Annotated in this window: 58 protein-coding genes (2 of these 58 cut by a window edge); 36 read left to right on the forward strand and 22 right to left on the reverse strand. The window is 72.6% G+C overall.

The features are described 5' to 3' along the window. The 3 genes from V1227_RS02855 to V1227_RS02865 all read left to right on the forward strand — a co-directional run. Window positions 1-573: the 3' portion of an ABC transporter ATP-binding protein gene (locus V1227_RS02855; RefSeq protein ID WP_329790892.1), read on the forward strand. 198 nt of this gene lie to the left of the window's left edge; the window shows 573 of its 771 coding nt (coding positions 199-771); the start codon falls outside the window, past its left edge; the stop codon is at window positions 571-573. 69 nt (window positions 574-642) lie between these two features. Continuing rightward, window positions 643-1,422: a Rossmann-like domain-containing protein gene (locus tag V1227_RS02860; RefSeq protein ID WP_329790893.1), complete on the forward strand. Its 780-nt coding sequence runs from the start codon at window positions 643-645 to the stop codon at window positions 1,420-1,422. An 8-nt stretch (window positions 1,423-1,430) separates the two neighbouring features. Then, entirely contained in the window at window positions 1,431-2,465 is a 1,035-nt protein-coding gene (locus V1227_RS02865) for a pyridoxal-phosphate dependent enzyme (protein ID WP_329793944.1), read from the forward strand. Between the two features lie 110 nt (window positions 2,466-2,575). Here V1227_RS02865 and V1227_RS02870 read toward each other — a convergent pair whose 3' ends face one another. Next, complete coding sequence (locus tag V1227_RS02870) at window positions 2,576-2,761, reverse strand: DUF3040 domain-containing protein (protein ID WP_329790894.1); 186 nt, start codon at window positions 2,759-2,761, stop codon at window positions 2,576-2,578. 431 nt (window positions 2,762-3,192) lie between these two features. Between V1227_RS02870 and V1227_RS02875 the strand changes: the two genes are divergently transcribed. Next, the gene (locus V1227_RS02875; protein WP_329790895.1) at window positions 3,193-5,751 is read left to right on the forward strand and encodes a hypothetical protein; all 2,559 of its coding nucleotides are present in this window, start codon (window positions 3,193-3,195) and stop codon (window positions 5,749-5,751) included. Window position 5,752: 1 nt separating this feature from the next. Here V1227_RS02875 and tsaA read toward each other — a convergent pair whose 3' ends face one another. The 3 genes from tsaA to V1227_RS02890 are packed head-to-tail and all read right to left on the reverse strand — an operon-like array spanning window position 5,753 to window position 7,544. Beyond that, window positions 5,753-6,148 carry a tRNA (N6-threonylcarbamoyladenosine(37)-N6)-methyltransferase TrmO gene (gene tsaA, locus V1227_RS02880; protein WP_329790896.1) on the reverse strand — a complete coding sequence of 132 codons (396 nt, stop codon included), beginning with the start codon at window positions 6,146-6,148 and terminating at the stop codon, window positions 5,753-5,755. Further along, window positions 6,148-7,296 carry a protein adenylyltransferase SelO gene (locus tag V1227_RS02885; protein ID WP_329793945.1) on the reverse strand — a complete coding sequence of 383 codons (1,149 nt, stop codon included), beginning with the start codon at window positions 7,294-7,296 and terminating at the stop codon, window positions 6,148-6,150. The genes tsaA and V1227_RS02885 overlap by 1 nt, the downstream gene beginning before the upstream one ends. After that, window positions 7,278-7,544: a hypothetical protein gene (locus V1227_RS02890; protein ID WP_329790897.1), complete on the reverse strand. Its 267-nt coding sequence runs from the start codon at window positions 7,542-7,544 to the stop codon at window positions 7,278-7,280. Before V1227_RS02890 ends, V1227_RS02885 begins: the two co-directional genes overlap by 19 nt. 137 nt (window positions 7,545-7,681) lie before the next feature. On the opposite strand from V1227_RS02890, the gene V1227_RS02895 reads away from it, so the two are divergent. The 3 genes from V1227_RS02895 (at window position 7,682) to V1227_RS02905 (ending at window position 9,126) form a co-directional block, all read left to right on the forward strand. Continuing rightward, window positions 7,682-8,035, forward strand: a complete 354-nt coding sequence (locus V1227_RS02895) for a hypothetical protein (protein WP_329790898.1) — start codon at window positions 7,682-7,684, stop codon at window positions 8,033-8,035. 8 nt (window positions 8,036-8,043) lie between these two features. Continuing rightward, window positions 8,044-8,604, forward strand: coding sequence for a COG4315 family predicted lipoprotein (locus V1227_RS02900; RefSeq protein ID WP_329790899.1), 561 nt, complete (start codon window positions 8,044-8,046; stop codon window positions 8,602-8,604). 75 nt (window positions 8,605-8,679) lie between these two features. Continuing rightward, complete coding sequence (locus V1227_RS02905; RefSeq protein WP_329790900.1) at window positions 8,680-9,126, forward strand: hypothetical protein; 447 nt, start codon at window positions 8,680-8,682, stop codon at window positions 9,124-9,126. 37 nt (window positions 9,127-9,163) lie between these two features. Here the strand turns inward: V1227_RS02905 and V1227_RS02910 are convergent, their stop codons facing one another. Both V1227_RS02910 and V1227_RS02915 read right to left on the reverse strand, forming a co-directional pair. After that, a complete protein-coding gene (locus V1227_RS02910; protein WP_329790901.1) occupies window positions 9,164-9,532 on the reverse strand; it encodes an HNH endonuclease in 369 nt (122 codons plus the stop codon). Further along, window positions 9,516-10,445: a LysR family transcriptional regulator gene (locus V1227_RS02915; protein WP_329790902.1), complete on the reverse strand. Its 930-nt coding sequence runs from the start codon at window positions 10,443-10,445 to the stop codon at window positions 9,516-9,518. Before V1227_RS02915 ends, V1227_RS02910 begins: the two co-directional genes overlap by 17 nt. A gap of 70 nt (window positions 10,446-10,515) precedes the next feature. On the opposite strand from V1227_RS02915, the gene V1227_RS02920 reads away from it, so the two are divergent. Genes V1227_RS02920 through V1227_RS02935 form a run of 4 tightly spaced genes read left to right on the forward strand, consistent with a single transcriptional unit; the run spans window position 10,516 to window position 14,958 of the window. Continuing rightward, on the forward strand, window positions 10,516-11,538 hold the full coding sequence (locus V1227_RS02920; RefSeq protein WP_329790903.1) for a TDT family transporter: 1,023 nt from the start codon (window positions 10,516-10,518) through the stop codon (window positions 11,536-11,538). 46 nt (window positions 11,539-11,584) lie between these two features. Then, a complete protein-coding gene (locus V1227_RS02925) occupies window positions 11,585-13,192 on the forward strand; it encodes a hypothetical protein (protein WP_329790904.1) in 1,608 nt (535 codons plus the stop codon). A 45-nt stretch (window positions 13,193-13,237) separates the two neighbouring features. After that, window positions 13,238-13,816, forward strand: a complete 579-nt coding sequence (locus tag V1227_RS02930) for a TetR/AcrR family transcriptional regulator (RefSeq protein ID WP_329790905.1) — start codon at window positions 13,238-13,240, stop codon at window positions 13,814-13,816. 2 nt (window positions 13,817-13,818) lie between these two features. After that, complete coding sequence (locus V1227_RS02935; protein ID WP_329793946.1) at window positions 13,819-14,958, forward strand: GDSL-type esterase/lipase family protein; 1,140 nt, start codon at window positions 13,819-13,821, stop codon at window positions 14,956-14,958. A gap of 65 nt (window positions 14,959-15,023) precedes the next feature. Here the strand turns inward: V1227_RS02935 and V1227_RS02940 are convergent, their stop codons facing one another. After that, window positions 15,024-15,374 carry an ATP-binding protein gene (locus V1227_RS02940; protein ID WP_329790906.1) on the reverse strand — a complete coding sequence of 117 codons (351 nt, stop codon included), beginning with the start codon at window positions 15,372-15,374 and terminating at the stop codon, window positions 15,024-15,026. Window positions 15,375-15,568: 194 nt separating this feature from the next. On the opposite strand from V1227_RS02940, the gene V1227_RS02945 reads away from it, so the two are divergent. The 8 genes from V1227_RS02945 to V1227_RS02980 all read left to right on the forward strand — a co-directional run bounded on the left by V1227_RS02945 (window position 15,569) and on the right by V1227_RS02980 (window position 22,088). Continuing rightward, on the forward strand, window positions 15,569-16,420 hold the full coding sequence (locus V1227_RS02945; protein ID WP_329790907.1) for an STAS domain-containing protein: 852 nt from the start codon (window positions 15,569-15,571) through the stop codon (window positions 16,418-16,420). After that, window positions 16,420-16,782: an STAS domain-containing protein gene (locus tag V1227_RS02950; protein WP_329790908.1), complete on the forward strand. Its 363-nt coding sequence runs from the start codon at window positions 16,420-16,422 to the stop codon at window positions 16,780-16,782. The genes V1227_RS02945 and V1227_RS02950 overlap by 1 nt, the downstream gene beginning before the upstream one ends. Then, complete coding sequence (locus V1227_RS02955; RefSeq protein WP_329790909.1) at window positions 16,782-17,195, forward strand: ATP-binding protein; 414 nt, start codon at window positions 16,782-16,784, stop codon at window positions 17,193-17,195. The genes V1227_RS02950 and V1227_RS02955 overlap by 1 nt, the downstream gene beginning before the upstream one ends. After that, complete coding sequence (locus tag V1227_RS02960; RefSeq protein ID WP_329790910.1) at window positions 17,192-18,220, forward strand: ATP-binding SpoIIE family protein phosphatase; 1,029 nt, start codon at window positions 17,192-17,194, stop codon at window positions 18,218-18,220. The genes V1227_RS02955 and V1227_RS02960 overlap by 4 nt, the downstream gene beginning before the upstream one ends. Further along, on the forward strand, window positions 18,217-19,944 hold the full coding sequence (locus V1227_RS02965) for an ATP-binding response regulator (RefSeq protein WP_329790911.1): 1,728 nt from the start codon (window positions 18,217-18,219) through the stop codon (window positions 19,942-19,944). The genes V1227_RS02960 and V1227_RS02965 overlap by 4 nt, the downstream gene beginning before the upstream one ends. Next, a complete protein-coding gene (locus tag V1227_RS02970; RefSeq protein ID WP_329790912.1) occupies window positions 19,941-21,509 on the forward strand; it encodes a fused response regulator/phosphatase in 1,569 nt (522 codons plus the stop codon). The genes V1227_RS02965 and V1227_RS02970 overlap by 4 nt, the downstream gene beginning before the upstream one ends. Continuing rightward, window positions 21,506-21,889, forward strand: a complete 384-nt coding sequence (locus V1227_RS02975; protein WP_329790913.1) for an ATP-binding protein — start codon at window positions 21,506-21,508, stop codon at window positions 21,887-21,889. Before V1227_RS02970 ends, V1227_RS02975 begins: the two co-directional genes overlap by 4 nt. A 61-nt stretch (window positions 21,890-21,950) precedes the next feature. Further along, window positions 21,951-22,088: a hypothetical protein gene (locus V1227_RS02980; RefSeq protein WP_329790914.1), complete on the forward strand. Its 138-nt coding sequence runs from the start codon at window positions 21,951-21,953 to the stop codon at window positions 22,086-22,088. A 188-nt stretch (window positions 22,089-22,276) separates the two neighbouring features. Here the strand turns inward: V1227_RS02980 and V1227_RS02985 are convergent, their stop codons facing one another. Then, a complete protein-coding gene (locus V1227_RS02985) occupies window positions 22,277-24,901 on the reverse strand; it encodes a SpoIIE family protein phosphatase (protein ID WP_329790915.1) in 2,625 nt (874 codons plus the stop codon). 249 nt (window positions 24,902-25,150) lie between these two features. Between V1227_RS02985 and V1227_RS02990 the strand changes: the two genes are divergently transcribed. Continuing rightward, window positions 25,151-26,245 (forward strand): glycosyltransferase, encoded by a 1,095-nt coding sequence (locus tag V1227_RS02990; protein WP_329790916.1) that lies wholly within the window; start codon window positions 25,151-25,153, stop codon window positions 26,243-26,245. A 47-nt stretch (window positions 26,246-26,292) separates the two neighbouring features. Here the strand turns inward: V1227_RS02990 and V1227_RS02995 are convergent, their stop codons facing one another. Continuing rightward, the gene (locus tag V1227_RS02995; RefSeq protein WP_329790917.1) at window positions 26,293-27,570 is read right to left on the reverse strand and encodes a cation:proton antiporter; all 1,278 of its coding nucleotides are present in this window, start codon (window positions 27,568-27,570) and stop codon (window positions 26,293-26,295) included. Between the two features lie 191 nt (window positions 27,571-27,761). Between V1227_RS02995 and V1227_RS03000 the strand changes: the two genes are divergently transcribed. Further along, entirely contained in the window at window positions 27,762-28,784 is a 1,023-nt protein-coding gene (locus V1227_RS03000) for an LLM class flavin-dependent oxidoreductase (protein ID WP_329790918.1), read from the forward strand. Between the two features lie 82 nt (window positions 28,785-28,866). On the opposite strand, the gene V1227_RS03005 is transcribed toward V1227_RS03000, so the two are convergent. After that, the gene (locus tag V1227_RS03005) at window positions 28,867-29,823 is read right to left on the reverse strand and encodes a pyridoxal-phosphate dependent enzyme (protein ID WP_329790919.1); all 957 of its coding nucleotides are present in this window, start codon (window positions 29,821-29,823) and stop codon (window positions 28,867-28,869) included. A gap of 277 nt (window positions 29,824-30,100) precedes the next feature. On the opposite strand from V1227_RS03005, the gene V1227_RS03010 reads away from it, so the two are divergent. Next, complete coding sequence (locus V1227_RS03010; protein WP_329790920.1) at window positions 30,101-30,619, forward strand: DMT family transporter; 519 nt, start codon at window positions 30,101-30,103, stop codon at window positions 30,617-30,619. Continuing rightward, window positions 30,616-31,044, forward strand: coding sequence for a DMT family transporter (locus V1227_RS03015; RefSeq protein WP_329790921.1), 429 nt, complete (start codon window positions 30,616-30,618; stop codon window positions 31,042-31,044). Before V1227_RS03010 ends, V1227_RS03015 begins: the two co-directional genes overlap by 4 nt. Here V1227_RS03015 and V1227_RS03020 read toward each other — a convergent pair. Next, complete coding sequence (locus V1227_RS03020) at window positions 31,041-31,457, reverse strand: DUF3592 domain-containing protein (protein ID WP_329790922.1); 417 nt, start codon at window positions 31,455-31,457, stop codon at window positions 31,041-31,043. The two genes, V1227_RS03015 and V1227_RS03020, sit on opposite strands and share 4 nt — an antisense overlap. 230 nt (window positions 31,458-31,687) lie before the next feature. Between V1227_RS03020 and V1227_RS03025 the strand changes: the two genes are divergently transcribed. Next, window positions 31,688-32,950 (forward strand): GAF domain-containing protein, encoded by a 1,263-nt coding sequence (locus V1227_RS03025; protein WP_329790923.1) that lies wholly within the window; start codon window positions 31,688-31,690, stop codon window positions 32,948-32,950. Between the two features lie 219 nt (window positions 32,951-33,169). Here the strand turns inward: V1227_RS03025 and V1227_RS03030 are convergent, their stop codons facing one another. Next, complete coding sequence (locus tag V1227_RS03030) at window positions 33,170-34,153, reverse strand: helix-turn-helix transcriptional regulator (protein WP_329790924.1); 984 nt, start codon at window positions 34,151-34,153, stop codon at window positions 33,170-33,172. 108 nt (window positions 34,154-34,261) lie between these two features. On the opposite strand from V1227_RS03030, the gene V1227_RS03035 reads away from it, so the two are divergent. Continuing rightward, window positions 34,262-34,723 carry a VOC family protein gene (locus tag V1227_RS03035; RefSeq protein WP_329790925.1) on the forward strand — a complete coding sequence of 154 codons (462 nt, stop codon included), beginning with the start codon at window positions 34,262-34,264 and terminating at the stop codon, window positions 34,721-34,723. Between the two features lie 36 nt (window positions 34,724-34,759). On the opposite strand, the gene rph is transcribed toward V1227_RS03035, so the two are convergent. Both rph and V1227_RS03045 read right to left on the reverse strand, forming a co-directional pair. Continuing rightward, a complete protein-coding gene (rph, locus tag V1227_RS03040; RefSeq protein WP_329790926.1) occupies window positions 34,760-37,300 on the reverse strand; it encodes a rifamycin-inactivating phosphotransferase in 2,541 nt (846 codons plus the stop codon). Between the two features lie 141 nt (window positions 37,301-37,441). Then, a complete protein-coding gene (locus V1227_RS03045; protein ID WP_329790927.1) occupies window positions 37,442-38,383 on the reverse strand; it encodes an EamA family transporter in 942 nt (313 codons plus the stop codon). Window positions 38,384-38,466: 83 nt separating this feature from the next. On the opposite strand from V1227_RS03045, the gene V1227_RS03050 reads away from it, so the two are divergent. Continuing rightward, on the forward strand, window positions 38,467-39,021 hold the full coding sequence (locus V1227_RS03050) for a CGNR zinc finger domain-containing protein (RefSeq protein WP_329790928.1): 555 nt from the start codon (window positions 38,467-38,469) through the stop codon (window positions 39,019-39,021). Between the two features lie 83 nt (window positions 39,022-39,104). Continuing rightward, window positions 39,105-39,494, forward strand: a complete 390-nt coding sequence (locus tag V1227_RS03055) for a hypothetical protein (protein ID WP_329790929.1) — start codon at window positions 39,105-39,107, stop codon at window positions 39,492-39,494. A 6-nt stretch (window positions 39,495-39,500) separates the two neighbouring features. Here the strand turns inward: V1227_RS03055 and V1227_RS03060 are convergent, their stop codons facing one another. Both V1227_RS03060 and V1227_RS03065 read right to left on the reverse strand, forming a co-directional pair. Next, window positions 39,501-39,902, reverse strand: a complete 402-nt coding sequence (locus V1227_RS03060) for an ankyrin repeat domain-containing protein (protein WP_329790930.1) — start codon at window positions 39,900-39,902, stop codon at window positions 39,501-39,503. Window positions 39,903-39,913: 11 nt separating this feature from the next. Further along, on the reverse strand, window positions 39,914-42,172 hold the full coding sequence (locus V1227_RS03065; RefSeq protein ID WP_240011330.1) for a catalase: 2,259 nt from the start codon (window positions 42,170-42,172) through the stop codon (window positions 39,914-39,916). Between the two features lie 159 nt (window positions 42,173-42,331). Here V1227_RS03065 and V1227_RS03070 point away from each other — a divergent pair, with 159 nt between their 5' ends. Further along, window positions 42,332-42,850: a hypothetical protein gene (locus V1227_RS03070; RefSeq protein WP_329790931.1), complete on the forward strand. Its 519-nt coding sequence runs from the start codon at window positions 42,332-42,334 to the stop codon at window positions 42,848-42,850. On the opposite strand, the gene V1227_RS03075 is transcribed toward V1227_RS03070, so the two are convergent. From V1227_RS03075 to V1227_RS03085, 3 genes are all read right to left on the reverse strand, one after another. Further along, the gene (locus tag V1227_RS03075) at window positions 42,817-45,546 is read right to left on the reverse strand and encodes an AfsR/SARP family transcriptional regulator (RefSeq protein ID WP_329793947.1); all 2,730 of its coding nucleotides are present in this window, start codon (window positions 45,544-45,546) and stop codon (window positions 42,817-42,819) included. The genes V1227_RS03070 and V1227_RS03075 overlap by 34 nt on opposite strands. A 102-nt stretch (window positions 45,547-45,648) precedes the next feature. Beyond that, the gene (locus tag V1227_RS03080; protein ID WP_329790932.1) at window positions 45,649-45,783 is read right to left on the reverse strand and encodes a hypothetical protein; all 135 of its coding nucleotides are present in this window, start codon (window positions 45,781-45,783) and stop codon (window positions 45,649-45,651) included. 80 nt (window positions 45,784-45,863) lie between these two features. Continuing rightward, entirely contained in the window at window positions 45,864-47,090 is a 1,227-nt protein-coding gene (locus V1227_RS03085; RefSeq protein WP_329790933.1) for a putative glycoside hydrolase, read from the reverse strand. Window positions 47,091-47,396: 306 nt separating this feature from the next. Between V1227_RS03085 and V1227_RS03090 the strand changes: the two genes are divergently transcribed. Next, window positions 47,397-47,897: a M15 family metallopeptidase gene (locus tag V1227_RS03090; protein ID WP_329790934.1), complete on the forward strand. Its 501-nt coding sequence runs from the start codon at window positions 47,397-47,399 to the stop codon at window positions 47,895-47,897. A gap of 7 nt (window positions 47,898-47,904) precedes the next feature. On the opposite strand, the gene V1227_RS03095 is transcribed toward V1227_RS03090, so the two are convergent. Beyond that, window positions 47,905-48,468 carry a TetR/AcrR family transcriptional regulator gene (locus tag V1227_RS03095; RefSeq protein ID WP_329790935.1) on the reverse strand — a complete coding sequence of 188 codons (564 nt, stop codon included), beginning with the start codon at window positions 48,466-48,468 and terminating at the stop codon, window positions 47,905-47,907. Continuing rightward, window positions 48,465-49,301, reverse strand: coding sequence for an NAD(P)H-binding protein (locus V1227_RS03100; protein WP_329790936.1), 837 nt, complete (start codon window positions 49,299-49,301; stop codon window positions 48,465-48,467). Before V1227_RS03100 ends, V1227_RS03095 begins: the two co-directional genes overlap by 4 nt. Window positions 49,302-49,475: 174 nt before the next feature. On the opposite strand from V1227_RS03100, the gene V1227_RS03105 reads away from it, so the two are divergent. From V1227_RS03105 to V1227_RS03135, 7 genes are all read left to right on the forward strand, one after another. After that, a complete protein-coding gene (locus V1227_RS03105) occupies window positions 49,476-49,607 on the forward strand; it encodes a hypothetical protein (protein ID WP_281199325.1) in 132 nt (43 codons plus the stop codon). Continuing rightward, window positions 49,607-50,695, forward strand: a complete 1,089-nt coding sequence (locus V1227_RS03110) for a YeiH family protein (protein ID WP_329790937.1) — start codon at window positions 49,607-49,609, stop codon at window positions 50,693-50,695. Before V1227_RS03105 ends, V1227_RS03110 begins: the two co-directional genes overlap by 1 nt. Window positions 50,696-50,859: 164 nt before the next feature. Beyond that, window positions 50,860-51,258 (forward strand): TOBE domain-containing protein, encoded by a 399-nt coding sequence (locus V1227_RS03115; protein ID WP_090096368.1) that lies wholly within the window; start codon window positions 50,860-50,862, stop codon window positions 51,256-51,258. Window positions 51,259-51,262: 4 nt separating this feature from the next. After that, window positions 51,263-52,030 carry a molybdate ABC transporter substrate-binding protein gene (gene modA / locus V1227_RS03120; RefSeq protein ID WP_329790938.1) on the forward strand — a complete coding sequence of 256 codons (768 nt, stop codon included), beginning with the start codon at window positions 51,263-51,265 and terminating at the stop codon, window positions 52,028-52,030. Further along, on the forward strand, window positions 52,027-52,827 hold the full coding sequence (modB, locus tag V1227_RS03125) for a molybdate ABC transporter permease subunit (RefSeq protein WP_329790939.1): 801 nt from the start codon (window positions 52,027-52,029) through the stop codon (window positions 52,825-52,827). Before modA ends, modB begins: the two co-directional genes overlap by 4 nt. Beyond that, window positions 52,824-53,870 (forward strand): ABC transporter ATP-binding protein, encoded by a 1,047-nt coding sequence (locus V1227_RS03130; RefSeq protein WP_329790940.1) that lies wholly within the window; start codon window positions 52,824-52,826, stop codon window positions 53,868-53,870. The genes modB and V1227_RS03130 overlap by 4 nt, the downstream gene beginning before the upstream one ends. Window positions 53,871-53,944: 74 nt before the next feature. Then, the gene (locus V1227_RS03135) at window positions 53,945-55,153 is read left to right on the forward strand and encodes a PP2C family protein-serine/threonine phosphatase (RefSeq protein ID WP_329790941.1); all 1,209 of its coding nucleotides are present in this window, start codon (window positions 53,945-53,947) and stop codon (window positions 55,151-55,153) included. A 1-nt stretch (window position 55,154) separates the two neighbouring features. Here V1227_RS03135 and V1227_RS03140 read toward each other — a convergent pair whose 3' ends face one another. Then, window positions 55,155-55,573, reverse strand: the 3' portion of a protein-coding gene (locus V1227_RS03140) for a lipoyl protein ligase domain-containing protein (protein ID WP_329790942.1). The gene runs 406 nt beyond the window's last position; the window shows 419 of its 825 coding nt (coding positions 407-825); its start codon lies beyond the right edge, outside the window; it ends in the stop codon at window positions 55,155-55,157.

Consider the following 55,573-nt stretch of genomic DNA (forward strand, 5'->3'; position numbering starts at 1 on the left):
GGGGCGTGGTCCGCCCGCGACCGCGCGCGCAAGCTGGCGTTCGTCGAGCAGACGGCGGACACCGAGAGCGACCTGCGGGTGGCCGAGGTGGTCATGCTCGGCCGCACGTGCCACCGGTCGCGCTGGCGCGGCCCGGACGCCTCCGACCACGAGATCGTCGCCGCCGCGCTGGCGCGACTCGACCTGACCGGGCTGGCGGACCGCCCGTGGAAGCAGCTCTCCGGCGGTGAGCGGCAGCGCACGCACCTCGCGCGGGCGCTGGCGCAACGCACGTCCGGGCTGCTGCTCGACGAGCCGACCAACCACCTGGACGTCCGCCACCAGCTCGAGCTCATGGAACTGGCCGGCAGCACGCCGCAGACCGTCGTGGTCGCGCTGCACGACCTCGCGCTGGCCGCCCGGTACTGCGACCGGCTGGTCCTGATGCACGGCGGCGCTGTCGTCGCGGACGGTCCGGCGGCCGAGGTGCTGACGGCCCGGCTGCTGCGCGAGGTGTTCGACGTGGAGGCCGAGATCGGCCGCGACGGCCTGGGCCACCTGGCCGTGGGCTACCGCGAGCCGGTTCGCCGATGAACCCCGGGATTCGCGCCGCGATCCGGAACGACGAGACGAGGGGGAGTTATGTCCACTGTGGATGAACTGATGACAGAGGTGCTGGAGGGCAAGCACGGTCCCGATCCCCGGGAGATCCCGGCGACGAGCGTGTTCTGGGTCCACCACGGCACCAGGCTGGCGGGCGGCGACACGACCTACCGCAACCAGTACGTGCTGGCGCGCATCGGAACCGCGTTCGGCGCTTGCGCGTTCGCGGAGGGCGACGCCGATCCCGCGGTCTGCGCGAACTACTCGGGCGCCCCGGTGGCCGAGCTGCTGACCGAGGCGCCCGCCCCGGTCCGGGTGGCGGCGCTCGACGCCTACCTCGGCAGCGTCCGTCCACATCGGACCTCCGACGCCGAGCGGGTCGTGCTGCCGGTGGGAACGCCGGAGGAGCGGGCGCGGGCCCGTGACGCCGCCGTGGCCGGGTTGCTGGACGTGCCGGCGGGCGCCAAGGTCGCGTTGATCGGCGTGGTGAACCCGCTCGTGGCGGCGATCCGCGACCGCGGGGCCGAGTGCCTGCCCTGCGACCTCTCGCTGCGCACGACGCAGTGGGGCGACCCGGTGACCCCGGACATGCGGGACGTCCTCGGTGTCGCGGACGCGGTCGTCGCCACCGGCATGACGATCGGCAACGGCACGTTCGACGAGATCCTGCGCACCTGCCGCGAACGCGACGTCCCGCTCGTCGTCTACGCGCAGACCGCGAGCGCCGTCGCCCGCCACTTCCTCGGGCAGGGGGTCACCGCGGTGTCCGCGGAACCCTTCCCGTTCTCCCAGTTCAGCGCCGACGAGACCGCTCTGTACCGCTACCGAGTCCGGACGTGAGAGAAGACGTGGACCACCACATCGCAGACGCCCTCAGCCGCCCCGCCCTGGTACGCCTCGACTCCCGCACCCTCTGCCTGCGCTTCGAGACCATGAAGGTCGCGTCCGCGCTCGAAGCAGTCCGGTTCCTCCTCGAACGCGGCACCATCGCGCGCGGGGACACGCTGGTCGACAGCTCCAGCGGCATCTACGCGCACGCCCTGGCGCTGGCCTGCCACCGCTACGGCCTGCACTGCCACATCGTCGCCTCGACGACGGTCGACGCGACGCTGCGCACCCAGCTGGAGATCCTCGGCGCGACGGTGGAGCCGATGCCGCCGTCCGCGAGCCTCAAGCTCGACCAGAGCAGGCGGGTGGCACGGGTGCGCGAGATCCTGCGCGACCACCCGCGGCACCACTGGATGCGCCAGTACCACGACGACGTCCACTACCGCGGCTACCGGCCGATCGCCGACCTGGTCCGCGAGCACGCCGACTGCTCACGGCTGTCCGTCGTCGGCGGTGTCGGCACCGGGGCGTCGACCGGGGCGCTGACGAGCTTCCTGCGCGAGACCTCGCCGGAGGTGGAGCTGGTGGGCGTGCAGCCGTTCGACAGCGTCACGTTCGGCAGCGAGCACGTGCACGACCCAGAGATCATCATCGCCGGGATCGGCAGCTCGATCCCGTTCGGCAACGTCGACCACACGCTCTACGACACCGTGCACTGGTTCGGGTTCGACGCGGCGCTGAGCGGCAGCGTGGCGCTCCTGCGCGAGCACGCGATCTTCGCCGGCCTGTCGGCGGGAGCGGCGTACCTCGCGGCGCGGTGGGAGCAGCGCCTCGACCCGGACCGGCACGTGGTGGTGCTGGCGCCGGACACCGGGCACCGCTACGTCGACGCGGCCTACTCCCGGCACGCGCAGGCCCCGTCGCCCGACGAGCTGGAACCGCGTCAGATCAGCAGGCTCGCGGACATGGACCTGCCGTGGTCGCGGATGCGCTGGAACCGGGCCGGCGCACCGCCGAAGGCGGTGGCGGAGGCGGCGATCCCGGTGGCGTCCTAGGGCCTGTGTCGAAGTCCATGTTCGCGATAGCCGGGCCTGAAGCGGCCCCCGGGGGCACGCCAGGAACCACCTCAGGCGCGACTCTCATCGAACGGGACTCCGACACAGCCCTAGAGCAGGAGCAGCGCCAGCGCGACGACCAGGGCGCCCGCCAGGACGGACAGCAGCGCGGCGGTGAACTGGCGTCGGCGCTGAGCCCGGGGGCCGTTGGCCAGTGCGCGGGCGAGGTCGGGATCGGAGGCGCGGAACCACCTCTCGATGTCGAGCAGCCGCTGCTGTTCCTGAGCACTGAGCACGTCCGCTCCCCAGGTCGGTCCGGCATGACGACCGCATGTACCCAGGCGTTTCGGCGTTGAAACCACCGATGTGCGGTGCGTGGCGGATTTCTTCGCCACGCACCGCACTCGGCTTTCAGAGGGGCCTCGGCTCCGGCGGGAGGGGATCCGGGTCGGGTCCCGGCGGCCGCAACGGGTCGGGATCGGGACCCGGCGGCTGGGGCTGGTCGGGTCCGGTCGGTCGTGGCTGGTCCGGGCCCGGCGTCGTCGGCACGGGCTCCGCTGGGGGTACTGGCTGGCTCATGTCCACCGGATACCCGCCCGCCAAACCCTTTCGCACCCGCTTCGAATTGCTCGAAACGCGTTAACGAGCCGCCCGTGCTGATCGACAACCCGTCGAGTCCCTCGTTTGGGGCCGGCAGAACGGGGGCGGGGAGTTGGCGCTGTCCAGGGTGACGTCTCAGGGGTGGTTCCCCGGTTCCGAGCGCAGTCGCGGGCTGCGGTTCAGCGGCGCCGTCGAGCTGGTGCGGTTGCTGGACCGGCTCACCTCCCGCCCGCGGTGGCCGTCCCGCGACGTGCCGTTGCCGATCCTGCACCTGCGGCGGCCTCCCGGTGCCCCGAGCCCGCTGGAGGCGCTCGCCGGCCGTCCCGCGACCGCACGGGGGCGACGTGTCCCGTTCGCGCTGGTCGACGGCTCGGTGGAGCCCGAACGCCGGCTCCTCGACGACGTGGTCGCGCAGCTCGCCGGTGAGGTGCGCGGCGCCTCCCGGCTGCGGTTCCCGCACTACGCGCTCGTCGCGTGGTTGCTCGACCTCTCGCTGCCCGCCGACGTGGAGGCGGAGGAGGAGGAACGGGAGATCGCGCGCGAGTTCCGGCAGCACCTGCGGCGGCGCGTGCGGGTCACCGCGGACGGCGCGCAGGACCTCGCGCAGGACTTCCCGTGGTGGATCCGGCTGGTCATCGGGCTGATGCCGCGGATCGGCCTCGCGGTGACGGCCCTGGTGTGGCGGCCGGCGACGTGGGTGGGGGAGCAGGAACTCGGCGGCCGGTCGTGGCACGGCCTCTACCGGCTGGCGCGGGCCGTGGTGAAGGAACGGCTGGCGCAACGGCACGCGGACGAGGTCGGCGACCTGCTCGTGCGCGCGCTGCTCGAGGACCTGCGGCGGTCGCACCGGCGCTGGACGGTGCGGGGCACCGGCCGCCGGCGCACGGGCAACCCGTGGCTGCTGGTCGAGAACGGGCCGTGGCTGGTCGACGCCCTCGGCCGCGCTCGCGGTGGCGTCCGGAGCGGACAGTCGTGGCGCGCTTCGCCGCTGAGCCGGCCCGACCCGCTGCTGGTGATCTCCGCGGCGGAGTCGGCCCAGGCGCCGCCGACGCACGTGGCGGACGCCCTGGCGGGCTACCAGGACTGGTTGCGGCAGCTGTCGAGGTCGCAGAACTGGGTGCTGGAGCTCGACACCGACGCTTCCGAGCCCGCGAGAGGCGTCGTCGGCGCCCTGTCGGAGCTGCGGCCGATGAGCCTGCGCCGGGCGCTGGCCGCGCCGCTCGTGCTCCTGCTGCTCGCCGCCTCGCTCGTGGCCGTGCCGTTCCTCAACCACGCCCGGTGCGACGAGTGGTGGTCGCCGTCGCCGCGCTCGCCGTTGCAGCGGGTCGGGCAGGAGTGCATCGGGGTGTCGGCGGATCCGTTGCGGCACTTCGTCCCCGCGTGGGTGCCGGACGACATCCGCCCCGCCCTGGAGGACGTCTACGGCCGGATCACCGCCGAGAACCGCAGGGCGTGGCAGCGGCCGGACGCGGTCACCATCGTCTTCCTCAGCGTCCTGACCCCCAGCACCGCCAACAGCTTCCACGCGCTGGTCGAGGAGCTGCGCGGCGTGTGGGTGGCGCAGAAGACCAGCGACGTGCCGATCAGGGTGCTGCTCGCCAACGGCGGCGAGGGCCCCGGTGGCCGCGGCCTGGCTTCCGGCGACATCGCGGCGGACAAGATCATCGAACTGGCCGCGCGCGACCGCGCCGTCGTCGCCGTGACCGGCCTGTCGATCAGCACCGACACCGCCAGGTCCGTCGTGAAGCGCCTGGGCGGCAACGCTTTGCCGATCATCGGCACGCTGACGTCCGCCGACGACATGACGAGCGTCAACGAGTACTACTACCAGGTCGGGCCCAACAACCTGCGCGAGGCGAGAGTCGCCGCCTACTACGCCCGGAGCCGCCTGGCGACGACCGACGTGGCGATCTTCTACTCCGGTGACCCGACCGACCGCTACAGCCGGAACCTGGCCGAGGACGCCCGGACCGCGTTCGCCGAACGCGGGATCGTCGTCAGCCAGTACAGGGCGTACCGCGTGGCCGCCGACGACGAGGGCCTCGCCCCCGCGAGCCTCGGCCAGGGCGCGTGCCCCGCCGACGAGCGCCCCGGCTACGCCGTCTTCTACGCGGGCCGCGCCCAGTACCTGGCGGAGTTCCTGCGCGGCATGAACAGCAGGTGCCAGGGCCGCACGCCCCCGGTGATCGCGAGCGACTCGTCCACCCGGTTCATCCTCGAGGGCACCATGGCGCAGTTCCCGAACGTGCGGCTGGACTACCTGTCGTTCGCGAGCCCGGCAGCCTGGACCGACTGCGCGAAGGTGCCGTTCTACAAGAACTACCTCGACGTGTTCCGCCGGACCTGCCAGGCGCTCGGCGACGGGCGTTCGGCCGCCGCCCACGACGCGGTGCAGGTCCTGGTGGAGGGCGTGCGGCAGGTGCGGCGGACCGATCCGGGCGCTCGCGTGCGGGAAGGGCTGCTCGCGGGGATCGGCGGCATCCGCCCCGGCAACGCGATCCAGGGCGCGAGCGGGACGATCGGGTTCGGGGCGAGCACCCGGTTGCCGTCGAACAAGGCCGTGCTGGTGTTGCGGGGCAACACGGACACCACGTCGACGCCCCGGCTGGTGTGCGGGGAGCTGCCGTTCCCGGAGGACCTGGTGGTGCGGCCGGACGTGGACGGGTGCCCGCGGGACCCGCAGTAGGTCAGCGCTCCGCGCCCAGCACCGGCTTCACGTCCACGACCGGCGTGCCGTCGACCGCCTCCAGGTGCGCCACCCGCACGCGCACGCCGTCGACGGCGACGATCCGCACGTGGTGCAGCCCGATCGGGTTCGGCCGGTCCGGCGAGCGGGTCGAGAACACCCCGGTCTCCGGCCGGTCGAGGTCCTCGCGCGGGTGCACGGCCAGCACCGACCTGTCGGCGCGGTCGAGCCAGGTCAGCACCAGGACGTCCTGGCCGGGCGCGAGCTCCCGCATCGCCCGCTCGTACTCCGGTGCGAACACGAGCCAGGCCTCCGGCGCGCCCTCGTCGGCCTGCCCGGGCGCGGCGGAGCGGTCGGTGAGGGGCGACTCGACGTGGCCGATCGGTTGCAGCTTCATCAGGTCCCGCAGAAGGTCCGGTAGGTGGCGCTGAAGTCCTGCGGCGCCGGTGTGGCGAAGTGTTGCAGACCGGGGCGCTCCCCGTACGGCGAGGTCACCGCTTCGAGCAGGTTGTGCAGCGGGGCCAGGTCGCCGGCGGCGCCTGCGGCCAGCGCTTCCTCCACGAGGTGGTTGCGCGGGATGTAGACGGGGTTGACCCGGTCCATCTCCTCCGCGTCCGGGCCCAGCTCGCGCCAGCGCGCGATCCAGGCGTCGACGCCCGCGAGGTCGAGGAACAGCGACCTGGCCGGTTCGGCGTCGCCCCGCGCGGCCTTGCCGAGCAGGTGGAAGAACGAGGTGTAGTCGACGTGGTTCTCGTGCATCAGCACCAGCAGGTCCTTGAGCAGCGGTTTCACGTCGCCGGACACGCCGAGCTTCCTCCGCGCGCCGCCGATCCAGGCCTCCTCGAACCGCGTGCTGAACGTGCCGAGCACCTCCATCGCCAGTTCGACGGCCTTGTCCTGGTCGTCGGCGAACAACGGCAGCAGCGCCTCGGCGAGGCGGGCGAGGTTCCACTCGGCGACGATCGGCTGGTTGCCGAACGCGTAACGGCCGCGGTGGTCGATCGAGCTGTATGTCGTCGACGGGTCGTAGGCCTCCATGAACGCACACGGGCCGTAGTCGATCGTCTCACCGGAGATCGTCATGTTGTCCGTGTTCATCACGCCGTGGATGAAGCCGACATGCATCCACTGGGCCACCAGGGACGCCTGCGCGGCGACGACCTGGTCGAACAGCTCCAGGTGGGTGCTGCCCGGGTAGTGGCGGGCGATCGCGAGGTCGGCGAGACGGCGCAGCAGGTCCACGTCGCCGGTGTTGCGGGCGTACTGGAAGCTGCCGACCCGCAGGTGCGAGGAGGCGACCCTGGCCAGGACGGCGCCCGCCAGCGGTTCCTCGCGCTGCACGACCGCTCCGGTCGACACCACGGCGAGCGAACGGGTCGTGGGAATGCCCAGCGCGTGCATGGCCTCGCTGACGACGTACTCGCGCAGCATCGGGCCGACCGCCGCGAGCCCGTCGCCGCCGCGGGCGAACGGGGTGCGGCCGGAGCCCTTGAGGTGCAGGTCGCGCAGCCGGCCGTCGGCGCCGGTCAGCTCGCCCAGCAGCAGGGCGCGGCCGTCGCCGAGCCGGGGGAGTAGCCCCCGAACTGGTGACCCGCGTAGGCCTGGGCGACCCCGCGGCCGCCGGCGAGGAACGGCAGGCCGTCACCCCGCAACCAGGCGGGGTCGAGGCCCAGCTCCTCCGCGAGGGGCTCGTTGAGGAGGAGCAGTTCCGGTTCGGCGACCGGGACGGCCTCCCACGAGACCGCCATCTCCGGCACCGCTGTCGCGAAGTCGCTGCTCAGGCTGATGTCCACACCTTCCAAGGTACCCGCTGCTCCCCGGTCGACCTGTGATCGCGGTCTCACGGCGAACTCGGCTGAACCGTTTCCGCGCCGCGCACGTGACAGGGGCGAACAGGTTGGTGGAAGCCCACTCGGGAATGAGAAAAACAATGCGTCGCAAGCAAGTGGGGATCGCTGCTGCCCTTTTCGCGATCGGTGCCGTCACGTTGACGGCGTGCGGACAGGGTGCCACGCAGACCGGGAACGCCGCTCCCGCAACGGAACAGGCGCAGGTCGGGGGAACGCCGCGGGCGTCGGCCGATGAGTCCGGAGTGGACTTCCTGCGCGGAACCGCGAATTCCGACAACGCCGACAAGACCACGGGCGACCGCGCGCCGGAGCCGGCTCCCGCCGAGGTGAAGCAGAAGTGGGTGGAGCTGCGCGTCGGCAACGCCGGTGGCCTCGAACCCGCTGTGGTGAACGGGAAGGGCCTGTCCGCTACTGGTTCGGCGACGACCCGGTGAGGGGCGGGGTGTCCAACTGCAACGGTGACTGCGCCAAGACGTGGCCTCCCATCACGGTCACCAAGGGCACCAAGCTCTTCTTCCCCGGCATCAAGCGCGAGAACATCGGGTTCGTCAAGCGCCAGGACGGCCAGACGCAGGTGACGATCGGCGGCCGCCCGGTCTACCTGTTCTCCGAGGACGGGAAGGCCGGTGACGTCCTCGGCCAGAACGTCGGGAACAAGTGGTTCGTGATCGATCACGAGGGCGGGCGCGCCGTCGCCCCCGCCGAGGCGCCGACGACCCAGCCCGCGCCGACGACGCCGGGCGCCGGGCCCGCCACGTCCGTGACCTTCTTCGCCGGCAAGAACTTCGACGACTTCAGCGGCGACAACTTCGCCATCGGCGTGAAGCCCGAGGCGAAGTGCGCGGACCTGCGCGGCGCCTTCCGGTCGCTGTCGCCGTCCGGTGCGGTGAAGATCTGGTCCGAGCCGGGCTGCAAGGGCAGGTCCGCCGTCGTGAGCGAGGACGTCCGCGACGCGGCCGAGCTCGGCTTCGCGAACGGCGTCCGGTCCTACGTCCTGCCCTGACCTGATCGGGTGAACGACCCCGGCCGCCGGAGCACCCCGGCTCTGGCGGCCCCTCCGCCTCGCTACGCTCCAGGCATGCGCCACTCCGCCATTGCGCTGGCTTTCCTGCTGGCCGGGTGCGGTACCGGGACCTCGTCCCTGCCCACGATCACCCCGGCCCCCGCGTCGTCGGCCGGCTCACCGCTGCCGGACCTGCAGCCCCGGCTCGACGCGATCGGTGTCCTGCTCACGGACTGCGCCGCCCGCCTGCGCGGCGAACCGGTCGATCCCGCCGACAACTGCACCCACGTCATGCCCGACGTGACAGGCGTGGTCGCCGAGGTCGAGAAGCAGTCCTCCAAGCTCCCGCCCGCGGGCCAGGCCGCCCTCGCCGAGGTCCGCACCCAGCTCGCCGCCATCGCGCCCTGCGAGCCGTGGTTCGCCGCCGGTGGCACGAGTGCGGACAGCCAGCTCGACGCCCGCTGCAAGAAGGCCTGGGACGCGCTGTTCCGGGGGTACACCGCCGTGCGCAACACGGCCTGACGGCGGCTCCACTGTGGACAGGGCGGTCCGAGGCCCGTCAGGGCGCAGGTTCGACCGGCGGGAAGCGGCTCGTGAGCTCGGCCGAGATCTCGTAGTGGCGCACCAGGAACGCGCGCTCGTCGAGCTTCTTGCGCCGCAGCCAGCCCGTCACCTCGGCGTTGCACTTGCTGGCGTTGCAGGAGCCGCACGCGGGCACGACGTTCGCGAGCGTGTAGCGGCCTCCGCGCGAGAGCGCCTGCACGCAGTCCTTCTGGAGTGAGGTGGCGGGGGCGCCGCAATAGGCGCAGCCGCCCCACGACGCCTTGAGGGCGTCCCACTGCGCGTCGGTGAGGTCGTTGACGACGCGCGCCATGCGCTTCTTGCGCTTGCGCGCGGCGCGAACCTGTTTGCTACCGCCGGTCGGCACGATCGGTGAGACTACGCGTCGCGATGGCCAGGAGGTCGGAGGCGGGGCCCCGGGGTGTCCTGCCCGCCGGCCACACCGCCCGCAGCGCGCGGTGCAGGTCCACGCCGGCCACCTCGACGCGGACGAGCGTGCGGGCGGCGACGTCGGTGGCGACGGTGTGCAGGCTCAGCACGGCCGGGCCGATGCCGCCGATCGCGGCCGCCTTGATGGCGGTGGTCGACGACATCTCCAGCAGCGGGCCGGCGGACTCGCTCACGCCCGCGGCATTCAGGGCGTGCTCCCACGCCTGGCGCGTGCCGGAACCGGGCTCCCTGACGACCAGCGGGGTCGCGGCGGCCTTCGCGGCCGTGACGCGGCGGCGCCCGGACCAGGGGTGGCCGGGAGCGACGACGAGCACCAGTTCGTCGTGGGCGACGACACGGGTGGCGAGGCCCGCCGGCACGTCGGTGCTCTCGATGAAACCGAGGTCCGCGCGGTCGGCCAGCACCTGCTCGGCCACGTGCGCCGAGTTGCCCGCGGACAGCACGGTCGCCGTGTCCGGGCTGACGGTCCGCAGCGCGATGAGCCACGCGGGCAGCAGGTACTCGGCGACGGTGAGGCTCGCGGCGACGCGGAGGTGGCTCTGCCGGTCCGCGCGCAGGCTGGTGATGCCGGCGTCGAGGTCGGTCGCCCGTTCGAGCACCTGCGCCGCCCACCCGGCGACGAGCTGGCCCTCCGTGGTGAGCCGGGCACCGCGCGGGGTGCGTTCGAGCAACGGCACGCCGACGCGGGACTCGAGCGTCCTGAGCCGTTCGCTGGCGCTGGGCTGCGACATGCCGTGGGCGCGGGCCGCCCGGCCGATGCTGCCCAGCTCCGCCACGCTCAGCAGCAGGTCGAAGCTGGTCAGGTCGGTGACCCTGGACGGCAGAGGCATAGGGGCAGCCTATGTGCACATCGGCGATCGCCGCCTACCGGAGCCGGCGCGGCGGGAGGATCGTCATGTCGTGACCGCTCTCGCACCTCATCCACACCGTGCCCCCGAGGTGCGACGAGCGGCGCCCTTCGGCCCGAACCTCTTCGCCTCCGTGATGGGGACCGGGATCGTCGCCACGGCCGGTGCCGCGATGCCCGGCCTGCGCACCGCCGCCACGTGCGTCTGGGCGCTCGACGCCGCGCTGCTGGTCTTCCTCGTGGCCGCCGCCGCGAGGCGCTGGACGTGGTCCACGGTCCGGGCGCAGCTCGCCGACCCCGTGATGGCGCAGTTCTGGGGCGCGCCACCGATGGCGCTGATGACCGTCGGCACGGGCGCGTTGCTGCTCGGCCGTGACTGGATCGGGCTGCCCGCGGCCCTGGCCGTCGACTGGGCACTGTGGACGGTCGGCACCCTGCTCGGTCTCGCGACGTCGGTGCTGGTGCCGCTGCGGATGATCGGCAGCGGCGAGCGCGCGTTCGGCGGCTGGCTGATGCCCGTCGTGCCGCCGATGGTGTCCGCGGCGTCCGGCGCCCTGCTCGCCGGGCACCTGCCGGAGGGACCGCCGCGGCAGGCCCTGGTCCTCGGCTGCTACGCCCTGTTCGGCGTCAGCCTGTTCGCGACGGTCGTGATCGTGCCGCAGATCTGGCAGCGGCTCGTCCGGCACGGCCCGGGAGCCGCCTCCACCGTGCCGACGCTGTGGATCGTGCTCGGCCCGCTCGGCCAGTCGATCACCGCCGCGAACCTGCTCGCCGGCGTGCCCGTGCTCCCCGGCCAGACCGCGTTCGGCGTCCTGTACGGCACGATCACGTGGGGCTTCGCGTTGCTGTGGACGGCACTCGCGGCGGCCGTGACCGTCCGGACGGCGCGGCGCGGCCTGCCGTTCGCGTTGACGTGGTGGAGCTTCGTCTTCCCGCTCGGCACCCTCGTGACCGGGACGAGCGCGCTGGCGACGCGCGTGCCGTCGGCGATGTTCACCGGTGTCGCCGTTGTGCTGTACGGAGTGCTGGTGCTCGCATGGGCCACTGTGGCCGTTCGCACGCTGGTGCGGCGTTAGGGATGCCCTAGACTGCCCCGAAAGCTCTGGGGGGATCGCAGTGGGTGTGGACGTCGACAGCTGGGGCCTGCGGGACCACTACGCCGCGGAAGAGGACCCGGACGTCCGCTACGTCATCATCCTCGTTGAAGGCCAACGGCTTCCGCACGCCGTCGTGCGACTGACCGGCACGGTGGAGGAAGCCTTCGGTCACGAGCTGCGCTGGGAACCGTCGGACCTGTTGAGCCGCGTGGAGTCCGAGCCGTCGTGGACGGCACGTGACGCGAACGTCGGCTACGCCAACGGCTTCCTCGTCGAGATGATCCGCGTGCTCCGTGCCCGGAGGCACGAGTCGGAGTTGGCGGACTACAAGTACTACGCGAGCTTCAAGCACGCCCTCGGCGTGCTGGACCTCGACAACGCCGACCGGCTGATCCGCCGCCCCGAGGGCAGCGTCGAGGAGGAGTACGCCGGCCACGGGACGTGGGAGCGGTCCGGCAAGCTCCACCGCATCGACTCCGGCGACGACCCGGACGAGGCGTACGTCGCGATCAGCGAGTCCGAGGCCCTGCGGCTCAAGGAGCTGATCGACGACAGGTGGGACCGCGGCTGCAGCCACCACGTCGTGTTCGTGGACCGGAACCCGGTCGCCGTCGTCGTCAAGGTGCGCGCCAGCCCGGACGACGAACTGGCCTGCACCGGCGAGGCGGAGCCCCAGCCGTCCCGGCTGCTCGACCAGGCGACGCGGGAGCCGCGGATGAACGCCGTCGAGGTCGGCATGGAGAAGGCCGTCGAGATGATGGCCGCGCTCACCCAGCGGCGCCGCCTGCGCGACCAGGCCACCCTGACCGGTGGCTTCGCGCTGTTCGACAGCCTGACCGACGTCCTCGACCCGGACGCGGCCACCGAGGTGGTGCCCGCGCGCGAGGACCGGCAGCGGATCTCCGCGCCCCTGAGCCCCCGGGAGGCCGAGCAGATCGGCCTGCGCCTGCACGTGCGGCATGCCCGCCGCACCGCCGAAGCGGTCGGCGGCCACCACCACTTCGCCGTCTTCTCGCGACTGGAGGACGTCGTCGACCCCGTCATCGCGTCCTCGGTGATCCGCGTGGACCCGCACGGCCACTGGGAGATGTACCTGCGTGGGGGAGTGTGGCTGCGCACCCCGAACCCGTCGAGGCTCATCACCCTGCCGCTGGGCAGGTCCGGCCTCGACCGCGTCACGCGCGCGCTCGACGACCGGCGGCCCCGCTACTTCGAGGTCCGCGGGCCGCAGGGCCGGGTGGCGCTGCTCCGCCTGGCCGGGAGCACCGAGGAGTCCGCGCGCGACCTCCGGTGGGAGCCCTCGGCGTTGCTGTCGCGCCGGCAGGACGAACCGGACCGGGTCATCACCGAGTACGACGAGGAGGCCATGACCCTGGCGAGGTACTACAGGGCGAGCAGCGAGAGGACCGAGCGGCACCGCGGCGACGCTTGCGGGTACTTCGCGGTCTTCGCCGACTTCGCGGCCGCGCTGGACTTCGAGCGCGCCGAGGCGGTGGTGCGGCGCGAGGACGACGTCGACGAACGGCACGTCGAGCGCGGCCGGTGGGTCCCGACGGACCTGTTGTCCCGCAAGCCGAACATCCCGTACCTCGCCGTGAGCGAAGCCGAGGCGGAACGGTTGCGTCAGACCTGACCTAAGACCAGTAGGCCGAAGCCTAAAGGGCATAGGCTGGGTCGCATGCGCCAAGCCCTGACCGCACCGGCTGTGATCGCCGAAGCAGCCACCCTGGCCGACGAGCAGGGCTTCCAGGCCGTGACCCTCTCGGCGGTGGCACGACGCCTGGGCGTGCAAGCCCCCAGTCTCTACACCCATGTCGAAGACCTGGAAGCCCTCAGGGACGGCATCACCGCACGAGCCCTGGCCGAACTGTCCGCCGAGATCAGCGTGGCGATAGCCGGAAGATCCGGCAGGCAGGCCCTCCAGGCCTTCGCCGACACCCACCGCGGCTACGCGCGGGCGTTCCCGGGCCGCTGGCAGTCCCTCCAGCGCAGGGCCGGCCGGCCGGTGGTCCGCTCGGACGCGGCCAGGAGCATGGCGGAACAGGCCGGTGCCGTCCTCAGGGGCTATCCGGTGCCCGCGAGCGAGCGCGTGCACGCCATCCGCCTGCTGGGCAGCACGATCAACGGCTTCCTGTCCCTGGAACGCACCGGCGGCTTCGACCACAGCGAGCCGGCACCGGAGGAGTCCTGGCGCAGAACGGTGGCCGCCCTCGACGCCCTCCTGAACGCCTGGCCCACCACCCGGGACGAGACGTGACCATGATCATCACCCCGCTGACCGACGAGATCGTGCGAGGCGCCGCCGAGCTGGAGCGGACCAGCCGGGGCGTCCGCCCGCACCGCCTCCCCACCTGGGTCCGCACCCGGTTCCCGGACCCCCAGCTGCTCGGCGCGGAAAGCCGCCCGGCAGGCGTGCGCCTGGTGTTCGCGACGAAGGCCACCACGATCGAGCTGGACCTCCACACCACCTATGTCTCGTACACGGGCGTCAGCCGCCCACGCGGTTATGTCGACCTGGTCGTGAACGGCGATCGAGTCGCGAGCGGCCAGGTCGGCGGCGGCGACCGGATCGAGATCGACCCGGAGACCGGAGCGACGCGGCTCCACGCGGGCGTTCCGTGCACCACCAGGTTCAGCGACCTCGGCACCGACGAGAAGCACGTCGAGCTCTGGCTGCCGCACAACGAAACCGTGGACCTGCGGGCCCTGCGCACCGACGAACCGGTCACGCCGCTGACCTCGGCCAGGCGGATCTGGCTGCACCACGGCAGCTCGATCAGCCACGGGTCGAACGCCACGACGCCCACCCGGACCTGGCCCGCCGTCGCGTCCCGCCTGGGGGACGTCGAGCTGCACAGCCTCGGCTTCGGCGGCAGCGCGCTGGTCGACCCGTTCGTCGCCCGCGTGATGCGCGACAGCCCCGCCGACCTGATCAGCGTGAAGCTCGGCATCAACGTGGTGAACTTCGACGTGATGCGGCTGCGGGCGTTCGTGCCGGCGGTGCACGGGTTCCTCGACACGATCCGCGACGGCCACCCGGAGACGCCGCTGGTGCTGATGTCGCCGATCTTCTGCGGCGCCTACGAGGACACGCCCGGCCCCGGCCGGATGGACCTCGACGGCCGGGGCGGGGTGCGCTTCTCCGCGACCGGTCCGCACGGCCCGGCGCCGCAGCTCACCCTGCGGGTCGTCCGCGAAGCCCTGGAGTCGCTCGCCGGGCGCCGGGAGGAGGACCCGAACCTGCACCACCTCGACGGCACCCGGCTCTACGGCGAGCAGGACGCGGCCGAGCACCCGTTGCCGGACGCGCTGCACCCGGACACCGCCGCGCACGAGCTGATCGGAGAGCGGTTCGCCCGGTACGCCTTCGCACCGGGCGGCCCGTTCGCGACCCGGTGAGCGCTACCGCCCGCACCCGGCCACGCCCGGCACCGCGATCCCGAGCTGCCACGCCGTCCGACGCGTCACGGGGTCGCGGTGCAGGGCACGACCGCCCACACGGCTTTACCGGTCTGCTGGGGCGTCACGCCCCAGCGCTCGGAGAGCTGGTCGACCAGCACGAGGCCGCGGCCCCGCACCGAGTCCGGGGAGGACGGTTGCAGCGCCGGGGGAGTGGCGGAGGCGTCCTCCACCACGACCTCGACGCCGCCCGCCGCGCCGGTGCGGCGCAGCCGCAGGCGCGCGGGGAACCGGCCGTGGTCGTAGACGTTCGAGACGAGCTCGGTCACGACGAGCTGCACGTCGAGCAGGTCGTCCTCGTGCAGCGACGGCAGTGCGGTGCTCGCCCACCGGCGGACCACGGCGATGTCAGGCACCTCACTGTCCAACTCCAGCACGTGGGAGGAATCAGGAGGGTCGTCGACGACGGCCAAGAGCGTGCCTTCCTGTCTCTGGTGAGCAGGCAGGAGTTACCTCCGGGACGAAGCCCCTAAACGTGGTGACCACCTGTGGTGGTTCCCGGGAGCACAGCTAGTGTCTGCGAAGTGGTTGACCGTTTGAGGAGGACTTGGTGACTTCGGACGCAGGGCACGCGCAACGCTTGACCGAGCTGTTGCGCACGAATGCCGAGTCCTTGATCGACAAGTGGGTGGACGCGGTGGCCGCCCTGCTGCGGGGACGGTCGACCAAGTCGGAGCTCGAGTCCGACTTCAAGGAGTTCTTCGCGGCGCTGCTGCCCCTGGTCGGCAGTGACGGCCGGAACACGGGCGGGCCGGAGTTCGCCGAGATCCGGTCGCTGCTGGAGGAGTACTCGCGCAACCGGGTGCGGTCCGGCTTCACGCCGTCGGAGACCGCGTCGAGCGTGTTCTCGCTCAAGCGCGAGGTCTTCGGCCTGACCGAGGGCGACGAGGACCCGGAGCTCTTCCGCCAGGTGCTGGAGTTCTCCAGCCTGCTCGACGCCCTCGGCCTGCTGACCTTCGAGTTCTACGCGCGGGCGCGCGAGGAGATCATCCGCGAGCAGTCCGAGCAGCTGCTGGAGCTGACCACGCCGGTCGTGAAGATCTGGGAGGGCGTGCTGGCGGTGCCGCTCGTGGGCACGCTCGACTCCGCGCGCACCCAGGTCGTGATGGAGAAGCTGCTGGAGATGCTGGTCGAGACCGGCTCCGAGCACGCGATCATCGACATCACCGGTGTGTTCGCCGTGGACACCCAGGTCGCGCAGCACCTGCTCAAGACCGTCGTCGCGGCGCGGCTCATGGGCGCGGAGTGCATCGTGTCCGGCATCCGCCCGCAGATCGCGCAGACGATCGTGGCGCTGGGCATCGAGTTCGGCGACATCGTCACGAAGGCCTCGCTGGCCGACGCCCTGCGGCACGCGCTGCGCCGGGACGGCGTGGACGTCGTGCGCCGCGAGGTCGTGTGATGGAACGCGTCCCGATTCTGAAGATCGGCGGCGTGCTGCTCGTCTCCATCCAGATCGACCTGCAGGACCAGAGCGTGCTGGCGCTGCAGGAGGACCTGGCGGAGAAGATCAGCGCGACCGGCGCCCACGGCGTGGTCATCGACATCTCCGCGGTGGAGATCGTCGACTCGTTCATCGGCCGGATGTTCGCCACGATCGCCTCGATCTCGCGGCTGTTCGACGCCGACACCGTCGTGGTGGGCATGCGTCCGGCCGTCGCGATCACGCTCGTGGAACTGGGTCTCACGCTCGGTGGCGTGCGCACGGCGCTGAACCTCGAACGCGGCATGAAGATCCTGGAGCAAATCCGGCGGGACGCCTGATGCCGCCCCGGTCCGACGGCCCGGAGGAGCTGTCGATCGCCGGCGACGACGACGTGGTGCGCGTGCGCCAGCTCGTGCGCACGTACGCGCAGCAGACGAAGCTGTCGCTGGTCGACCAGACGAAGCTGGTCACCGCGGCCAGCGAGCTCGCCCGCAACACGCTGATCTACGGCGGCGGAGGCTTCGCCCGCGTCGAGGAGGTCAACGACGGACGGCGCGCCGGCGTGCGCGCTTCGTTCCACGACGAGGGTCCCGGAATCCCCGACCTCACGCTCGCCCTGGCCGACGGCTGGAGCAGCGGGAGCGGCCTCGGCCTCGGACTGAGCGGCGCCCGCCGCCTGGTCGACCAGTTCGACCTCGACACCGAGGTCGGCCGCGGCACGGTGGTGACAGTGGTCAAGTGGAAGAGATGAGCACCGCGACCTGCCTGCCGCTGGTGCGCGACGAGGCCTGGCTGCCGGTCGAGGAGACCGCCCACGTGGGCAGGGTGCGGCGGACGGCCACGGCGCTCGCCGAACGGCTCGGTTTCTCCGAGTCGCGCGCCGCCGAGGTCGGTCTCGCGGTCACCGAGATCGGGACGAACCTGCACAAGCACGCCCGGCAGGGCGTCGTGCTGGTCAGGTCCGTGCGCGGTGAGCGGGACGCGGCGGTCGAGGTCCTGGCGGTGGACCGCGGCCCCGGCATCGGCGACCAGGCCCTGGCGTGGCAGGACGGGCACTCCACCGCCGGCACGCTGGGCGTGGGGCTCGGCACGGTGCGCCGGCTCGCGTCGAGTTGCGCCATGACGTCGCGCCTGGGCGGGGGGACGTCGCTGGTCGCGCGGTTCGCGTCCCGGGCGGGGTGGGCACCCGACTGGGGCGTGGAAAGCGCCGCCGGGGTGACCAGGCCGATCAAGAACGAGGACGTGTGCGGTGACGCGTACGCGGTGTGCCGCGGCTCCGACCGGCTGACGCTCATGATGTGCGACGGCTCGGGCCACGGACCGCTGGCGGCCGCGGCGTCCGATGCGGCCGTGCGGTACTTCCAGGCGAACGCGTCCCTGCCGCCGGACCAGATGGTCACGAGGCTGCACGCGGCGTTGCGCGGCACCCGCGGCGGAGCGGTGGCGGTCGCCGACGTCGACCTGGTCGCGCGGACGGTGCGCTACTGCGGACTCGGCAACATCGCCGCCGCGGTGCTGGCGGACGGGCGCAAGCAGGGCATGATCTCGGTGCCCGGCGTGGCGGGCCACCAGGCGCGCACGATCCGGACGTTCGACTACGCGCTGCCGGACAGCGCGGTGGTGGTCCTGCACTCCGACGGCCTCACCGAGCGCTGGGGCGTCGACCACGGCAGCGACCTGGTCAACGACCCTCCCGTGCTGATCGCGGCGACACTGCTGCGGGAAGCCGGTGTCCGCAACGACGACGCCTGCGTGCTCGTGGCCAGACCGACATGACGACGACCGAACTGCTGCGCCTGGTGATCGGCGACGAGCGGGACGTGTTCCTGCTGCGTCAGCGCGGTCGCCAGGTCGCGGCCGCCGTCGGGCTCGACGGGCAGAACCAGGTCCGCGTGGCGACCGCGCTGAGCGACATCGGCCGGGAGCTGGTGCGGCAGGACGTGAGCACGACCGCGGTCTTCCGGCTGCGGCGCACCCGTCCCTCCGCGCTGCTCGTCGAACTGTCCTGGCAGGCCGGGGTGACGGTGTCCGGACCCGGCTGGGACACCGCGACCAGGTTGATGGACGAGCTCGTCGTGACGGCGAGCGGCGCGACGCTGGTGAAGAACGTGCACCACGTGGTCGCACCGGACGAGAGTCTTCTCCGGGAACTGCGCGAGGACAGCGGCACCAGTGCGCTCGACGAGCTGCGCACGCAGAACCAGGAGCTCCTGGAGACGCTCGAGAACCTGGAGGCGAAGAGCAAGGAGCTCGAACGCCTCAACGACGAGCTCGAGGAGACCAACCGCGGCGTCGTCGCGCTCTACCAGGAGCTGTCCGACGAACTGGAGCAGACCAACCAGGGCGTCGTCGCCCTGTACGCGGACCTGGACGCGAAGTCCGCCGAGCTGCGGGACGCCGCGGCCGCGCGCATCCGGTTCTGGTCCAACATCAGCCACGAGCTGCGCGCGCCGATCAACTCCGTGGTCGGCCTGACCCGGTTGCTGGCCGCTCCCGGCGGCGACCCCCTGACCGCCGACCAGCGCCACCACGTCGACCTGATCAACGAGTCCGCGGCGACGTTGCTCGCGCTGGTCAACGAGCTGCTCGACACCGCCAAGGCCGAGTCGGGCAGCCTGCAGCCCCGGATGGCGCCCGTCGCGCTCGACTACGTGATCACCCAGCTGCGCTCGGCAGTGCGGCCGATGCTGCGCTCCGGTGACGTGAGCCTGGTCGTGGACGCGATCCCGGACCTGCCGTCACTGGTCACCGACGAGACGATGCTCGTGCGGATCCTGCGCAACGTGCTCTCCAACGCGGTCAAGTTCACCAAGCGCGGCGAGATCCGCTTCACCGCGGAGAAGGGACCCGGTCCGGACGAGATCCGGTTCGTGGTCAGCGACACCGGCATCGGCATCCCGCCCGAGGAGCAGAGCCGGGTGTTCGAGGAGTTCTACCAGGTGCCGAACGCGCTGCAGGTCGGGGCGAGCGGCACCGGGCTCGGCCTGTCGTACGCGCGCAAGCTCGCCGAGATCCTCGGTGGCACGCTGACGCTGAGCAGCACCCCGGGCATCGGCACCGAGGTCGTGCTGACCCTGCCGACGGCGAAGGACGAGTTCGCGCGGCCGGCTCCCGTCGCGTGCGCGCTGATCGCGGACGGCGACGAGAAGACCCGCGCGCGGCTGCGCGACGCGGTGCGGGACATCGCCTCAGAGGTCGTCGAGGCCGAGGACGGCCGCACCGCCCTGAACCTCGCGAAGGCCCGGCGGCCCGACCTGGTCGTGGTGAGCGCGAGCGCGCCCGTGATGAGCGGCAGCGCCGTGCTGTCCGTGCTGCGCCTCGACCCGGACCTGCGGGCGGTGCCCGTCGTCGTCGTGTCCGGCGACGACCCCGGTGGTCTCGCCCGCAGCGTGCACAGCCTCGGGGCCGCGATGGTGCACGAGTCGCGGATCTCCCCCGAAACGGTGGGCCGCGCGATCAGGGACGCCCAGCTCACGGCGCGCAGAACGGAGGGTCGATGAACCCGTCAGCCATGGGCGGCGGACCGGCCAGGGTTCTCGTCGTCGACGACCTGGAGGCGAGCCGGTTCATCGCGTCCAGCTGGTTGCGCCGCAGCGGCCACACGGTCGTGGAGGCGACCACCGCGGCAGAAGCGCTCACGGCGCTGGGGTCCCAGTCGTTCGACCTGGTCCTGCTGGACGTGCACCTGCCCGACATGAGCGGCTACGACGTCACCGAGAGGATCAAGGCCGACCCGCGCACGAGCTCGATCCCGGTCGTGATGCTCTCCGCGACCTACATCGAACCCGAGGACAAGGTCACCGGCCTCACCAGGGGAGCGGACGCCTACCTCACCGAGCCCGTCGACCCCGGCGAGCTGCTGGCCAACGTCGAGGCCGCGCTGCGCTACCACCGCGCCCGCGCGCTCGCCGAACACCTCGCCGTCCGGCTCACCCGGCTCACCACGGCGACGTTCGCCATCAACGCCGCGACGACGTTCGAGGGCCTGGCCGAGGCGGCCGCGGTCGGGGCGGCGGACGTGCTCGACGCGGAGGCCACGGCCGTCCTGACCAATCCGGACGGCGTCGTCTGCGTCGCGACGGGCGGTGTGCGACAGCCGGAGGCCCGGTTCCGCCCCGGCAACGCCGACGTCGAGCAGTGGATGTCGTCGCACAACCCCGGCGTCGGCGTCACGGTGGTGGAGGCCGACTCGGTGCCGTGGCACGCGGCGGTCCCGGCCGTGGCGGCGCTGGCCCGCACGAAGCTGCGCAGGCCCCCCATCGGCATCGCGGTGCCGCCGTGGGCCGTGATCAGCGACGACGACCGCAACCTGCTGCGCCAGCTCGCCCAGGCGACGGCACTCGCGGCGGAGGGCCTGCTGACGTTCGCCGAGGAGCACTCGCTGGCGTTGACGCTGCAACGCAGCCTGCTGCCCCGCGAGCTGCCGCACAACGCCGACCTGCCGATGACGGTCCGGTACGTGCCCGCGTCGAGCAACGCCGAGATCGGCGGCGACTTCTACGACGTGATCGAGCTCGACGGCCGCATGCTGATCGCGATCGGCGACGTCTGCGGCCACTCGATCGAGGCCGCCACGGTGATGGCCGAGGTGCGCCACACCCTGCGCGCCTACGCCGTCGAGGGCCACCGCCCCGCCGAGATCCTCCGCAGGGTCGACACGCTGCTCGAACGCTTCCACCCGACCGGCGGCCTCACCACGATGTGCCTGCTGCTGGTCGACCTGGAGGCGGGCACGATGGCCGTCGCGAACGCGGGCCACGTGCCACCGCTGATCGCCGACGAGGACGGCGCCCGCTACAGCACGGTCAAGGGCCCGCTGCTCGGCATCGGCCTGGACCGCCCCGAGGCCACCGAACTGCCGTTGCCGCGCGGCACCACCGTCCTGCTCACCACCGACGGCCTGGTCGAACGCCCCGGCATCGACCTGGACGAGGGAATGGAGAGGCTGCGCGCCGCCGTCTCGCACGACGACGACATGGACGACCTCGCCGACCGCCTGCTGGCCGAGCTCGGCCAGGGCAAGCAGGACGACATCGCCCTGCTCGTGCTGCGTCGGCGCGCGTGACGCCCCCCGTCGTGGACGTGCCGGTGCGGCCGGGCATGTCGATGTCGCGGCTGCGGCACGACCTCACCACCGCCTTGGCGGACGTCGGTGAAGACCACCTCTACGACGTGCAGCTCGTGGTCACCGAGCTCGTGTCGAACGTCCTCGACCACACCCCGGGCACCGGGCACCTGCGGATCGTGCACCACCGCGACCCGTGCGTGGTGGAGGTGGAGGTGGACGACGAGTCGCCGGTCGAGCCGGTGTACGGCCGGTCCCGGCTGGGGGAGCACCGGGGACGGGGGATCATGGTGGTGGACACCATCTCGGGGCGGTGGGGGTACCGGGTGCGGGCCGGTGGGGGCAAGACGGTGTTCGCGCTGGTGGAGTGCACGGGCTGACCGCCTGGGCGCGTCGGGCGGTGGGTGATGTCGTTGCTTGCGGCGCCTCCGGCTCTCAGCCATGACGGACCTCGCCTCGGTCGTGCGCGGGCTGACCGCTGTGGCGCGGCGGCCGGTGGGCGTTGCCGTCGCGTGCGGCACCTTCGGCGGTTCCGGTTCCCAGTCGTGCCGGACCACGCCTCGGTCGCGCATGGGCTGACTGCCGGGGTGCGGGGGCCGGTGGCGTTGCCGTCGGTCGCGGCGCCTTCGCCGGTTCCTGCTCTCAACCGTGCCGGACCACGCCGCAGTCGTGCACGGGCTGACTGCCGGGGTGCGGCGGGCGGTGGGCGTTGCCGTCGCGTGCGGTACCTCCGGCGCCTCCCGCTCCCAGCCGCGCCGGACCAAGCCTCAGTCGCGCGTCGTGTGGGCGAGCCCCGACAGCTCCAGGATCCGGGCCGGCGCCCCTCCCGCGACCAGCGCCAGCTCCCGCCCCCGTCCTCTCGCGGCCGCCATCGCCTGCAGCAGCAGCGCCACCCCGGAGCTGCTGAGGTACCGCAGCCCCGTCAGGTCGACCTCCACCGGTCGCGGGTCGTCCACGTCGATCCGGCTCAGCAGCGGTGAGCGCAGCTCGTCGACCGTGGCGATGTCGAGGTCGCCGGTGAGCAGGACGACCTGCGCGCGTTCGTGCGGGACGTCGGTCAGGCCGGTGGCCGTGGTGGGCGGGACCACGCGCTTGGCGGCAGCCGGTGTGGCCGGTGGGGTGGCGGGGACGTGGAAGCGGACGGTGGTGCCCTGCTCGCCCGCGTCGAGGTCGGTCTCGTCGCTGAGCGCGCGGATCATGGTCAGGCCCCGGCCGCGGTCGCCCTTGTCGGCCGGCTGGGGGCGCCAGTGGCCCTGGTCGGCGATCGTGACGCGCACGCCGCGGCCCGACCACTCCAGAGTCGTGTCGAAGCTGCCGCCACCGCCGGGGTAGGCGTGGTCGACGACGTTCGCGGCGGCCTCGCCGATGGCGAGTTCGAGGTCGTACACCGCGTCGTCGGACATGCCCGCGGCCTCCGCCCAGGCCGTGGCGGTCCGCCGGAGCGCGGACAGCTCCGAGGCCGAGGCGGGCAGGTGGCGGTGCAGCGGCGCGGGCAGGTGGCGGGCCACGACCAGTGCCACGTCGTCCGACTGGTCTTCCGCCAGCAACGCCTCGAGGACGAGCTGGACCAGTGCCTCGGGAGGCAGGGCCGCGGCGGCGTCCAGGGCCGAGGTGAGCCTGCGGACGCCCTCGTCCACCACCTCGTCGCGGCGCTCGACCAGGCCGTCGGTGTAGAGCACGACCGAGGCGCCCGGTGGCAGCGGCGCGGAGTGTTGTGGGTGCGCCGCAACGGATCCCGCACCGAGGACGGGACCCGTCCTCCCGGTCAGCGACCGGGCTCCCGAGCCGTCGGCGACCACGGGCGGCGGATGGCCCGCCGACGCCCAGCAGAGCTCGCCCGAACTCCAGTCGAAGACGCAGCACGCACACGTGCTGCCCACCGCGCCGTTGACGCGCCTCGCGAAGACGTCCAGGCGTTGCAACGACTCCGCGGGCGAGTGGCCGTCGAGGAGGTAGCCGGCGAGCGCGCTGCGCAGCTGGCCCATGACCGCCGCGGCGGCCGGTCCCTTGCCGACGACGTCGCCGACCGTCAGGCCGACGCGCGTGCCGCCGAGCGGCACGACCTCGTACCAGTCGCCACCGATCTGGGAGTGCCGCGTGGCGGGCAGGTACCGCGCGGCGCACGTGAGCCTCGGCAGCGCCGGGAGCTCACGGGGCAGCAGGCCCTCCTGCAACGCCGCCGCGATCTCGTGCTCGCGCTGCAGCAGCAGTTCGCGCTCGGCCTCGGCGCGCTGCCGCTCGGTGACGTCCCTGCCGATCGCCTGCAGGCCCGCCGGGGTGGCCTGCGTGCTGAGCTCGAGCGCGACCTCGCTGCCGTCGGCGCGGCGCATCGTCACGACCTGGGACACCGACAGGTCGGCGGGCAGACCGTCCACGAGCAGACGGGCGATCTCGGTGCCGACCAGCTCGTCCGCCTGGTACCCGAGCAGGTGGCCGGTCGCCGGGTTGACCGAGACGAACCGCAGGTCGTGGTCCAGCACCCAGATCGCGTCCGTGGCGCGTTCGACGAGCTGGCGGTGGCGCTGCTCGCTGTCGCGCAACGCCCGGTCGGCGTGCGTGCGCTGCATCCACTCCCAGCACCGGTTCACCACCACGGACACCAGGTCGATCTCGGCCCGCGTCCAGTGCCGGACGCCGGCCTGGTGCACCGCCATCGCGGCCACGAACCGGCCGCCGCGCAGCAGGGGCAGGCAGATCACGGCGCGGATGCCCGTCTCGCGGTAGGCGGCCAGGTCCTCGGCGCCGAGCCGCTCGTCGTTCAGCGCGTCGTCCACGACCCACGGCTCACCCGCGCGCATGGCCTTCAAGGCGCCGTCGCCGAACTCCCGCATCGCGAACCGGCCCGGCAGCGGCGGCAGACCGGTGGCGTGGTCACCGCTCATGACGAAGTGGTTCTCGTCGGCCTCGGTGCGGGCGTAGGCGCAGCGGTCCACGTCCAGGTGTTCGCCCAGCAGCCTCGTGGCGAGCGACATGAGGTCTTCGGCGTCGTCGAGCAGCTGCGACTCGCGGTCGAGCCGGTCGAGGAACCGCTGCCGCTCGTCCGCCGCCTGCTGTGCGGTCACGTCGATCAGCACGCCGCTGCGGCGCGTGCCGTGCACCCGCGCCTTCTCGAGCAGCCACACGAGCTCACCGGTGGCCGTGGTGACGCGGTAGACCTTCTCGTAGTCGGTGTCCGAGCTCCAGCGCAGCCGCAGGGTCTCCTCGCGGTCGTTCGCGTGTGTGATCTTCGCCCAGAAGCCGGGGTCGTCGAGCCAGCGCCGCGCCGGGTGGCCGAGGAGGCGCTCGACCGTGCCGGACAGGTACGTCAGAGCACGGCTGTGCGACTCACCCTGCCAGACGACCACGGGGAGGTCGTCCACCAGTGCGGTCAGCTCTTGTTCCGCATCGTTCATGTACCCGCGGCCTCCGGGTGGGGTGGAGTCCACGACGCCGGCTGTTTGACGCCCTCCACCGCATCGTACGGGCATCCGACCGGTCGGCCCCGGCCCGCCTGATCTGCGGGCGCCGGAGCGGTGGGCTACGGTCGGAGGTGGGTTCAACCCGCAGCCCTCCGTCCCGGCGCCGCCGTGCGGACAGGGAGGTGCTGCCGTGCACATCGCCGGTCGGCCGTGCTTCCGCCGTTCTGAGCAGGAAGCAGGCAGATGAAGATCTCCATGGTGCTCGCCGCCGGGAACCCGCACGTCGCGGACCTTTCCGCGGCTCTCATCGCGGTAGGTCACGAGGTCACCGTCCACAGCAGCGACGCCCTCGAAACCACCTCGGCCGACGGCCGGGAGCCCTACCTGGGCGACTACGTCGACGCCCTGCGCGCCGAGTGGGACAGCGCTCCGCCGGACCTCGTGCACGCGCACCACTGGCGTCCTGGCCTGGCCGCGGTGCTCGCCGCGCAACGGGCGGGCCTGCCGGTCGTGCAGTCGCTGCACGGCTGCGGCCGGCGGACCGACGTCGGACGGCTGCTGGGCCGGGAGTCGGCGCTGGTGCTGGCGAGCTGCGAGCAGGAGATGCTCGACCTGGCCGCCGCGGGGGTCCCGCGCTCACGGATCTCGGTCGTCGCCAGGGGCGTCGACGTCGACCTGTTCAAGCCGCACGGCCCGGCCTTCGCGCGCAGCGGCCTGCGCCGCGTCGTCACGGTCGTGGACCCGTCGTCGGACAGCGGGGTGGCCGGCCTCGTCGCCGTGCTGCCGCGGCTGAAGGACGCCGAGCTGGTCGTCGCCGGGCCGATGCCGCCCGCCGCGGCGAACGCCCTGCGCGGACGGGCGCGCAGGCTCGGCGTGGAGGAACGCGTGCGGCTGCTGGGACCCGTGGCGCGTGCGGACATGCCCGCGTTGCTGAGGTCGGCGGACCTGGTGGCCTGTGTGCCGGACCGGGCGTCGTGGGACGTCTGGCCGTTGGAGGCGATGGCGTGCGGCGTGCCGGTGGTGGTTACTGACGTCGGAGGGCTCACCGACGCGGTGATCGACGGCGTCACGGGCCTCGTCGTGCCGGTCGGCGACCTCAAGCAGCTGATCAGGAGACTGCGGCTGCTCCTCGACGACGACACGCTCAGGACGTCGCTGAGCATCGCGGCGGTGGACAGGGTCGACGCCCGCCACACCTGGCCGGACGTCGCGCGCGGGGTGGACCGGCTCTACCGGCTCCTGCTCGACCCGCCGCAGCCCGTGCGTCCCCGCTCCTCCAGGAGGAGCGCGGGCGGAGCACCGGCGGCGGCCCAGACCGACGAGAACTGCACGACCTGACCGGCCAGGTCACCTGACCGGCCAGCGCCACCGCGCCCCGGTCGGGGTCAGACCGGGGTCTGGGCGGCGTTGTCCGCGCCGCCCTCCTGCCGCCGCTTGCGGTCGAGCAGCCACATGACGGGTGACGCGGACAGGCCGTGGACGAGGACGGACCCGACGACGACCAGCCCCACGATCCGCCAGATCGTGTCGTGGTCCGCGAACTGGCCTTCCTGCAGCGCGTAGGTCACGTAGAACAGCGAACCGACACCGCGGACGCCGAAGAACGCGATGACCGTGCGTTCCCGCGGCCCCGTGCATCCCTTCAACAGCCCGATCCACCCCGCCAGCGGCCGCACGACCAGCACGACGGCCGCGGCGACGGCTATCTCGCGCCAGCTCGCCCCGGCGAGCAGCCCGGTGGCCGCGGCACCGCCGAGCAGGAAGACGATCAGGACGGTGAGCATCCGCTCGGCCTGTTCGACGTAGCGGTGCAGGACCTGGTGGTAGCCGTGGTGCCGTTCCGCCGCCCTGATCGTGCAGGCGGCCACGAAAACCGCGACGAACCCGTAGCCCTCAAGCAGTTCCGTGACGCCGTACGCGAGGAACGTCGCCGCCAGTGCCACGAACCCCTCGGCGTGCTCGGCGAGGCGGAACTTCTCCGACGGCGCGGAGAAGAACAGCTTGCCCAGCAACCAGCCGATGCCCACGCCGATCGCGAGACCGCAGGCGAGCCGCCAGACGACGTCCACCCCGAGCCAGTGCCCGAGCCACGCCGACGGCGCCGCGCCCACGACGCTGATCGCGATGGCGGCGTAGGTGAACGGGAACGCCAGCCCGTCGTTCAGCCCCGCCTCCGAGGTGAGCGCGAACCGGGCCTCGTCCTCGTCCTGGTCTGGGTTCTCGGCGGGTTCGGCGACCTGCACCTCGCTGGCGAGAACCGGGTCGGTGGGCGCGAGCGCCGCCGCCAAGAGCACCGACGACGCGACACCGAGCCCGAGCGCGCCCCACCCGAGCAGCCCGACGGCGAGCATCGACAACGGCATCGTGATCGCGAGCAGGCGCCACGTGGTGGCCCAGCGACGCAGCCCCGGCGGCCGGTTGAGCGCGAGACCGGCACCCATCAGCGAGATGATCACGCACATCTCGGTGAGGTGCAGCAGCACCGTGCCGTGCTCGTCGGGATCGGGGGAGGGCAGCGCGTCGACGACCGTGAACGTGAGGGCTCCCGCGCCGAGGAAGAGCATCGGCATCGACACCGGAGCGCGGGCCAGCAGCCGGGGCAGGAGGGCGGCGGCCAGGGTCGCGAGCCCCGCGCCGGTGTAGAGCAGGGGGCCAGGATCCACTGTCGGCCTTCCGCGTCGTCGGGTGAACGGACGTGATACCCGTGCCGTAGCAGGGCAAACCGCGACGCGACGGGCGTCACGCCGGACGTGCCGCCGCGCCCGTGCCTGGCCGTCCGCCCGCGCGGAATGTCCTGAGTGGATCAGGCGTTGACAGGGCTGGACCAACTACAGGGACGGACGTACCGCACGGCATGAAGAAGATCGGTTTTCTCTCGTTCGGGCACTGGTCGGACAGCCCGCATTCGCAGACGAGGACGGCGGCGGACACGTTGCTGCAGTCCATCGACCTCGCGGTGGCCGCCGAGGAGCTGGGCGCGGACGGCGCCTACTTCCGCGTGCACCACTTCGCGAGGCAGCTCGCGTCGCCGTTCCCGCTGCTCGCGGCCGTCGGCGCCAAGACCGAGCGCATCGAGGTCGGCACCGGCGTGATCGACATGCGGTACGAGAACCCGATGTACATGGCGGAGGACGCCGGGGCCGCCGACCTCATCGCCGGCGGCAGGCTGCAGCTCGGCATCTCGCGGGGATCGCCCGAGCAGGTCGTCGACGGCTGGCGCTACTTCGGCTACCAGCCCGCCGAGGGCCAGACCGACGCCGACATGGCCCGCGGCCACACCGAGGTGTTGCTGAAGGTGCTGGAGGGCGGCGGGTTCGCCCAGCCGAACCCGCGGCCGATGTTCCCGAACCCGCCAGGACTCCTGCGGATCGAGCCGCACGCGCCGGGCCTGCGCGACCGCATCTGGTGGGGCGCCGGCTCCAACGGCACCGCGGTGTGGGCGGCCGAGCAGGGCATGAACCTGATGAGCTCCACCCTGAAGTTCGACGAGGGCGGCGCGCCGTTCCACGTCCAGCAGGCCGACCAGATCCGGGCGTTCCGCAAGGCCTGGACCGAGGCGGGCTGGGAGCGCGAGCCGCGCGTGTCGGTGTCGCGCAGCATCTTCGCCATCACCACGGACCTCGACGACGCCTACTTCGGCGGCGACGGCGAGAGCCGCGACAGCGTCGGGTTCATCGACGGCCCGAACAAGGCGATCTTCGGCCGTTCCTACGCCGCCGAACCGGACGTGCTGGTGAAGCAGTTGGCCGAGGACGAGGCGATCGCCGAGGCCGACACGCTGTTGCTGACCGTGCCGAACCAGCTCGGCGTCGAGTACAACGCGCACGTCCTGGAGAACATCCTCGTGCACGTCGCCCCGGCTCTCGGCTGGCGCTGAGGGGGCACGCTTGTCGGAATGTTGACATTCCGACAACTCGTTCCGGCTGCCCGGCACCCGAGTGGTGCCGGGCAGCGGCGTTTCAGGCGTTCGCCCACTTCACGACATCGGCGACGGCCGCGTTCCCGCCGCACACCACGATCCCCAGCCGGGCGCCTCCGCCGACGCGGTCGAGCACGGTGCGGGCGGCCGGCACCAGACATCCGGCAGCGGGCTCGGCCCACACCTTCTGCCGCTCCGCCAGCGCGATCGACCCCCGCGCCGCTTCCGCGTCCGAGACCGTCAGGACGTCCTCGAGGAGCGCGACGGCGTGGTCGTACGTCAGCTGCGACACGTGCGGCGCCGACAGCGTCGACACGACCGACGTCGGCGTGATCTCCACGGGACCGCCCGCGTCCAGCGCCCGCCGCATCGCGTCGGCGCCCTCGGTCTCGACACCCCACACGCGCACACCGGGCACGAGCGCCCGGAACGCCGTCGCCACCCCCGCCGCGAGCCCGCCCCCGCCGATGCTCACCAGCACGTCGGTGACGTCCGGCGCGTCCTGCGCGAACTCCAGTCCCACGGTGCCCTGCGCGGCCGCCACAACGGGGTCGTCGTAGGGGTGCACCAGCGTCGCACCCGCCTCCACCAGCTCGCGGAGCAGCCCGAACGCCGCCGCCAACCCGTCCGTGAGGCGCACGTCCGCCCCCGCCGCACGAGCGAGCTCGACCGACCGGGCGGGCGCTGACGAGGGCATCACGACCGTCGCCGCCACCCCCAGCTCACCCGCGACGTCGGCCAGCGCGATCCCGTGGTTGCCGCCGCTCACCCCGACCACACCCGCCGCCCGCGCCTCGTCGGACAGGGAGAGGATCTTCGCGAACGCACCGCGCGCCTTGAAGGAACCGCTGCGCTGCAACAGTTCGAGCTTCACGGTCGTCGGCACGCCCAGCAACGCCGACAGGCCGGGGGAGGGGAGGGTGGGCGTGCGCAGCACCCGTCCGTCGATCGCTTCGGCGGCGGCCAGGACGTCGCCGACGGTCAGCAGTTCAGCCACGTCGTCACCCTAATCCGAGCGGGCCCGGGGTGGCGGTCACGGGCGCAGCAGGCGTTCGCCGAGCCAGGCGAGAGATGCCGTGATCTGCTGCTGGGTCAGGCCTCGGCGCGTTCCCTGGGCCGCGGCGGGCCCGTCGTGACCTCGTGCAGGGTCTCGTCGCCGGTGTCGACCATGAGCGGGATCCTACGGCAACGAAGTGGACGTCGTGTCCGCTTGTTGTCCAGGCTGACGGACGGATATGGACACTCTGTCCGCTTATGGGGTTTCCGTGCATCTCGTGCTGTTGGCGTCCGCGTTGCTGGCCGGTGGTTTGCTGGCGGTGCAGGCGTCGGTGAACCTGCGGTTGAACAAGGCGGTGGGCACGCCCTACGGCGCGTCCACGGTGCAGCTCGGCGTCGCCACCGCGGTGCTGGCCGTGCTCGCGGTGGCGGTGGGGTCGATCGGGGCGGTGGCGCTGGTGCCGCACGTCGAGCCGTGGCACCTGCTGGGCGGGCTGGCCAGTCCGCTCTACATCACCAGCGGCATCCTGCTGTTCCCGCGGCTCGGGGCGCTCGCGGCCGTCGGGTTCTTCGTGACGGGTCAGATGTTCGCGTCCTTCGTGCTGGACCTGGTGGGGCTGCTCGGTGTTCCGCGGCAGCCGTTCTCGGGTGGCGCGGTCATCGGGGCCCTGGCGGTGCTCGCGGGCATCACGGTGATCATCCGCGCGCAGGCGGCAGGGCCGGTGCGGGGGACCGGTGCGGGCTGGATCCTGCTCGGAGTGGTGGCGGGGGCGGCGCTTCGGTGCAGGGGGCGGTGAACGCCGCGCGGCGCGGTGATCTGGGTGCGCCGATCGCCGTCGCCCTCGTCAGTTTCACCGTGGCGACGCTGACGATCTCGGCTGTGCTCCTGGTGATGCGCGCATCCGGACGCACGCCGGCGCCGCAACTGGCGCCGTTGGGGGACATGCCGTGGTGGGGGTGGCTCGGCGGGCTGTGCGCGGCGGCCTACGTCACCGCGACTTTCCTGCTCCTGCCGGAGATCGGCGCGGCCACCACGGTCGTGCTCACGGTCACGGGGCAGCAGGTCGCCTCCGCGGTGATCGACCACCGGGGCTCCTTCCGGATGCCGCGCAGACCGCTCACCGCCGTTCGCCTCGCCGGGCTCTCGCTGCTCGTCGCCGGCTCGCTGCTCGTCGCCGGCTCGCTGCTCGTCGCCGGCTCGCTGCTCGTGCAGCTCACCTAGTCGCGCCGGCGCGGGGGAGTCCACGCGACGAGGCTCGCGAACAACGCTCCGAGCGCCACCACGCCGAACATGATGCCCGCGACCCGGTGCGCCTGGTCGTTGTCGGCCAGGGCGGCGTCGGCCACCCGGCCCTCCCGGAGGTCGTACCGGACCGACACGCGCTCGCCGGGCAGGCGGGCCGGGCCGTTCTCCGACAGCGTCGCGACCTGCTTCGAGCCGTCCGGGAGGCGGTACTCGACCTTGACCGAGACGCTCTTGCCGGACTTCAGCCGTTCCTGCACCACCCCCTCGGTGCTGGCCCACGACCGCTGCTCGGCCGAGTTCTGGAGCACGACCACCACCCCCAGGACGGCACCCACCAGCACGGCACCGGCCACGAACCGGCCCGTGCGCGACTTCAACGTCTTGGCCACCACGCCTCCTCCGCAGAGGAGATCGTCGGGTGGAGCAGGAACGTCACAGCCCGAGGACTGTCCACCGCGGTGGCGAGGTCGTCCGGTCGTGGGATCCGTCAAGCGGGGTGACCTTCTCGTTGCGTACCATCCTTCGTACCGCCCGCGCGGCGGGAGGAGCAGACGGCGTCCGAGGTTCAGCAGCGTGCCCGGGACGCGTGGCGGGAGGGCGCGCCGTGAGCGTTTTTGACATGCGGGAGCCGCAAGGTTCCGTGGCGGTCGAGCAGGACGACCTGCGTGCCCTTTTCGGGCAGTCGGCGGCCGTCTACGCGGCCTTCGTGGGGCCGGAGCACGTTCTGGAGACGGCCAACCCGGCATTCCACGCCGCTGTCGGGGAAGAGCGCGCGCTGCTCGGCCGTGCCGTGGCGGAGGTGCTGCCCGAGCTGGGCGACCAGGGGTTCGTCGCGCTGCTGAACCAGGTGTACCGGACCGGTGAGCCGAGCACGGGGCGTGACGTGCGGGTCTTGCTGGGCACCGGGCCGCACGCGCGGGAGGCGTTCTTCGACCTCACCTGCGAGCCGCGCCGCGATCGCGACGGCGGCGTGGCCGGGGTGCGCGTGATCGGCGTGGAGACCACACAGGTCAAGCACGCGCAACGGCTGATGGCCGAGCACCGCGCGTTGCTGGAGCAGATCGCGCGCCAGGCGCCGCTGACCGAGGTGCTCGACGGGATGGCCCGGTGCATCGAGGAACTGGCGCCCGACGAGATCCTCGTGTCGGTCCTGCTCGCCGACGCCGACGGACGGCACCTGCGGCACGGCGCCGCGCCGAGCCTGCCCGACTTCTACAACGAGGCCATCGACGGCATCGCCACCGGGGAGGGCGTCGGTTCCTGCGGCACGGCCGCGCACCGGCGGGAACCGGTGATCGTCACCGACATCGCCACCGACCCGTTCTGGGACGACTTCCGCCCGCTGGCCGAACGCGCCGGGCTCGGTGCCTGCTGGTCCACGCCGATCCTGGCGCGCGACGGGGCGCTCCTGGGCACGTTCGCCATGTACCACCGGACCGCGCGGGCCCCGCAGGAGGCGGACCTCGCGCTGGCCAGGCTCTTCGCCGACACCGCCGCCCTCGCCGTCGAACGCCACCGCAGCGAGGTGGCGCAGCGCGAGGCGGAGGCACGGGCGGAAGCGGCGCGCAGGGCGCTGGCGGAAGCCGTGCGCGCTGAACGGGAGCTGCGCGCCGAGGCCGAACGACGCGCCGACGCCGCCGCCGAGCTCAACGCCCAGATGCGGGCCGCGGCGGCCGCGCAGGCGAACGCGCCGCACCCCGAGCACTGCCAGCTGGGCGGCACGGCCGGGTGCACCGCGGCGGCGGAGATCAAGGTCGCCGACTCGTGGGGCGACTCGGCGTGGGGGTGTCCCGCGCACGTCGAGGAGGCGTTGATCCACGTGCGGTCGGTGTTCATCGCGGGGGAGGAGATGGGCGGGCTGGCCGCCTACCTCCACCGCTGAGCTTGGTGTGGACCGCGAGGGGTGTGCTCCGTGGCCAGGGCGGCGCGTGTCGTGCGGCCTGGGGTGGGCGGGTGCGCGAATGCCTCGCGCAGCGAGGGCCGCAAGGGCACGGGTCGTGCGGCGAATGGTTGAGGCGGCGCGCAACGCGCAGCACGGACAGCCCGTCGGCAGGAGTGGCGCGGTGCGCGGCGACGGCAACCGCGCGGTGCGGCAGCCCGTCTACTTCGAACGCTGTCCGGCCGCGCGAGCGGCACGGCCCGCCAGGTCGGCGAACGCCTCGCGCAGCGCGGGCGGCCCGACCACCTCCACCTCGGCGTCGAAGCGCGCGAGCCTGGCGGCGAGCGCTGCCCACGACCACGAGCCGGTCACCAGCCGCGTCCGGCCGGGACCGGCGTCCTCCGCCGTGCCGCCGCCGGCGAAAGGCGCCACGTCGGCGAGCGGCAGGTGCAGGACCACCTCGCCCCGGCACGGCCAGGCGCCGGTCTCCGAGCCCTTGAAGCGGGCCGACAGGAACGCGGCCACGTCACCGCCGGGCACCTCGCGCGGGGTGAAGCGCGGGCCGTTCGGCACGCGCAGGGTCATGCGGTCGGCGCGGTAGGTGCGCCAGTCCTGGCGGTCCGGGCTCCAGCCGACGAGGTACCAGCGGCCCGACCGGACGACGAGGTGGTGCGGCTGCACCCGGCGGGGTGGCTGCTCGGGCGACGGAGGACGGCCCGGTGTCTCGTAGTCGAACCGCAGTTCCTCGCGGGCGCGGACGGCGGTGCTCAACGCCATCAGCAGGTCGGTGTCCACCTGGGGCCCGCGGCCGGCCGGCTCCACCTCCAGCGCGTCGATGCGGGCGCGCAGCCGGGCCGGCATGACCTGGCGGACGGTGGCGAGGGCTCGGGCGGCGGCCTCCTCGATGCCCGCCCCCGTGCCCACGGCGATCCTCAGCGCGACGGCCAGGGCCACGGCCTGGTCCTCGTCGAACAGCAGGGGCGGCACCTGGCTGCCCGCTTCCAGCCGGTAGCCGCCGTCGGGGCCCTTCACGGCGTGGACGAGGTAGCCGAGCTCGCGGAGGCGGTCCACGTCGCGGCGCACGGTGCGTTCGCTGACGCCGAGGCGGTCGGCGAGCAGGAGACCCGGCCAGTCGCGGCGGACCTGCAGCAGCGACAGCAGCGACAGCAGGCGGGCCGAGGTGGTCGTCGAGGTGGCGATCGGCATGGTTTCACCATCTCACGAGTAGCGGACGTTCCCTGTCCGGTACTGCTGACAAAGTCGTGTCCATCGCCGGAGACCTCCGGCGACGGAACGAATCGAAGGACCGAGACGATGCCGCTCAACGCTGTTGCCCACCTGAACTTCCGCGGCCAGGCGCGGGAGGCGCTCGAGTTCTACCGCTCGGTCTTCGGCGGGCAGCTCAACGTCATCACGTACGGGGACTTCGGGATGCCCGCCGAGGTGCCGGGTGCGGCCGACGTGGTGTTCGGCGAGGTCGTCGCCGAGAACGGGTTCCGCGTCATGGCCTACGACGTGCCGGGCGCGGGTGAGCCGGTCGCGCCGGGCGCGCCGACCACCCGCAGGGAGAACGGCACCACCGTCACCGAGGAGCCGTTCTTCCTGTCCGTGCGCGGGGAGACCGCCGACGAGGTCGCGCCGGTCTGGAAGGGCCTCGCCGAGGGCGGCACGGTGATCGAGGAGTTCGCACCGAGCCAGTGGTCTCCCGGGTTCGGGATGCTCGCCGACAGGTTCGGCGTCACCTGGATCGTGGACGTCGCGGTCGCCCGCGCCTGAGCCCGGTGAGGGTGGGATGCCGCGGGCATCCCACCCTCAGCCGAGGATCTCGACGTAGCCGTCGGTGCCGTTCACGCGGATGCGCTGACCGTCCCGGATGGACCGGGTGGCGCCCTCGACGCCCACGACCGCGGGCAGGCCGTACTCCCGCGCGACCACGGCGCCGTGGGTCATCAGGCCGCCCACCTCCGTCACCACGCCCGCGGCCGCCACGAACAACGGCGACCAACTGGGGTCCGTGTGCGCGGTGACCAGGACGTCACCCGGTTCGAGGTCGGCCTGGGCCATGTCCAGCACGACCCGGGCACGGCCCTCGACGGTGCCGCCGGACACCGCGAGCCCGACCAGGGCACCGGCGGGCAGGTCCTCGCGCCGGTACGTGCCCGAGATGGCCTCACCATCCGAAGTGAGCACCCGCGGGGGCGTGAGCGACTCGTAGGCCGCGAACTCCTCCCTGCGCCGGCGGATGAGGGCGGAGTCGGCCCGAGAGGTCCGCGCCACCTCGTGGAACTCCTGGAACGTCAGGAAGAAGGCGTCCTCCGGCGTGTCGAGCACTCCGGCGCGCGTGAGGCGCGAGGCCTCCTCGAGCAACGCCACCCTGTAGGCGAAGTAGCGGCTGATCATGCCGTACTTGGGGTACTCGCGGTATCCGATGAACGTCCGCAGGCGGTCGACCATCCGCTTGGTCTCGGCGGCCTTCCCCTCGCCGCCGGGCAGCAACCGCAGGCGCACCAGGACCTCCTGCTCCTTCTTCCACGCCTCCTGCCGACCCTGCTCGAAGCGGCGCTCACCGGCGCCCTGCTCGAAGTTCCGGACGTTGGTGAGGATCAGCGGCAGGAGAGCGGCCGGACGCTCGCTCCACCGCTGCCTGGTGATGTCGATCTCGCCGACGCACCGCATGCCGTACCGCGCGAGATAGCCCTCGATCGCGTCACGCGCCTGCCGTCCACCGGGCACGCGCGGCAACTCCTCGAGGAAGTCGTCCCCGGCCTTCTCCAGCAACGCCACGACCTCCGGGTGCGGGCGGACGGCATCGGCGACGTCGAGGAGCGCCAGCCCCATCTCGGAGGTCACGTTGTGGGGAGCGGACAGCGACAGCGCGTCGGCGGCGTTCTTCTCGCCCAGCCACTCCCGCAGGTTCTCGTTCAGCCACCACGTCGCCTGCATCCCGGCCGTGATCACCTGGCTGCCGCGAGGGTCGAACAACAGCCGGCGCAACTCCCGCAGGTCGGCGAGGACGAACTCGAAGACCTCCGGCCCGGACCTGCCGCGGATCTCCCGGCGGAGCGCGGCCACGGACGCCTCGGTGGCGCCGATCAGCTCGGTGACGACGTCCGGATCGGTGTCGATCGTCGCCGGCGCGGCACCGGCGATCAGCGGCACGTCCTCGTCGGTCCGGGCAGGAGGGAGGAAGTCCTCGCGGCCGAGGACCGTCCGGATCGCGTCGTCCATCAACGGGTCGGACTTGCCGATCACGGCGAGGAAACCGGCGCGGCTGGACGGCGTGGTCAGGATCCGGGTCACGTCCACGAACAACCGCCCGCCCACCACCGTCATCGGCCGGGGCGTCGTGAGCTGCCAGACGGACAGGCCGAGCGGCTTCATCGCGTCGGTCATCATCTGCTGGTGCCCGACGGACACGTAGACGTGGTTCTCGCCGTCGTCGGTCTCGGGCACGGGGAACAGCGTGGTGATCGGCCGGCTCTGCACCACCCGGAACCCGCTGCCGTCCAGGCACCACTCGACGTCCTGGGGCCGGCCGAAGTGCGCCTCGATCCGCCGCCCGAGCCGGACGAGCTCCAGCACCTGCTCTTCCGTCAGAGCCGGTTCCCGCTGCCGTCCGGGAGCGACCGCCTCCTCGCGCGTGCCCCCTCCGGCAGCGGCGTGCAGGGCGATTTCCTTGGCGGCGATGGACTTCCGCACGATTCCGGCGTCCGCGACCTGGTAGACGTCCGCGTTCACCAGGCCGGAGACGAACGCCTCCCCGAGGCCGAACGCCGCCTCGACGCAGGCGACCTTCCGGTTCGACGTCGCCGGGTCGGCGGTGAAGAGCACCCCGGCCGCGTGCGGGAAGACCATCCGCTGCACGACGACGGCCATCTCGGCCCGGCGGTGGTCGATCCCGTTGCGCTCCCGGTAGGACACGGCCCGTTCGGTGAACAGCGACGCCCAGCACCGGCGGACGTGCTCCAGGACCGCGTCCGCTCCGACGACGTTGAGGTAGGTGTCCTGCTGGCCAGCGAACGACGCCGCCGACAGGTCTTCGGTCGTGGCGCTCGACCGGACGGCGAACGCGGTCCCGCCGGGGAACCCCGCCACCGCCGCGGTGATCTCCTCGGCGACGTCGGCCGGGATCGTCACGCCCTCCAGCCGCGACCGGACCGCCTCCGCGTCGCGGTGCGCCTCGATCGAAGACGGGCCGAGAACCCGCCGGAACGCGTCGGTCGTCACGCAGAACCCCGCCGGGACGTCGATGCCGCCGATCCGCGTGAGCTCCCCGAGGTTCGCCGCTTTGCCACCGCACAGCGCCACCCCGGTGCCGTCGATGTAGCCCAGGCCCAGCACGAAACTGCCCATCTGCGTTCTTCCCCCTGTTCGCAGGCTTCGGCCGCAGAGTGTGGAGCACGACCGGGGTCTTGCCGCAAGACCCCGGTCGTGCTATAAGTTGGACATGGCGGGGAGAGGTGATCTCCTCGCTTCGTCGTTTCGCGGTGCGGGTCAGGCGGCGCCGACCGCGACCGCGGGCTCCTCCACCTCCGGCCGCTCGGCCCTCACCGACGCGATTCCCGCGAGGATCAGCAGACCACCGGCGAGTTGCAGCGGGGAGAGTTCCTCCCCGAGCAGGACCCACGCGAACAGCGACGCCGAGACGACCTCCAGCAGCGCGATGAACGACGCCACCCGCGAGCCGAGGATCCCCGAGGCGGTGATGCCGGACGCGTAGGCGAGCGCGGTGCCGACGACCGCGACCACGAGCAGCGGCACCCACCAGGCCGTGGTGGTGCCCAGCAGCCGCAGGTCGTCGAACGTGGCGGTGAACGGCAGCAGGCCCAGCGCGCCGACCAGCGCCAGCACGGGCGCGGCCAGCAGCAGGCCCGCACCGGCGAGCGCGACCGGGGGAAGGCCGTTGTTGGGGCGTGCGGCGATCACGAAGTAGACGGCGCACCCGATGGCGGCACCGAACGCGGCGGCGAGGCCGACCGGGTCCACGGCCCGGATCGCACCGGGCCCGATCACGAGCACGAGACCGCCGACCGCGAGCACCGAGCCGACCAGCACCACGGGTGCGGGCGTCTTCCTGCTGACCGCCCACGTGAACCCGACCAGCAGCAGCGGCGCGAGGAACTCGATCAGCAGCGCGGTCGCCACCGGGATCCGCTGGATGGCGGCGAAGTACAGCACCTGCGTGACCGCCACGCCGGCCAGTCCCATGCCCAGCACCGGCCACCGCGCCTGCCACAGCACGGTCCACTTGCCGCGCAACGAGAACAGGACGAACGGCAGCAGCACGAGCCCCGCGGTGAGCGCGCGGGCCGTCACGGCGGCGGTCGGCGACCAGCCCGCCTCCAGCAGTGGTTTGACGAACGCCCCGGAGGTGCCGAACGAGAGGAACGAGATCGCGGCCGCGACCAAGCCGGCCGACTTCGACGCCATCCCCATGGTCTGCCTCCCGGCCTCGACGCTGTCATGGACTAATCTGTCTGTCACCCCTGACGCTAGGCGCGTCCGAGTGAGGAGTCAACTTGCGTTTTGCCCCTGACACGGAGGAGTCGCTGGCCTTCGTCGTAGCCCTGTGCAACACCCACCCGACGGCGTCGCGCGGCGGCGAGGACGAGCTGGCCACGGTCGACGGGCTCATGGCGCTGCTCGGCCGTTTCCCCTACACGGGCCGCATCGACCGCGACGAGGCCGAGCTGCGCGAGGTCCGGGACACCCGCGAGCTGCTCAGGCACGTGTGGACGCTCAGCCGCGACGACGCCGTGGAGGCCGTCAACAAGATGCTCCGCGACGGCAAGGCGCTCCCTCACCTCGTGCGGCACGACGACCTCGACTGGCACATCCACGCCACCGAGCCCACCTCCCCGCTGGCCGAACGGATCCGCGTGGAGGCCGCGCTGGCGCTGATCGACGTGATCAGGACCGATGAGATGGACCGCCTGCGGATCTGCGCGGCCGACGACTGCGAGGGGCTGCTGCTCGACCTGTCCCGCAACGGCCTCAAGCGGTTCTGCAGCGTGCGCTGCGGCAACCGGATGAACATGATCGCCTTCCGCGAAAGGCGGGCAGGGCGCGGCTGACGAGCGGTGCGCCGCGCCCCCGCCGGCGCTCGCGGGCACTACGGTGGTGATCAGCGAAGCGGCGAGAGGGGCGGGGACGCGACATGACGTCGTGGAACGAGATCGTCAACTACGTTCGGCTGCGGTACGAGGTGCTGGAGGAGACCGACGTCTGGCTGCGGTTCCGGCTCGACACCGGGAACGGGCGCACCCAGCAGGTCTCGGTGCACCACGTGCACGAGTCCGGCGTGGACTGGGTCGAGATCTCCTCCGCAGTCGGCCGGGCCGGGGAGATCGACCTCCGCCGGTTCCTCGAGCTGGCCGGTGTGTCGCTGATCGGCGGTGCGGGCGTGGTCGACGGCATCGCGCTGCTCAAGCACACCGTGCCCCTGGAGGACCTGAGCGTGCGCGAGGAGTTCGAACGCCCGCTGGCGCTGCTGGTCGCCAGTGCCGACGCGTTCGAGCACGAGCTGACCAGCGGCGACCACTTCTGAGGCCGCTCAGCCGCGCTCGCGCGCGGTGAGCAGCTCCAGCATCTCGGACAGGTCGAAGAACCGCGCCACGTCGAGCGCCGACCGGGGCCCGAGCGCGGGATCGGCCCCCGCTGCCAGCAGCAGCTCCACACTGCGCCGGGAGCGGCGGAAGACCGCCGCTCCCAGTGCCGTCTGGCCCCGGTCGTTGACCCTCCCGGTGTCGGCGCCGCGCTCCAGCAGAGCCGCGACGGTGTCCGGGTGGTCGTGGTACGCGGCCAGCACGAGCAGCGAGTCGCCCGCGCCGTTGGTGAGGTTCACCGGCACCCCCGCGTCGACCGCCTCGGCCAGCCGGGCGGTGTCGCCGGTGCGGGCGAGGTCGAACATCGAGCGGAGGAAGGCGAGGTCCTCCTCGGTCAGCGCTTCGGTCACGAGCGGGCTCCTCAGGAGATCGTGGCGGGGAAGCGTTCCCAGACGCGGTGGGCGCCCAGGAGCGCGGCCACCTCGCCGAGCACCTTCGTCGCGTCGTCGCCGACCGCGATGCCCGCACCCGCGACCCCGGAGGCCTCCAGCGCGGCCTGGCCGGCACCCCACGCGCCGATGGCCTTGGCGTGCCGGAAGCACTCCTGGACCATCAGGACGACGCGCGGGTCGACGAGACCGCCGGGCGCACCGGCCTTCGCGTCACGGGCGGGCACCGCGTCCGGACCGGGCGGCGGGCTGCCCGCGAGCAGCAGGGCGTCGAACTCGACCGACCGCGCCGTGAGGAACGTGCGCTGCGCCACCAGGCCGGAGTCCCCGATCGGGCCACCGGTCGGCGCGATCAGCAACGGCACCATCCCGGCCGCCAGGATCGTCTCGCGGACCGTGCGCACACCGTCGAGGTCGGCCGGGTCGACCACGATGCCGATCATGCGGCCGTCGGTCGGCCAGGTCTTCCCGACCTGCGACAGGGCGGGGCTGGGCGCGACCTTCCTCGGCCGGACGGTCGGCGCCGGTGCCGGGAGCCCGAGGCCCTTCGCCACCTCCGCGCACAGCGTCGGGTCGACGTTCGCGAGCACCCGCAGCTGGCGTTCCTTGATCGCCTGCTCGTAGCACTTGCCGAGCTCGAAGGTGAACGCGCGCACCAGGTGTTCCTTCTCGACCGGCGACAGGCTCAGCCAGAACAGCCTCGGCTGCGTGTAGTGGTCGGAGAACGAGGCGGGCGACTGCCGGACCTTGGCCGCCTTCGGCAACGGCTGCGCGACCTCGACGAACGGCCGGTCCGCGGCCGAGGCCTCGAACGGGTTGCCGCCGTCGAGGGTGTTCGGCTTGTACGGCGCCACGCCCGCGTGCACCGCGTGCTGGTGGTAGCCGTCGCGGAACATGTCGTTGACCGGCACGTGCGGGCGGTTGATCGGGATCTGGTTGAAGTTCGGCCCGGCGAGCCTCGTCAGCTGCGTGTCGAGGTAGGAGAACAGCCGGGACTGGAACAGCGGGTCGTCGGTGACGTCGATGCCCGGCACCAGGTTGCCGAGGTGGAACGCGACCTGCTCGGTCTCGGCGAAGAAGTTCATCGTGTTGCGGTTGAGCGTGAGCAGGCCGATCGGCTGCACCGGCGCGAGCTCCTCCGGCACGATCTTCGTCGAGTCGAGCAGGTCGATGCCCTCGAACGTCTGCCGCGGCGTGTCCGGGAAGAGCTGCACGCCGAGCTCCCACTGCGGGTGCGCGCCGGACTCGATGGCGTCCGCGAGGTCGCGGCGGTGGAAGTCCGGGTCGATGCCGTTGATCATCTGCGCCTCCTCCCACACCAGGGAGTGCACGCCGAGCTTGGGCTTCCAGTGGAACTTCGCGAGCGTGGTCTCGCCCTCGGCGTTGACCAACCGGAACGTGTGGACGCCGAAGCCCTCCATCGTCCGGTAGGAGCGGGGGATGCCGCGGTCGGACATGTTCCACATGACGTGGTGGGTGGCCTCGGTGTGCGTCGAGACGAAGTCCCAGAACGTGTCGTGCGCGCTCTGCGCCTGCGGGATCTCCCGGTCCGGGTGCGGCTTGCCCGCGTGGATGATGTCGGGGAACTTGATCCCGTCCTGGATGAAGAAGACCGGGATGTTGTTGCCCACGAGGTCGAAGTTGCCCTCCTGGGTGTAGAACTTCGTCGCGAACCCGCGGGTGTCGCGCACGGTGTCCGCCGAGCCGCGCGACCCCAGCACGGTCGAGAACCGCACGAACACCTGCGTCTCGACGCCGTCACCCAGGAACGCGGCCTTGCAGACGTTCGAGGCGGTGCCGTAGCCGACGAACGTGCCGTGCGCGCCATAGCCACGGGCGTGCACCACGCGCTCGGGGATGCGCTCGTGGTCGAAGTGCATGATCTTTTCGCGCAGGTGGTGGTCCTGCAGCAGCGTCGGGCCGCGGTCGCCGGCCTTCAGCGAGTGGTCGGTGTCGTACAGCCGCGCACCGGCCGAGGTGGTGAGGAACTCGCCCTGCTGCCCCATGCTGAGCTTCGGTGCACCGGTCGGCGCACCCGTCGGGGACACCGTCTCCGGCCCCGTCTGGTCGGGCTTGGGTGGCAGCGGCGCGCGGGGCTCGGTCGGCTCGTCGAGCGACGGCGGCTCGCTGTTCGGGACGCCGGGAATCGGCGGGTTCACCATCTCGGTGACCTTGTCCACCGCCTTCTCGACGGCCGCCTTGACGAGCTTGCCTGGCTTCTTGCTGGCCAACTGCATCCTCCTCAGAACAAGCAACGTACGAAGGCGTTACCCGCGATTTCGCCGTCTATGCGTCATCGCCGTGTATTGGCGATGTATCGGCCGTGGATGCAGCCCCGGGACGCTGCCGTGGCAGTGCAGTCGTTGCAGTCGTTCGGAAAAGGGGATGTCATGCGGTTCACCAAGATCACGGCGGCGGTCGTCGGCCTGCTGGGTGCGGCTCTGATCGGCACGGCGGCGCCGGCCGGTGCGGCGGGCCAGGAGGTGTTCAGCCCGAGCGTCGAGGTCGCGCAGCCGTGGCTCGAGGACACGGCCTCCGTGAGCGTCGCCGAGGGCGACGTCTCGATCCAGCAGACGGCGGCCGGCGCCATCAGGTGGATGTCCGACCGCCGCGGCAGCACCGCGTACGAGGGCTACTGCGAGCGTGCCGTGCGGCTCGCGTGGAACCGCAGCACGCACCACGCGTCGGCCATCGCGCACTGGCGGTCGTCGGACGGCACGCGCCGCACCACCGGCACCCCGCCGAAGGGCGCGTTCGTCTTCTGGAACACGAGCCAGTACGGCCACGTGGGCATCGCGGACGGCAACGGCGGCTTCTGGTCGACCAGCGTCGGCGGCAGGATCGGCCACGCGAGCTCGGTCGGCTACTTCCGCAACTACCTCGGCTGGAAGCCCGGCAACAGCAACTGATCGAGTGCGCCCGCCGCGCGCGCCAGCGTGCGCAGCGCGGCGGGCTCGCCCTCGCGGTTGCCCGTGCGGCGGTAGGTCTCGAGCGCCTGGCACACCAGGTCGTGCGCCGCCCGCGGGTGACCGTTCGACAGCAACGCCTCGGCCAGCTCGACCTGGGCGAACGCCGTGCACCGCTCGTCGGTGAGGTCCATCAGGATCGTCACGGCCCGGCGCGCGCTGACCAGTTCCTCGTCGTGCTCGCCGGTGCCTCGGTACAGCGCCGCGAGCCGGACCAGCACGAGCGCCTCCCGGTGCGCGTCACCGAGGTCCGCGGCGAGCCGCCGGGCACCGGTCAGCCACGCCCGCGCCTCCTCCAGCGAGCCCAGGGCGCCGTGCACCGCGCCGATCGACGCCCGCACGTGCGCGACGGAGTGTAGGTCGCCGGCGGACTCCAGCAACGCCAGGGCCTCGCGGTAGCGGGCCATCGACCGCTCGTGCTCCGCCCGCAGCCGGTGCACCACGCCGAGGCCCGCCACCGCGGTGCCCTGGCCGCGCTCGTCGCCGGCCGAGCGGTAGAGGTCCCGCGCGGCGAGCAGGTCGCGTTCGGCGTCCGCGAACTCGTCGCGGTAGATGTGCACCTGGGCCAGGCCCCGCAGCAACGCCGCCTCGCCCGCCGCGTTCCCGGCCGCGCGGACGCACCGCAACGCCCTCGTGTGCGTCCTCGCCCAGTCCTCGTAGTGGCTGTGCAGGTCGAAGAACGGCACGCAGGCTGCCGCGAGCTGCCACGCCACGTCGTCGAGCCCGGCGGAGGCCGCGAGGTCGACCAGCCCGCACAACGTCCTGCGCTCCGCCTCGAACCACGCGACCGGCCGCGCCAGCAGGTGCTCCGGCGCGCGCACCCGGTCCACGGCCGCGATCGTCGTGCCGAACGTGACGGGCAGCCGGTGCGCCGCCGTGACCGCGAGCCACAGCCACGCCCGCACCGTCCGCTCCAGGGCGCTGTGGCGGTCGGGCGCCGCGCCGGCGAGTTCCAGCGCGTGGCAGCGCAGCAGGTCGTGCAGCCGGTAGCGGGGCTGGCCGATGCCGTCCGCACCGCACGACTCCAGCAGGTTCGCGTCGACCAGCTCGTCGAGGACGTCCTGGCTGTCCGGCTCGCCGAGCAGCGTCTCGACCACCCAGCCGGGGAAGTCGTGCGGACCGAGCAGCGCCAGCCGCACGAACGCCCGGTGCTCCCGGTCGGCGAGCTGCCGGACGCTGAGGTCGAAGCTCGCCCGCACGGCCAGCTCCCCGGAGCTCAGCTCGCGCAGCCGCGTCGACTCGTCCACCAGCCGTTCCCGCAGCACCTGCATCGACCACCCGCCGCGGCCCGCGAGCCGTGCGCCCGCCACCCTGATCGCGAGCGGCAGGTGACCGCACGCGAGGGCGACGGCCGCGGCCTCGGCGGGCTGGGCCCGCACGCGGTCCGCGCCCGCTATGCCCGCGAGCAGCGCGATGGCCTCGTCCGGGGCGAACGGCCGCAGCTCCACCTGCACCGCGCCGGGCAGCTCCGGCAACCGGCGGCGGCTCGTCACCAGCACCGCGCACCCGGCGCCCGCGGGCAGCAGCGGCACGACCTGGCTCACCGACGCGGCGTCGTCGAGCACCACCAGCACGCGCGTGCCGGCGAGCCGCGAGCGGTAGAGCGCGGCGCGGGCGGTGAGCTGCGACGGCAGCCCGGCACCGGTGATCCCGAAGGCGTGCAACAACTCCGTGATGACGTCGCCCGGATCGCGCGGCTCGTCGGTGGTGCCCGCGAGGTCGACGTGGAGCTGACCGTCCGGGAAGTGGCCGCCGACCAGGTGGGCCACCCGGAGCGCGAGCGTGGACTTGCCGACGCCGGGTGGTCCGGTCACCGCCGCCACGGGAGCGGACACCGAGTCGTGCCGCAACGCCGCAGCCAGCACGCCGATTTCGTCGTCCCGGCCGCGGAAGTCCGACACCGACGGCGGCAGCTGCCGGATCGGCGTGCCCGCGGGTTCCTCCCGCAGCACCGCGAGCTGGGCCTCGCGCAACGCCGGTCCCGGTTCCAGGCCGAGATCGTCCGCGAGGCGCGTGCGCATGTCCGAGTAGACCTGCAACGCCTCGGCCCGCCGGTTGTCCCGCCGCAACGCGACCACGAGCTGCGCGCAGACGCTCTCGCGGTACGGGTGCTCGGCCAGCAACGTCCGCAGCTCGGGAATCGCGGTGGTGGTCTCACCCCGCGCCACCTGCAACGTGAGCCGCTGCTCGGTCGTGGCGAGCCTCGCCTCCTGCAACCGGGCGATCGCGGGTGCCCACGCGTCGTGGTCCGGCAGGTCCTCCAGCGGCCGGCCGCGCCACAGCGACTCCGCCCGCCGCAACAGCTCCAGCGCGGCACCGGGCGTGCGGCGCGCGTCGGCCACCAGTTCGTCGAACTGGAGCGCGTCGAGCTCGTCCGGCCGCACGGCCAGCACGTAGCCGGTGCCGTGGGTGCGCAGGTGGTCGCCGAGGACCTTGCGCAGCTGCCAGACGTAAGTGCGCACGTTCGACACCGCCGACCGCGGCCGGGAGACCGGCCACAGCGCCTCCACGAACTGGTCCAGCGAGACCCCGGTGTTCGCGTGCAGGGCCAGGTGCGCGAGCAGCGCTCGTTGACGGACCCCGCCCAGGCCTTCGCGGCGGCCGTCCCGCCACACCTCGAGCGGTCCCAGCACCCGCACGCTCAACCCGCTGATGGCTCCTCCGCTCCCCGGGCCCTCCGGCGGGAGGGCGGTGGTGCCACCGGCGACGCTGTGCGGTTTCGCGGGAACTGCGGCAGTTCGTCAACCGGCGGCCCCATTCCGACGCTTGCGCCACTCGACCAGTTCCGTGCCGATGCACGCCCCGAGGAACGAGACCGCCGCGCTGAGGAGCCACCTCGCGGAGTCGTAGAACACGACCGCGAGCACGGCCAGCACGACGAAGACGGCAGCTCGGAGGAGAAACGAAAGACGGCGCCCACGCTTGATCCGGTCCACGCCTGCGGATACCCCGTGCGTCAGCACTTCGCACGCAGCAGCGCGCCGCTCGTGCCCGGCAGCTTCACCGACTCGACCTGCTTGCCGTCCTGGTCGGTGTGGGGGCGCTGGAGCCGCACCTCGACCTCGCGGCTCCCGGTCGGGTTGGCGTTGACCACGACCGCACCGCAGGTGAAGTCCCGGCGGTAGACCTTGTCCGCCACGGTCCGGTACGCGCCGACCGGCTGGCCGAGGTGCCAGTCGTACTCGGCGTGCCACGGCGTCGGGTCGCCGTAGCCGTCGGTCTTCGCGATCTCGGCGATCGCGGTGTTGCCGTTCGTGGTCATGAACATGCCGGCCACCGCGTACCGGAACGCCTTCGCGTCGCCCACGTCGAAGTGCGGCTGCACCCACGTCATCTTCCCGGCGGCCTCGTTGGCGGCGATCTGCGCGACCTGCTTGCTCCAGCCCTGCGCGTAGTCCTCCAGCAGCCGGTTGCTCGCGAACGCGAGCCACCACTCGTCGAACGCGCCGTCGAGGAAGGCGCTGTAGGTCTCCCAGCCGCCCGGCTGCAGGCGGGCGTTGGCGAGGTTGCCGACCGCGAGCAGCCCCGCGGCCGAGAACCCGGCCCTGACCTCGGCCAGCATGCCCGTGTAGGCCCACTGGAACGACGCGTGGTCCGGGTACTTCGCCGGGCACGTCCCCGGGTGGTAGGCGTCGCAGGTGAAGAGGGCGTTGTCCAGGAACACCCCGTCGAACCCCGTGGCCTTGGCGTTCGCGACGACCGCGCTCACCCACGCCCTGCGGTAGCCGGGATCGCCGACGTCCATCTGCCAGTGGCCCTCGTAGCCGGAGTAGACCAGCTCCCTGCCGTCGGGCCCGCGCAGGAACCACTCGGGGTGGGTGGCGCGAACCCGGCAGTAGCCGAGTCCGGTGGGCAGCTGTTCGTCGTCCTCGCCGTTCTTGCACGCGTAGGAACGGGTGGAGGAGAGGTCCTTGTAGACGTAGACCTTCACCGCCGGGTTCACGGCCTTGAGCTTGCGGAGGAGGTCGCCCTCCCAGGCGTTGAGCACGATGTGCGCGCGCCGCTTCGCCTCGACGGCGATGGTGGCGTCGTCGACCGGGGTGCTGTTCATGTGCAGCCAGAAGGATTGTGCGCGCCCTGCGGGAGAGGCTTCCCGCGCGGCCAGCGGTGGCACCGCGGCGCAGATGAGGAGAGCCGCCACGAGCAGAAGGGAACTCCCCGCGATGCCTGTTCGCTCAAGCATTGTTCCTCCTGGTCCGGGAAGTCCTTCTCCCTCTCGCAGCAGTGCGTTCCCGGGGTGCCCGTTCTCCGGTCCACGGGCGGTACTTGCGCGGTAAACCACCTCTTGCGGTCCGGGGGCCGGTTCGAACGACACCGAAGGTGTGCCCGAAGCTCCTGAGCCGCGCGGTGGTGCGGCCAAGAGGGCGGCATCCGTTGCGGAACTCGCACACTCCGCGTGCGGGACGATGACATCGGCCGGGCAGGGTCGGAGGAGTCGGAGTCCGGCACCATTCACGGGAGATCAGCGGTGGTACTGCGAACGGTTTCGGTGGCCGCGTTCGTTCTCGCGGTGGCGGCCTGCGCACCCGGAGCGGATCCCTCGCCCATCGGCACCACCGAGGACGGCCGCATCCCGGAGAACGAGAGCATCTCGCTGGACGACAGCGGCCACGCCGCTCTCGCCAACCTCGACCCCGCGCTGCTGGTCGCGGTACGGGCGGCCGCCGCCGACGCGGCGGTGCGCGGGGTCGAGCTGAAGGTGACGTCGGGCTGGCGCAGCAGGGAGTACCAGCAGCGGCTGCTGGACGAGGCCGTCGCCCGCCACCGCAGCGAGGAGGAGGCCAGGAAGCTGGTGCACCCGCCGGACAGGTCCAGGCACGTGACGGGACAGGCGATCGACATCGGGCCCACCAACGCCGCCGACTGGTTGATCCAGCACGGCGCGGACTACGGGCTGTGCCAGGCGTACGCCAACGAGATGTGGCACTTCGAGCTGCTGACCACGCCCGGTGGTGATTGCCCGCAGCCGCAGGGCAGCGCGAGCGGGTGAGGGCCCGTCAGCGGCAGGCCGCCTCGATCAGCGCCGCCAGCGACCTCGCGGCCCTCTGCTCACCGCTGACCCCGCGCAGCATCGCCGCGCCGAGGGCCTCGCCCGCCCCGACCAGGCCGATGCACCGGCGCTTCAGCTCGGCCGGGGACAGCGACGAGTGCGGCTTCAGCACCGACGCGAACAGCCGCACGTAGCCGTCGAGCAGCTCGTGGTGCACGGCCACCTTCTCCGCGCTGCCCTCCAGCGCCGCGCCGATGGCGTGCCACTCGCCGCCCGTGTCGAGGAAGCAGCGGATGTACGCGACCGCCAGGACGTCCGCGGTCTCCCGCAGGTCGCGCCCCCTCGCGAGCTCGGTGCGCAGCGCCTGCACCTGTTCGGCGTCGACCGTCCGGTACAGCTCGATGAGCAGCGCCGACCGCGAGGGGAAGTGGTCGTACACGACCGGCTTCGACACGCCCGCCCGTTCGGACAGGCGGGCCAGCGTCAGCCGGTCCGCGCCTTCCTCGCGGACCACCCGGCGGGCCGTGGCGAGGAGCTGGTCGCGGCGTTCCTGCTTCGAGAGGCGCTTCACGGCGTCAGGTCGGCCCGGTGGTCCGCGGCGAAGGCGGCGAGGGTGCGCGCAGGGCGGCCCGTGACCTTCTCGACCACGTCCGTCACGCCGGCGAACACGCCGTCCCGCACCCGGTCGAGCGTCCAGACGAACTCTTCGCGCTCGAAGCCTTCGAGACCGGAGACCGCCTCGTCGGCCGTGACCTCCTCGTGCGCGATCGGGCGACCGAGCGCCTCGGTGAGCACCGCGGCGGTCTGGGGGAGCGTGAGCGACTCCGGGCCCGTCAGTTCGTAGACCTGGCCGTCGTGGCCCTCGTCGAGCAGCGCGCACTCGGCGACCGCGGCGATGTCCCGCGCGTCGATCCACGCCAGGCTCGCGCCCGCCCCGGCGAACGGCAGCCGCCCGTGCTCGGTGATCTCGCCGCGGTAGAACCGGTCGTCGGTCAGCACCTGCATGAACCAGCTCGGCCGCAGGAACGTCCACGGGTGCCCGCTCTCCCGGACAGCGCTTTCCGCCCGCACGGACCAGTCGCCCGGTTCGAACGAGTCGACGTCGCGCTCGGAGAGCAGCACGATCCTCGTGGTGGTGGGAATCCTGGTGAGCAGGGAGGAGATGAGCTCCGGGGCGTCCGGGCGGTCGGGCCGCACCAGGAACACCGCGTCGACGCCCTCGACCGCGGCGTCCCAGCCTCCGGGGTCGTCCCACGAGAACGCCGTCGGGACCACACCCCCGAGGGTCACGGACGACGGGTTGCTGCTCCCGCCCAGGACCTCGACGCCGGGGCGGGCCGCGAGCAGAGCGGCGAGCGGGATTCCGGTCTTGCCGCGGACTCCCGTGATCAGAACGCGGGGCATGGAAGCTTCTCCTTCGACGGTCTCGGCTGAACTGCTTCTGACACCGGCACCACCGTACCTACTTTTTGTAGGTTGTGCGGATCGCTGTGCGCCGTTCCACATCGCGGGAGCCCTTGCCGCAGCTGCCCCGCTGCTCTGACCATTGCCGCCACCACGAGTGGACGGAGGGGCGGCGTGAGCGCGGAAGAGGGTGTCGGCCGCGAGCGCAGGCTCGCGGTGAACGAGGACTGGGCGGCGACGATCGCCGGACTGGTGCTGCTGGTCCTGGTGCTGGCGCGAGTCGTGCCCGGCTGGCTGGTGCCGTGATGGCGGAAGTCGAGACGGGGCAACGTCCTCGGCTGCTCCGGGCGGTCGGCGGCGCGGCCGTCGTCGTGGTGCTGGCGGCGCTGACCCGCTACTTGGAGCAGAACGTCCCGGTGTTCACCAAGGGCACGTGGCTCGGCGGCATCGCGAAGAGCGTCGAGTACCCGGTCTACGCGATCCTGCTCGGACTGCTGGGCAACGCGGTGCTGACCGGCCTGGGGGTGCGGGACAGGCTCGCCGCGGGGTTCCGCACGGAGTTCTTCATCAAGACCGGCCTGGTGCTGCTCGGCGCGTCGATCAACTTCGCGGTGGTCGTCAAGGCGGCCGGGCCCGCGATCGCCCAGGCGTTCCTGCTCATCGCGCTGGTCTTCGGCTTCACGTGGTGGCTCGGCGGCGAGCTCGGCCTCGACTCGAAGCTGCGGGCGCTGCTGTCGTCGGCCGTGTCGATCTGCGGCGTGAGCGCGGCCATCGCGGCGGCGGGCGCGGTGCAGGCCAAGCGCGAACAGCTCGCGTACACGGCGAGCCTGGTCATCATCTTCGCGCTGCCGTCGATCTTCGTCCTGCCGTTGCTGGTCGACGCCCTCGGGCTGTCCCCGGCGGTCGCGGGCGCCTGGATCGGCGGCAACATCGACACCACCGCGGCGGTGAGCGCCGCCGGCGCGCTGGTCGGTGAGGAGGCGTTGCAGATCGCCACGATCGTCAAGACGACGCAGAACGCGTTGCTCGGCATCGTCGCGGTGGCGCTGACCGCCTACTTCGCGCTGAAGGTCGAGCGGACCGGTGACGCGAAGGTGAGCGGCCGGGCGCTGTGGGAGCGCTTCCCCAAGTTCGTGCTCGGGTTCCTCGCGGCGTCGGTCATCGCCACGGTGTTCCTGGAGTCCGGCGGTGACAGGTCGGTGATCACCACCGTCAACGACCTGCGCACGCTGTTCCTGATCCTGGCGTTCGTGTCGATCGGCCTGGAGTTCCGGGTGGCGCCGCTGCGCGAGGCCGGGTGGAAGCCGATCGGCGTGTTCGCCGGCGCGACCGCGTTCAACCTGGCGGTGGGTCTCGGCCTGGCCGGCGTGCTGTTCGCGGGGTTCGGCGGGTAGAGGTGCGCGGGTTGAGCGGTGCTGCCGGTGCGATGCCGGCGGCACCGCTCTTCGTCGTGGCCGCCGTTGTGGTGGGCAGCTCGTCCGCGGCCACGGCGAAGCCGAACTCGCCCCGACCACGATCCGGGCCTTGCATCCGCAAAAGCGGAGCCTAGGATGTTCTCATGCCGAATCTGCGGATAAGTGAGGCCGCCGGGCTGCTCGGCGTCAGCGACGACACCGTGCGGCGGTGGATCGACAACGGGCGCCTGACGTCCACGACGCTCGAGAACGGCCGCAAGGCCATCGACGGCAAGGAGCTCGCGGCGTTCGCGCAGCGGCTGACGGAGTCGTCCGAACCCGGCGTCACCGTCGCCGCCTCGGCCCGCAACCGGATGCGGGGGATCGTCACCCGCGTCGTCAAGGACGGCGTGATGGCGCAGGTCGAGATGCAGGCCGGGCCGTTCCGCGTCGTGTCGCTGATGAGCCGCGAGGCCGCCGACGAGCTGGGGCTCGAGGCGGGCAGCGTCGCCGTCGCGTCCATCAAGTCCACCAACGTCGTCGTGGAAATCCCGGAGGCCTGAGCCCATGCGCGCAAGCGTGCTCGCCACCGCCGGTGCGGTGCTGGTCCTGGCCGGGTGCGGCCCGGCTGCGCCGTCCACATCGGACAGCGGGGAGGTGGGCGGCGGCATCACCGTCTTCGCCGCGGCGTCGCTGACGGAAACGTTCACCCGGCTGGGCGCGGACTTCGAGGCCGCGAACCCCGGCACGGAGGTCAGGTTCAACTTCGCCGCCAGCTCGGCGCTCGCCCAGCAGCTCGGCCAGGGCGCGCCCGCGGACGTGTTCGCCTCGGCGGCGCCCGCGAACATGAAGCAGGTCACCGACACCGGGGCCATCACGGACACGCCCACGACGTTCGCGAGGAACAAGCTCGCGATCGCGGTGCCGAAGGGCAACCCCGGCAAGATCGCCGGGCTCGCCGACTTCGCCGTGGCGGACAGGAAGATCGCCCTGTGCGCCGAGCAGGTGCCGTGTGGCGCGGCGTCCAGGAAGGTGTTCGACGCCGCCAAGGTGACGCCCGCGCCGGACACGCTGGAGCAGGACGTGAAGGCCGTGCTCACCAAGGTCACGCTCGGGGAGGTCGACGGAGCGCTGGTCTACCGGACCGACGTCAGGGCTGCGGGTGAGAAGGTCGAGGGCATCGACTTCGCCGAGGCGGACCAGGCCGTCAACGACTACCCGATCGCACCGGTCGCCCAGGCCCGCAACGCGGCCACCGCCAAGGCCTTCGTCGCGTTCGTGCTGTCCGAACGGGGCCGTTCGGTGCTCGGCCAGGCCGGTTTCGTCCTCCCGTGACGCGTCATCGAGCCAGGGGGCGGCTTCCGGTCGTCCTCGCCCTCCCCGCCTTCATCGGCCTGGCGTTCCTGCTGGTGCCGCTGGCCGGGCTGCTGATCAGGGCGCCGTGGGGCAGCATGTCCGGCCGGCTCTTCAGCGCCGAGGTCGGCCAGGCGCTGAGGCTGTCGCTGATCTGCGCCTCGCTGGCCACGGTGCTGTGCCTGCTGCTCGGCATCCCGCTCGCCTGGTTGCTGGCGAGGTCCGGACTGCCGGGCCGCGGGTTCCTCCGTGCGCTGGTGACGGTTCCGCTCGTGCTGCCACCCGTGGTCGGCGGTGTGGCGTTGCTGCTCGTGCTGGGCCGTCGCGGCCTGGTCGGGCAGCACCTCGACGCGTGGTTCGGGATCTCGCTGCCGTTCACCACGGCCGGGGTCGTCGTGGCCGAGGCCTTCGTGGCCATGCCGTTCCTGGTGATCTCGGTCGAGGGAGCGCTGCGGGCCGCGGATCCCCGGTTCGAGGAGGCCGCGGCCACTCTCGGAGCGTCCCGCTGGCTCACCTTCCGGCGCGTGACGCTGCCGTCCGTGCTTCCCGGTGTGGTGGCCGGTGGCGTGCTGTGCTGGGCACGCGCGCTCGGCGAGTTCGGCGCGACGATCACGTTCGCGGGCAACTTCCCCGGCGAGACGACGACCATGCCGCTCGCGGTGTACCTCGCCCTCGAAACGGATCCGGACGCCGCGATCGTGCTGAGCATCGTGCTGCTGCTGGTGTCCGTCGGGGTGCTGGCCGGTCTGCGCGACCGGTGGATCAGCGGGCCGACATGACCCTGCGCGCCGAACTCCGCGTCACGCGCGGGAACTTCACCCTCGACCTCGACGTGACCATCGCGCCGGGGGAGGTCGTCGCCCTGCTCGGCCCGAACGGCGCCGGCAAGTCCACCGCGCTGCGGGCGCTGGCGGGACTGCTGCCGCTGACGTCGGGGCGCATCACGGCCGGGGAGTCCACCTGGGACTCCCCGGAGACGTTCGTCCCGCCGGAAAAGCGCCCGATCGGCGTGGTGTTCCAGGACTACCTGCTCTTCGCGCACATGTCCGCGTTGGAGAACGTGGCTTTCGGCCTCCGGGCGCGCGGCACCCGGCGCGCCGAGGCGAGGGCGGAGGCCGCGCGCTGGCTCGACCGCGTGGGGCTGGCAGCCCACGCCCGGGCCAGACCCCGTTCCCTGTCGGGAGGTCAGGCCCAGCGCGTCGCCCTCGCCCGGGCGCTCGCCACGCGCCCGAGCCTGCTGCTGCTCGACGAACCGCTCGCCGCGCTCGACGCGAGCACCCGCCTGCAGGTGCGGTCGGAACTGGGCCGGCACCTCGCGGACTTCGGCGGCCACACCCTGCTGGTGACGCACGACCCGCTCGACGCCATGGTCCTCGCGGACCGGCTGGTGATCCTCGAGGACGGACGCGCCGTCCAGGAGGGCCCGCCCGCCGAGGTGGCCAGGCAGCCGCGCACCGACTACGCCGCGAACCTCGTCGGCCTGAACTTCTACCGCGGCACGGCCTCCGGCACCGCGGTGGACCTGGACGGCGGCGGCAGCCTCACCATCCCGGCGCCGGTCGACGGACCGGTGCACGTGGTGTTCCCGCCGACCGCGGTCAGCCTGCACCCGCGGCGGCCGACCGGCAGCCCGCGCAACGCCTGGCCCGTCACCGTCGCCGCGATCGAGCAGCACGCCCACACCACCCGCGTGCGGCTCGACGGCGCCCCGGCGGTGCTCGCCGACATCACCACGGCGACGCTCGCCGATCTGCGGCTGCGTCCCGGTGACGAGCTGTGGGCCGCGGTGAAAGCCACCGAGACGCACACCTACCCGGTCTGACGACTCGGGGTCGTACGAGGCGTCCGTCCACCTCGGGCAGTACTGTCGTGGGCACAGGGTGACGGAGAGGTGGCATGGTCGAGTCCGGAAGTGCGCCGCTACGCCTGCGCGTCCTCGACGCGGTGACGGACAGCGCGCTCAAGGAGTTCGACCTCGACAAGCTCCTGGAAGTGCTGCTGGAGCGGACCCGCGAACTGCTCGCGGTGGACACCGCCACCGTCCTGCTGGTGGACCGCGGCGGCGCGCAGCTAGTCGCGAGGGCGACCACCGGGCTCGAGGAAGAAGTCTTCCAGGGCACGCGCGTGGCCGTCGGCAAGGGCTTCGCCGGCCGCGTCGCCCAGCTCCGGGAACCGGTGCAGATCGAACACGTCGACCCCTCCACCGTGGTCAACCCGCTGCTGTGGGAGCACGGCCTGCGCGCGCTGCTCGGCGTGCCGATGATCGCCGAGGGCGAGCTGACCGGGGTCCTGCACGTCGGCAGCACCACCTCGCGCCGGTTCACCGACGAGGAGGTCGACGCGCTGCAGCTCGTCGCCGACCGCCTGGCCGTGGCCGTCTACGTGGACCGCACGCGGTCCGAACGGGCCGCCGCCACGCTGTTGCAGGAGAGCCTGCTGCCCGCGAGCCTGCCGGCCCCCGAGGGCTGGGACCTGGCGGCGCGGTACGTGGCCGGCGCGGAGAGCGGTGTCGGCGGTGACTGGTACGACGTGTTCGAACTGCCCGGCGACCGCATCGGCGTGGTCATCGGCGACGTCGTCGGCAACGGCCTGCGGGCCGCCGTCGTGATGGGACGGCTGCGCAGCGCCTTGCGCGCCTACGCCCTGGAGTATCTGGACCCCGCGCAGGTGTTGAGCAAGCTCGACCGCAAGGCGAGCCACTTCGAGCACAACACGATGGCCACCGTCGCCTACGCGATCATCGACACGGCCACCCACCGCATGACGCTCGCCGTCGCCGGGCACCTGCCGCCGGTCATCGCCGTGCCGGGTGAGGAGACCCGGTTCGCGTCGACCCACGTCGGCCCGCCCGTCGGGTTCGACCTCGGCACCTCCGGCCGCCGCAGCACCGGCATCGACGTCCCGCCGGACACCCTCGTCGTCCTCTACACCGACGGGTTGGTGGAGCGCCGCGGGCAGGACCTCGACTCCGGCATGGAGCACCTGCGGCAGGCGGTGAGCGCGATGGAGCCGGAGGCCGCGTGCATCCAGGTGATGGCCGCGATGGTGGGCGACCAGCCGGCGACCGACGACATCGCGCTGGTGGCGATCCGGCGCTGCGGGTGACCTACGGGTGGTGCGAGCGCGGCACCGGGTTCGCACGGGTCCAGTCGTCGACGTGGAACGGCCTCTGCGCGCCCGGCAGGGCCTTCGCCGCGTGTGCGGCCACCTCGGCCGGCAGCGGTCCGCCGGTCAGGGAGAGCCGGGAGCGGTAGTCCGCCGCGAACGCCGCGGCGACCTCCTCGGCGGTGAGCGCCGGCACGTAGTCGGCCAGCCCCGCGATGGAGCTGCGCCGCAGGTCGTAGCCGAGCGCCTCGGAGACGTCCGTGATCACCGCCCGCACCCGGTCGGACACCACGACCTGGACGACGGTGCTGAACAGCGAACCGGTGGCGGTGACGCGCTGGGCCGAGCCGACGACCTTCGCGGTGCCGCCGACGTTGATGCTGTGCTCACCGGGGCAGTACTCGCCGTCCACCTCGCCGA

The organism is Lentzea sp. DG1S-22, from assembly GCF_036321065.1.
GTDB classification, from domain to species: domain Bacteria; phylum Actinomycetota; class Actinomycetes; order Mycobacteriales; family Pseudonocardiaceae; genus Lentzea; species Lentzea jiangxiensis.

Bases quoted from the DNA above. Each gene is read 5' to 3' on its own strand.
- V1227_RS02860 (WP_329790893.1), top strand. From the start codon at position 643: ATGACAGAGGTGCTGGAGGGCAAGCACGGTCCCGATCCCCGGGAGATC.
- tsaA (WP_329790896.1), bottom strand. From the start codon at position 6,148: ATGAAGCTGCAACCGATCGGCCACGTCGAGTCGCCCCTCACCGACCGC.
- V1227_RS02895 (WP_329790898.1), top strand. From the start codon at position 7,682: ATGCGTCGCAAGCAAGTGGGGATCGCTGCTGCCCTTTTCGCGATCGGT.
- V1227_RS02905 (WP_329790900.1), top strand. From the start codon at position 8,680: ATGCGCCACTCCGCCATTGCGCTGGCTTTCCTGCTGGCCGGGTGCGGT.
- V1227_RS02915 (WP_329790902.1), bottom strand. From the start codon at position 10,445: ATGCCTCTGCCGTCCAGGGTCACCGACCTGACCAGCTTCGACCTGCTG.
- V1227_RS02930 (WP_329790905.1), top strand. From the start codon at position 13,238: ATGCGCCAAGCCCTGACCGCACCGGCTGTGATCGCCGAAGCAGCCACC.
- V1227_RS02935 (WP_329793946.1), top strand. From the start codon at position 13,819: ATGATCATCACCCCGCTGACCGACGAGATCGTGCGAGGCGCCGCCGAG.
- V1227_RS02950 (WP_329790908.1), top strand. From the start codon at position 16,420: ATGGAACGCGTCCCGATTCTGAAGATCGGCGGCGTGCTGCTCGTCTCC.
- V1227_RS02955 (WP_329790909.1), top strand. From the start codon at position 16,782: ATGCCGCCCCGGTCCGACGGCCCGGAGGAGCTGTCGATCGCCGGCGAC.
- V1227_RS02960 (WP_329790910.1), top strand. From the start codon at position 17,192: ATGAGCACCGCGACCTGCCTGCCGCTGGTGCGCGACGAGGCCTGGCTG.
- V1227_RS02965 (WP_329790911.1), top strand. From the start codon at position 18,217: ATGACGACGACCGAACTGCTGCGCCTGGTGATCGGCGACGAGCGGGAC.
- V1227_RS02970 (WP_329790912.1), top strand. From the start codon at position 19,941: ATGAACCCGTCAGCCATGGGCGGCGGACCGGCCAGGGTTCTCGTCGTC.
- V1227_RS02980 (WP_329790914.1), top strand. From the start codon at position 21,951: ATGACGGACCTCGCCTCGGTCGTGCGCGGGCTGACCGCTGTGGCGCGG.
- V1227_RS02985 (WP_329790915.1), bottom strand. From the start codon at position 24,901: ATGAACGATGCGGAACAAGAGCTGACCGCACTGGTGGACGACCTCCCC.
- V1227_RS02990 (WP_329790916.1), top strand. From the start codon at position 25,151: ATGAAGATCTCCATGGTGCTCGCCGCCGGGAACCCGCACGTCGCGGAC.
- V1227_RS03000 (WP_329790918.1), top strand. From the start codon at position 27,762: ATGAAGAAGATCGGTTTTCTCTCGTTCGGGCACTGGTCGGACAGCCCG.
- V1227_RS03025 (WP_329790923.1), top strand. From the start codon at position 31,688: ATGCGGGAGCCGCAAGGTTCCGTGGCGGTCGAGCAGGACGACCTGCGT.
- V1227_RS03030 (WP_329790924.1), bottom strand. From the start codon at position 34,153: ATGCCGATCGCCACCTCGACGACCACCTCGGCCCGCCTGCTGTCGCTG.
- V1227_RS03035 (WP_329790925.1), top strand. From the start codon at position 34,262: ATGCCGCTCAACGCTGTTGCCCACCTGAACTTCCGCGGCCAGGCGCGG.
- rph (WP_329790926.1), bottom strand. From the start codon at position 37,300: ATGGGCAGTTTCGTGCTGGGCCTGGGCTACATCGACGGCACCGGGGTG.
- V1227_RS03045 (WP_329790927.1), bottom strand. From the start codon at position 38,383: ATGGGGATGGCGTCGAAGTCGGCCGGCTTGGTCGCGGCCGCGATCTCG.
- V1227_RS03055 (WP_329790929.1), top strand. From the start codon at position 39,105: ATGACGTCGTGGAACGAGATCGTCAACTACGTTCGGCTGCGGTACGAG.
- V1227_RS03070 (WP_329790931.1), top strand. From the start codon at position 42,332: ATGCGGTTCACCAAGATCACGGCGGCGGTCGTCGGCCTGCTGGGTGCG.
- V1227_RS03085 (WP_329790933.1), bottom strand. From the start codon at position 47,090: ATGCTTGAGCGAACAGGCATCGCGGGGAGTTCCCTTCTGCTCGTGGCG.
- V1227_RS03100 (WP_329790936.1), bottom strand. From the start codon at position 49,301: ATGCCCCGCGTTCTGATCACGGGAGTCCGCGGCAAGACCGGAATCCCG.
- V1227_RS03110 (WP_329790937.1), top strand. From the start codon at position 49,607: ATGGCGGAAGTCGAGACGGGGCAACGTCCTCGGCTGCTCCGGGCGGTC.
- V1227_RS03115 (WP_090096368.1), top strand. From the start codon at position 50,860: ATGCCGAATCTGCGGATAAGTGAGGCCGCCGGGCTGCTCGGCGTCAGC.
- modA (WP_329790938.1), top strand. From the start codon at position 51,263: ATGCGCGCAAGCGTGCTCGCCACCGCCGGTGCGGTGCTGGTCCTGGCC.
- V1227_RS03130 (WP_329790940.1), top strand. From the start codon at position 52,824: ATGACCCTGCGCGCCGAACTCCGCGTCACGCGCGGGAACTTCACCCTC.
- V1227_RS03135 (WP_329790941.1), top strand. From the start codon at position 53,945: ATGGTCGAGTCCGGAAGTGCGCCGCTACGCCTGCGCGTCCTCGACGCG.